General features: G+C 43.3%; 42 protein-coding genes, 1 tRNA gene and 5 pseudogenes (2 of these 48 running past the window's edge). 14 read left to right on the forward strand and 34 right to left on the reverse strand.

What is annotated here, in order from left to right:
- Together CF168_RS22535 and CF168_RS11560 are read right to left on the reverse strand one after the other, a co-directional pair.
- Nucleotides 1-154 carry the 5' portion of a hypothetical protein gene (locus CF168_RS22535; RefSeq protein ID WP_232015282.1) on the reverse strand. Its footprint begins 269 nt before the window's first position, so the window shows 154 of its 423 coding nt (coding positions 1-154); its start codon is at nt 152-154; its stop codon lies off the left edge, out of view.
- Between the two features lie 18 nt (nt 155-172).
- Nucleotides 173-517 carry a hypothetical protein gene (locus CF168_RS11560; protein ID WP_430980675.1) on the reverse strand — a complete coding sequence of 115 codons (345 nt, stop codon included), beginning with the start codon at nt 515-517 and terminating at the stop codon, nt 173-175.
- Between the two features lie 44 nt (nt 518-561).
- Between CF168_RS11560 and CF168_RS11565 the strand changes: the two genes are divergently transcribed.
- Nucleotides 562-1,767: an IS256-like element ISSod5 family transposase gene (locus CF168_RS11565; protein WP_089066614.1), complete on the forward strand. Its 1,206-nt coding sequence runs from the start codon at nt 562-564 to the stop codon at nt 1,765-1,767.
- Between the two features lie 34 nt (nt 1,768-1,801).
- Here CF168_RS11565 and CF168_RS11570 read toward each other — a convergent pair.
- The 9 genes and pseudogenes from CF168_RS11570 to CF168_RS11610 form a co-directional block, all read right to left on the reverse strand.
- Nucleotides 1,802-4,510, reverse strand: a pseudogene (locus CF168_RS11570) (type I restriction endonuclease subunit R); the annotation flags it as partial.
- Nucleotides 4,500-6,449, reverse strand: a complete 1,950-nt coding sequence (locus CF168_RS11575; protein ID WP_089067936.1) for a DUF262 domain-containing protein — start codon at nt 6,447-6,449, stop codon at nt 4,500-4,502. The gene CF168_RS11575 and the pseudogene CF168_RS11570, both read right to left, overlap by 11 nt.
- Nucleotides 6,446-7,822, reverse strand: a complete 1,377-nt coding sequence (locus CF168_RS11580) for a DUF262 domain-containing protein (RefSeq protein WP_089067937.1) — start codon at nt 7,820-7,822, stop codon at nt 6,446-6,448. Before CF168_RS11580 ends, CF168_RS11575 begins: the two co-directional genes overlap by 4 nt.
- Entirely contained in the window at nt 7,819-9,033 is a 1,215-nt protein-coding gene (locus CF168_RS11585; RefSeq protein ID WP_089067938.1) for a DUF4268 domain-containing protein, read from the reverse strand. Before CF168_RS11585 ends, CF168_RS11580 begins: the two co-directional genes overlap by 4 nt.
- Nucleotides 9,034-9,042: 9 nt before the next feature.
- Nucleotides 9,043-10,413 carry a restriction endonuclease subunit S gene (locus CF168_RS11590; protein WP_197721445.1) on the reverse strand — a complete coding sequence of 457 codons (1,371 nt, stop codon included), beginning with the start codon at nt 10,411-10,413 and terminating at the stop codon, nt 9,043-9,045.
- On the reverse strand, nt 10,413-12,902 hold the full coding sequence (locus CF168_RS11595) for a type I restriction-modification system subunit M (RefSeq protein WP_089067939.1): 2,490 nt from the start codon (nt 12,900-12,902) through the stop codon (nt 10,413-10,415). Before CF168_RS11595 ends, CF168_RS11590 begins: the two co-directional genes overlap by 1 nt.
- 113 nt (nt 12,903-13,015) lie before the next feature.
- Nucleotides 13,016-13,843 (reverse strand): WYL domain-containing protein, encoded by an 828-nt coding sequence (locus tag CF168_RS11600; protein WP_430980742.1) that lies wholly within the window; start codon nt 13,841-13,843, stop codon nt 13,016-13,018.
- Between the two features lie 481 nt (nt 13,844-14,324).
- A complete protein-coding gene (locus CF168_RS11605) occupies nt 14,325-15,005 on the reverse strand; it encodes a hypothetical protein (RefSeq protein ID WP_089067941.1) in 681 nt (226 codons plus the stop codon).
- 2 nt (nt 15,006-15,007) lie between these two features.
- Nucleotides 15,008-15,208 carry a WYL domain-containing protein gene (locus CF168_RS11610; protein ID WP_157705952.1) on the reverse strand — a complete coding sequence of 67 codons (201 nt, stop codon included), beginning with the start codon at nt 15,206-15,208 and terminating at the stop codon, nt 15,008-15,010.
- Between the two features lie 132 nt (nt 15,209-15,340).
- Here CF168_RS11610 and CF168_RS22320 point away from each other — a divergent pair, with 132 nt between their 5' ends.
- The gene (locus tag CF168_RS22320) at nt 15,341-15,460 is read left to right on the forward strand and encodes a type IV toxin-antitoxin system YeeU family antitoxin (protein ID WP_240520096.1); all 120 of its coding nucleotides are present in this window, start codon (nt 15,341-15,343) and stop codon (nt 15,458-15,460) included.
- Nucleotides 15,461-15,715: 255 nt separating this feature from the next.
- Here CF168_RS22320 and CF168_RS11615 read toward each other — a convergent pair whose 3' ends face one another.
- The 10 genes from CF168_RS11615 to CF168_RS11660 all read right to left on the reverse strand — a co-directional run bounded on the left by CF168_RS11615 (nt 15,716) and on the right by CF168_RS11660 (nt 35,778).
- Entirely contained in the window at nt 15,716-21,943 is a 6,228-nt protein-coding gene (locus CF168_RS11615) for a DEAD/DEAH box helicase (RefSeq protein ID WP_089067942.1), read from the reverse strand.
- Nucleotides 21,944-21,959: 16 nt separating this feature from the next.
- Nucleotides 21,960-25,412: an STY4851/ECs_5259 family protein gene (locus CF168_RS11620; RefSeq protein ID WP_206191641.1), complete on the reverse strand. Its 3,453-nt coding sequence runs from the start codon at nt 25,410-25,412 to the stop codon at nt 21,960-21,962.
- Nucleotides 25,393-26,523: a CRISPR-associated ring nuclease Csm6 gene (csm6, locus tag CF168_RS11625; RefSeq protein ID WP_089067943.1), complete on the reverse strand. Its 1,131-nt coding sequence runs from the start codon at nt 26,521-26,523 to the stop codon at nt 25,393-25,395. The genes CF168_RS11620 and csm6 overlap by 20 nt, the downstream gene beginning before the upstream one ends.
- Before the next feature lie 101 nt (nt 26,524-26,624).
- Entirely contained in the window at nt 26,625-28,961 is a 2,337-nt protein-coding gene (locus tag CF168_RS11630; protein WP_157705955.1) for an EH signature domain-containing protein, read from the reverse strand.
- Entirely contained in the window at nt 28,951-29,610 is a 660-nt protein-coding gene (locus CF168_RS11635; RefSeq protein ID WP_089067945.1) for an OmpA family protein, read from the reverse strand. The genes CF168_RS11630 and CF168_RS11635 overlap by 11 nt, the downstream gene beginning before the upstream one ends.
- Nucleotides 29,610-31,850, reverse strand: a complete 2,241-nt coding sequence (locus CF168_RS11640) for a hypothetical protein (RefSeq protein WP_089067946.1) — start codon at nt 31,848-31,850, stop codon at nt 29,610-29,612. The genes CF168_RS11635 and CF168_RS11640 overlap by 1 nt, the downstream gene beginning before the upstream one ends.
- 9 nt (nt 31,851-31,859) lie before the next feature.
- Nucleotides 31,860-32,192, reverse strand: a complete 333-nt coding sequence (locus CF168_RS11645) for a hypothetical protein (protein ID WP_206191642.1) — start codon at nt 32,190-32,192, stop codon at nt 31,860-31,862.
- Nucleotides 32,193-32,198: 6 nt separating this feature from the next.
- Nucleotides 32,199-33,317 (reverse strand): HNH endonuclease, encoded by a 1,119-nt coding sequence (locus CF168_RS11650; RefSeq protein ID WP_089067948.1) that lies wholly within the window; start codon nt 33,315-33,317, stop codon nt 32,199-32,201.
- The gene (locus CF168_RS11655; RefSeq protein ID WP_089067949.1) at nt 33,314-34,024 is read right to left on the reverse strand and encodes an OmpA family protein; all 711 of its coding nucleotides are present in this window, start codon (nt 34,022-34,024) and stop codon (nt 33,314-33,316) included. The genes CF168_RS11650 and CF168_RS11655 overlap by 4 nt, the downstream gene beginning before the upstream one ends.
- A 2-nt stretch (nt 34,025-34,026) precedes the next feature.
- A complete protein-coding gene (locus tag CF168_RS11660) occupies nt 34,027-35,778 on the reverse strand; it encodes a hypothetical protein (protein WP_089067950.1) in 1,752 nt (583 codons plus the stop codon).
- A gap of 341 nt (nt 35,779-36,119) precedes the next feature.
- Here CF168_RS11660 and CF168_RS11665 point away from each other — a divergent pair.
- Nucleotides 36,120-36,362 (forward strand): annotated as a pseudogene (locus tag CF168_RS11665) (JAB domain-containing protein); the annotation flags it as partial.
- A 287-nt stretch (nt 36,363-36,649) separates the two neighbouring features.
- On the opposite strand, the gene CF168_RS11670 reads toward CF168_RS11665, so the two are convergent.
- A complete protein-coding gene (locus CF168_RS11670; RefSeq protein ID WP_089067951.1) occupies nt 36,650-38,239 on the reverse strand; it encodes a hypothetical protein in 1,590 nt (529 codons plus the stop codon).
- A gap of 333 nt (nt 38,240-38,572) precedes the next feature.
- The gene (locus CF168_RS11675) at nt 38,573-38,773 is read right to left on the reverse strand and encodes a helix-turn-helix transcriptional regulator (RefSeq protein WP_206191643.1); all 201 of its coding nucleotides are present in this window, start codon (nt 38,771-38,773) and stop codon (nt 38,573-38,575) included.
- 122 nt (nt 38,774-38,895) lie between these two features.
- On the opposite strand from CF168_RS11675, the gene radC reads away from it, so the two are divergent.
- The 9 genes from radC (at nt 38,896) to CF168_RS11720 (ending at nt 43,926) form a co-directional block, all read left to right on the forward strand.
- A complete protein-coding gene (gene radC, locus CF168_RS11680) occupies nt 38,896-39,387 on the forward strand; it encodes a RadC family protein (protein ID WP_167373623.1) in 492 nt (163 codons plus the stop codon).
- Between the two features lie 40 nt (nt 39,388-39,427).
- Entirely contained in the window at nt 39,428-39,790 is a 363-nt protein-coding gene (locus CF168_RS11685) for a hypothetical protein (RefSeq protein ID WP_069454526.1), read from the forward strand.
- Nucleotides 39,791-39,853: 63 nt separating this feature from the next.
- Nucleotides 39,854-40,255, forward strand: a complete 402-nt coding sequence (locus CF168_RS11690) for a type IV toxin-antitoxin system YeeU family antitoxin (protein WP_157705958.1) — start codon at nt 39,854-39,856, stop codon at nt 40,253-40,255.
- Between the two features lie 198 nt (nt 40,256-40,453).
- Nucleotides 40,454-40,867: a DUF2787 domain-containing protein gene (locus CF168_RS11695; RefSeq protein WP_089067952.1), complete on the forward strand. Its 414-nt coding sequence runs from the start codon at nt 40,454-40,456 to the stop codon at nt 40,865-40,867.
- Between the two features lie 192 nt (nt 40,868-41,059).
- Nucleotides 41,060-41,467 (forward strand): DUF2787 domain-containing protein, encoded by a 408-nt coding sequence (locus CF168_RS11700; RefSeq protein ID WP_089067953.1) that lies wholly within the window; start codon nt 41,060-41,062, stop codon nt 41,465-41,467.
- A 108-nt stretch (nt 41,468-41,575) separates the two neighbouring features.
- Nucleotides 41,576-42,142 (forward strand): site-specific integrase, encoded by a 567-nt coding sequence (locus CF168_RS11705; protein ID WP_089067954.1) that lies wholly within the window; start codon nt 41,576-41,578, stop codon nt 42,140-42,142.
- A gap of 86 nt (nt 42,143-42,228) precedes the next feature.
- On the forward strand, nt 42,229-42,951 hold the full coding sequence (locus CF168_RS11710) for a lecithin retinol acyltransferase family protein (protein ID WP_089067955.1): 723 nt from the start codon (nt 42,229-42,231) through the stop codon (nt 42,949-42,951).
- A 283-nt stretch (nt 42,952-43,234) separates the two neighbouring features.
- Entirely contained in the window at nt 43,235-43,519 is a 285-nt protein-coding gene (locus CF168_RS11715) for a CopG family ribbon-helix-helix protein (RefSeq protein WP_157705961.1), read from the forward strand.
- Nucleotides 43,507-43,926, forward strand: a complete 420-nt coding sequence (locus tag CF168_RS11720; RefSeq protein WP_240520023.1) for a type II toxin-antitoxin system RelE/ParE family toxin — start codon at nt 43,507-43,509, stop codon at nt 43,924-43,926. The genes CF168_RS11715 and CF168_RS11720 overlap by 13 nt, the downstream gene beginning before the upstream one ends.
- A 17-nt stretch (nt 43,927-43,943) precedes the next feature.
- On the opposite strand, the gene CF168_RS11725 is transcribed toward CF168_RS11720, so the two are convergent.
- From CF168_RS11725 to CF168_RS11750, 5 genes and pseudogenes are all read right to left on the reverse strand, one after another.
- Nucleotides 43,944-44,621 (reverse strand): inovirus Gp2 family protein, encoded by a 678-nt coding sequence (locus CF168_RS11725; protein ID WP_089067956.1) that lies wholly within the window; start codon nt 44,619-44,621, stop codon nt 43,944-43,946.
- A gap of 217 nt (nt 44,622-44,838) precedes the next feature.
- Nucleotides 44,839-45,966, reverse strand: a pseudogene (locus tag CF168_RS22540) (DUF3987 domain-containing protein).
- Entirely contained in the window at nt 45,911-46,369 is a 459-nt protein-coding gene (locus CF168_RS22650; RefSeq protein WP_157705967.1) for a DUF3987 domain-containing protein, read from the reverse strand. Before CF168_RS22650 ends, CF168_RS22540 begins: the two are co-directional and overlap by 56 nt.
- A 57-nt stretch (nt 46,370-46,426) precedes the next feature.
- Complete coding sequence (locus CF168_RS11745; protein WP_076500103.1) at nt 46,427-46,639, reverse strand: AlpA family phage regulatory protein; 213 nt, start codon at nt 46,637-46,639, stop codon at nt 46,427-46,429.
- Nucleotides 46,640-46,760: 121 nt separating this feature from the next.
- Nucleotides 46,761-47,834 (reverse strand): hypothetical protein, encoded by a 1,074-nt coding sequence (locus CF168_RS11750; protein WP_089067960.1) that lies wholly within the window; start codon nt 47,832-47,834, stop codon nt 46,761-46,763.
- Between the two features lie 249 nt (nt 47,835-48,083).
- On the opposite strand from CF168_RS11750, the pseudogene CF168_RS22545 reads away from it, so the two are divergent.
- A pseudogene (locus CF168_RS22545) lies at nt 48,084-48,185 on the forward strand (IS5/IS1182 family transposase); the annotation flags it as partial.
- A gap of 86 nt (nt 48,186-48,271) precedes the next feature.
- Here CF168_RS22545 and mntA read toward each other — a convergent pair.
- The 5 genes and pseudogenes from mntA to CF168_RS11775 form a co-directional block, all read right to left on the reverse strand.
- A pseudogene (mntA, locus tag CF168_RS11755) lies at nt 48,272-48,985 on the reverse strand (type VII toxin-antitoxin system MntA family adenylyltransferase antitoxin); the annotation flags it as partial.
- A gap of 125 nt (nt 48,986-49,110) precedes the next feature.
- Nucleotides 49,111-50,346 carry a tyrosine-type recombinase/integrase gene (locus CF168_RS11760; protein WP_089067961.1) on the reverse strand — a complete coding sequence of 412 codons (1,236 nt, stop codon included), beginning with the start codon at nt 50,344-50,346 and terminating at the stop codon, nt 49,111-49,113.
- Nucleotides 50,347-50,698: 352 nt separating this feature from the next.
- A tRNA-Ser gene (locus CF168_RS11765) sits at nt 50,699-50,786 on the reverse strand.
- Nucleotides 50,787-50,988: 202 nt separating this feature from the next.
- On the reverse strand, nt 50,989-52,983 hold the full coding sequence (locus tag CF168_RS11770) for a methyl-accepting chemotaxis protein (protein WP_089067962.1): 1,995 nt from the start codon (nt 52,981-52,983) through the stop codon (nt 50,989-50,991).
- Between the two features lie 252 nt (nt 52,984-53,235).
- Nucleotides 53,236-53,868, reverse strand: a complete 633-nt coding sequence (locus CF168_RS11775; protein ID WP_011622460.1) for a YchE family NAAT transporter — start codon at nt 53,866-53,868, stop codon at nt 53,236-53,238.
- Between the two features lie 317 nt (nt 53,869-54,185).
- Here CF168_RS11775 and adhE point away from each other — a divergent pair, with 317 nt between their 5' ends.
- Nucleotides 54,186-56,786 (forward strand): bifunctional acetaldehyde-CoA/alcohol dehydrogenase, encoded by a 2,601-nt coding sequence (gene adhE, locus CF168_RS11780; protein ID WP_089067963.1) that lies wholly within the window; start codon nt 54,186-54,188, stop codon nt 56,784-56,786.
- A 494-nt stretch (nt 56,787-57,280) separates the two neighbouring features.
- Here the strand turns inward: adhE and CF168_RS11785 are convergent, their stop codons facing one another.
- On the reverse strand, nt 57,281-57,671 hold the 3' portion of the coding sequence (locus CF168_RS11785; protein ID WP_011622458.1) for a cell division protein ZapC. 143 nt of this gene lie beyond the right edge of the window; the window shows 391 of its 534 coding nt (coding positions 144-534); its start codon lies beyond the right edge, outside the window; its stop codon occupies nt 57,281-57,283.

Raw genomic sequence — 57,671 nt, forward strand, 5'->3', positions numbered from 1 at the left:
AGCACAATTCATGATTTGAGTTTTTCACAAACGTATCCTGGTTTTTGTGAAGAAACGAGTTCACTTGGGACTTATCCAGTCCCAGCTCCTTGGCAATTTGACGTCCTTTCAGGCCTGGTGACCCATCTAACAACTCTGAGACTGCCTTCAGCAAACCATCACTCCTTTCTACCTACATACCTACCATTCGTTGCATACTTTGCGTCCACGATGCTTTAAATGCTGAATCCCCTGCGAACAACTTGTAGAGCTCAAGTTCATCTTTACGGCGTTGCAGCATAATTTCCTTGAGCATTTTTTCGAAAGCCAAATCTCTATTATGAGGATCTGGGTTGTTTTTGTATTTAGATTCGAAATCTGGGTGATTGCGGATACTCTCAGCGATGTTCACAAACTTAACTTTTTGCTCTTCAGGTGTGGCACTCCAGCCTTGGAACCATCGCTCATTAAATGTGCGAATGATTTCATCCAGCGGGTCAGTTTCTTTTTCACCGCCATGCGCCCCGGTAGTGTTCAAATTTCTGTGTCATTTCTTTAAGCTATACCAAAAAGAGATGATTTATGACCACACCTACTTTTGATATCAATGCTGCCATTCAAGCGCTGCGTGAAGGTAAAGACCTCACCGGCAAGGATGGCATCTTAACCCCTTTGATTAAGCAACTCACTGAAGCGGCCTTAGCCGCAGAGTTGGATGGCCATTTGGCGAGCACTGAAGGCGCTAATCGTAAAAACGGTAAAACCACTAAAACAGTTAAAAGCCCCATTGGTAACTTTGAGTTGAACACGCCCAGAGACAGAGCGGGCACCTTCGAGCCTCAATTAGTCAAAAAGCACCAAACCCAGCTTACCGATGAAATGGAGCGTAAAATCATTGGCTTATTTTCATTAGGCACCAGCTATCAAGATATTCGTGCACATATCGAAGACATGTACGGCATGTCGGTGTCCAACGGCACGGTGAACGCCATTACTGACAAGTTACTACCTGAGCTTCAGGCATGGCGGGAACGCGAGCTAGAGCCGCTTTACCCCGTCATATGGCTCGATGCGATTCACTATAAAATCAAAGAGAATGGTCGCTTTATCAGCAAGGCGGTTTACACCATTCTGGCCCTTAACGTCGAAGGCAAGAAAGAGCTATTAGGCTTATATCTGTCTGATAATGAAGGGGCTCACCATTGGTTAAGCGTACTAACCGACCTGTATAACCGTGGGGTGAAAGACATCCTCATCGCCTGTGTGGATGGCCTTAAAGGCTTTCCTGAAGCGATTGAAACCATATATCCACAGACGGAAGTACAGCTGTGCGTCATCCATCAAATTCGCAACTCAATGAAGTATGTCGCGTCCAAGCACCAAAAAGCCTTCATGGCCGATTTAAAGTGTGTTTATAAGGCTGCCACCTTGAATGCGGCCGAGATGGCACTGGATGAACTGGAGACAAAATGGGGTGATAAATACCCTGTAGTGATTAAGTCATGGCGCAACAAGTGGGCACTGCTATCGGTTTATTTCAAATACCCTGACTACGTTCGGACCGCCATCTACACCACCAATGCGGTTGAAGCCGTGCATCGCCAATTCAGAAAGTTAACTAAAACCAAAGGTGGTTTTGCTAACGAGAACAGTTTACTCAAGCTGCTTTACGCGGGTATATTGAAGGCCTCTGAGCGCTGGACTCACCCCATCCAAAATTGGAATTTGACGCTATCACAGCTCTCAATCCATTTTGAGGGGCGCTTAGAAAACCATATCGATCTGTGAAATTAACCTGACACAGAATTATGAACAGCCTCTGCGCCCCACGTGGGTTCGGATTTTGAGGATCAAGCTCCGCTTCTTGGTCACTAAGTTTAATGCTGTGGTTAAGCTTCACACGTTGCAAACCGTATGAACTCAGATCGACAGAATCGAGAAGCTCATCAATAGCATCTGCATCGGGATCTTCCACTTTCAATTTTGGTATTAAAAACTTCAGGAACCAAAACAGTTTTTCCCAGCAGACCATTTCATAAGGCATGATAGAAGCCATCTGCCCATAGATTTTCACGAACTGCTTGGCTTTAATCTTAAAGTCCACTTTAGCTTCAGCTTCAAGCTCCAGCTCATGGTCAAACCGTGCTGCTGCGACATCAATGATTGGGCTGAGTGTTTGGGCGTCTTCATTCTTGAAATAACGTGTCACAAAGTCTTCAACTTCATACCACTCGTACACACCTACATCATCCATTTCATCTTTCAATTCGTGCAGCACGTTTATATCTGTAGCCTGGGACAACGACGTTGCTGTGTAGAAAGGATCGAATGCTGACTGAATATCTTCAACCGAGTTGAAAAAGTCTAAAACAAACAGGTCTTCTGTTTTTTTACCCCATTTAGGCGCACTTCGATTGAGACGAGATAATGTCTGGACACACAAGACACTGGCGAGCTTCTTATCCACATACATGGCACAAAGCTTAGGCTGGTCAAACCCAGTCAGATACTTGTTTGCAACCACTAAAAGTCGATACTCATCAGTATCAAACATATCTTTGGTATCTGACTCGGCAAAACCATTAATATCTGCTTCGGTATATTCAATACCATCAACTTCTTTGGTTCCTGAGAAAGCAATGGCAATTTTAAAGGGGTTCCCTTGCTCCTCAAGTATCCGCCTTATCGCTTTGTAGTATCGAATGGCCGTCTCAATATTTTGAGTGACCACCATTCCCTTACCTTTACCTTTGAGCTTTTTCGCATTCACTACATGTGGAACAAAATGCTCCAGCATAATCTCTGCCTTGGTATCAATCGTTTGCTGGCTTCGTTCTACATAAGCTCTGAGTTTTTTCTGCGCCTTTTTGGTATCAAACTCAGGGTTATCAGCGATTGATTTCTCAATCTCATAATAACTTTTGTACGTCGTATAATTTGCCAGCACATCCAAGATGAAGCCTTCTTCAATGGCTTGTTTCATGGAATACAAGTGAAACGGCTTGAAAGAGCCATCTTCTTGGCGTTGACCAAATTTCTCTAAAGTGCTGTTTTTGGGTGTGGCTGTAAATGCCAAGTACGATGCATTCCCTCGCATCTTGCGCGATTTCATCGCCTGAAGGATTTTATCCTGGGCATCTTCGGCCTCATCGACTTCAGATTTGCCCATCGCTCGGTTCATATTGTCATGCGCCGAGCCAGACTGTGAGCTGTGTGCTTCATCGATAATCACCGCAAAGCGCTTGTCACTAAGATCAGCGATACCATCAATAATGAACGGAAATTTCTGAATCGTCGTTATGATGATCTTTTTGCCATTTTCGAGCGCCTGCTTAAGCTCAGATGACTTGTTCGCCGGGGCAATAATGTTCTTTACTTCAGAAAACTCTTTAATGTTATCCCGCAACTGCTTGTCCAATAGGCGTCTATCGGTAACCACAATTACAGAGTCAAATAACGGCTGCTCCAAGCTTTTTCCGCCTGCCACATCAGACGATGCAGGATAGGTTTCAATTAACTGATAAGCTGCCCAGGTAATCGAATTAGACTTACCTGAACCAGCCGAGTGTTGAATTAAATAAGTCTGACCGACACCGTGCTGGGCAGCATGGTCTACTAATTTTCTCACCACATCCAATTGATGGTATCGAGGAAAGAACAGAGTTCGCTTTGGTAATGGATCTTTGCTTGACCCATCCAGACGCACAAAATGCTGGATAATATTTGCCAAGCTTTCTTTGGTGAATACTTCATGCCATAGGTATGCCGTTTTATGGCCAGATGGATTCGGCGGATTACCTTGTCCAAGATTGTGTCCTTTATTGAACGGCAAGAAGAAGGTACTGCCACCCGATAACTTGGTGGTCATATACACTTCGTCGGTATCGACCGCCATATGCACTAGGCAGCGGCCAAAGGTCAGCAATGGCTGAGATGCATCTCGATCATCTCGATACTGCTTTTGGCCGTGATAACGTGCAGTTTGCCCCGTCCATGCGTTCTTCAACTCTAGCGTTATCAATGGTATTCCGTTGATAAACAATACCATGTCGATTTCTTGTAGGGGATTTTCCATGGAATAGCGCACCTGCCGAGTACAACTAAACACGTTATCCGCAAAGTTTTGCTTTACCTTCACACTACTGCTTGCCAGAGGGGCTGGATAGAGCAAATTGAAATGAGCATCGTCTACGCTTAGCCCTTTCTTAAGTAAATGAAGAATGCCATGCTTCTTAATCAGTCGGTCAAATCGTTCGAGTAACTTACGCTGCCAATCTGAGGGATTGTTCTTTTGCAGTTTGGCCAGCTCTACTTCTTGTGTCTTTTGCAGAAATTGCCAGAAGAAACGTTCATCAATGGCATATTGCATATTGAAATCAGATGGAAAGCCTGACATGTAGCCGCAATGGTTCACACCATATGGCGTAACAATCCCATCAGAAATGCCTGCTTTTTGATCTTCAAGGCAATGACCTGTGAGGGCTCTTTCAATACTAGCCTCTAACGCCTGCTCGTTAGTACTACTGACCATTGACTACTCCTTCCATGTAATGTTTTTCCAATAATTTCAACATTTTTTGCTGATGTTTATCTATTTCGATAGCAGACCATTGGCCATTTGATTGTGTGTACGTCTCAAAAATATCTTTCAGCTTTAACGCGTCGTAGCGCGGCTTGGAATCAAAATCCGCTTTTTTCTTTGCTACCGTTTGGTTGCTATATGATGAGTTTTCACCAGGGCTTAGAAGCACTAAATTACCAAAAGCATTTAATGGGCTCTTTTCTAGCTCATGATGGTACTCTTCATTTTGAGGATGAACGTGCTCAACCGAATTTTTCGAAGTGATCCGATAACGTTTTAACTTATCATCATTGGTTTTATCACCGTTTTTCCAGAGTAAGTATTCCAGCTTCTGAAACCAATAATGTTCGAATCGAGTTCCCAAAGAACTTTTAAGATAGATAGCTTGATCTTCCCAAGGGATCGTTTGTGGCGAAATATCTGATGCAAGTTTAAAGCTAGCTTCTTTTTGCGTTTCCCTAGTAAGCGACATTTTATTGTCGATGCTCTCCAATAGCGTAACCACGTCTTCATCATTCGCTTTAGGATCAGCAACCAATCGACATAAAAACGCTGTTAACCAATACTGGGCTGAGCGATCACCTGTAAAGTTTCGCACGGCTTGCAATTGTGCCAGTAAACCAAGTTCTTTGGCTTTACGATTGATATAGGCTTTATTCTTACTAATCGAGGTTAAACGTAACTGAGCATCTTCTCTGTCATCATGCTCGACCCATTTCACAACCCAGGTATCGAACTGATAACGAACCTGCCATAACAATTCGATAAACGATTTAATGGTTCGTTCATCATGTTGTAGTAACCCTTCAAAACACAACATCAGATTGCTAGCACGGATACGAGGAGTAAGATCATCCCACGATTTCTGGGTACAAAAAATTCTGAGTGTATGAATCAACAGCAACTCAAAACTGATAATTGAACGACAATAAACGGTCTCATCGTCAAAATCATCGCTTTGACTTTCAGATTGTTCAGGTTCGACATCAAAGTCCAATGATCCAGATGCTATCTCAGCAATTGACTTACCAACTCGTTGAACACTATTACTAGAGCTGACTAGAGGAAATAGCTCTGCCTGATAGTTGGCAAGATCGGTATACTCCAACGTTTGCCAGTCGGCATTTTTGAATATCTGTCTCAGATTTCGCTCAAAATAGTTATCGGTATGTTCACACGCTTGCCAAATACTGCTGTAAACGGCTTTATCTGTTGTTATGTGTTTGAACAACTTTGCTTTCAATAAATCAACTGGTTCTAGCTGTATGCCACCTGTATTTAAACTCGAAAACAACCGGTTCAAATCCATAGATGCTGGAACAATATTATTTACCCACTGCACTTGGTTAAAAATGTAGTCAGCAAAACCTTGGATATCGAAGTCTGATTGCTCTGCCAACTTATCGACTTGCTGTCTCAGAATCGTAAGGTTAGCTTCTAAATGTACTAAATACTCATCCTTACGAATATCTTCTTCACCGGGTTTCGTAATCTTGTCCAGTCCCGCGTAGCTGCCAAGCAAGTTCCGCACTGACTCTCTGATTTCGAACGTTAATCTTGGATTTTCACCTTTGATACTCACATGAGCCAGCTGAGTCTCAATCCCTACAGCCTTGAAGGCAAGTGATAACAACATCAATGTTGTGGTTCTTTGCTGCCCATCGATCAGCTCATATTCGCTTTTATCACCATTTAACGCACTCAAGACACTGCCAATAAAGTAATGTGGCTCTTTAGCTAAATAAGCATCTCGAACGTCGTCAAATAACTTAATCACTTCTTCTTCACGCCAGACGTATGGGCGCTGATAGCAAGGAATAACGAAGCCCAAATCTTTTGTCGCGATGATTTGTAATGAAAGCAGCTCTGTTTCAACCTTTGAGCTCATGCTGCCTCCGTCATTTCGGTGATATTGCAGGTTAATGAGTTAGCAAATGAAGCCGCGTACTGTTCTGGCGACAAATCCAGCTGAAAATGCTTACTTACTTCAGCAATAAAGCGCTTCTTAACACTATTGGTATCTGATTCTAAATTGCTAGGATCGACGACCAAATCAAACGCATCAAAAAAGGTAAAACACTGCTTAGTTGTGTAGCTCAAAGCAATCCAATCCAAAACTGGATAGTCCCTCACAAAACTTGAAATGGAATTTTCTCTCACCGCCTTCTGATTACTCACTCTGCGGGAGTAAACGACTCTGAATAATTTGTTCGCCGCCAACTCCAACTGATATTCACCAAACTGGCTGATGTACATCATCAGACATGCTTCATATAAACCTTGTAGATAACCACATCCTTCCAAGCCCTTAAGCCAGCATACAAAACGGTTGTAGCCTTCTAGATGCGGTAACGTCGGATGAATCCAGTACTTCTGATATAAGTTTTGAAAATACGACAAGTAACGAATAGTGTTAATACCCGCATTTAGCGGTTGTCTGACTTCGTATCCCTGTTGCGCGGCTTGTTGGACAACGTCGCCACCAATCCCGGTTAACCGCAGTATCTGACCATAAGCAATGTCATCACCTTCGGTAGTTTGTTCACCAAGTTCAGCAACGATTTGATCCCTTACCACTTTGGTTTGTAGATGTGGTGCGAGTTCTCGCAAATTCAGCTGTTGCCAATATCGTCCTTTCAAAAGAAATTTGACTGAGTTATCTAACTTACCCAAGCCTTCCCATTGGAGCGCAAATCTTGATTGATGAACCTTAGGAACCGCCCTTAAATGATGAGCTTTGATAATGTCGGGACCACCAAGTCTCACACCGCCAGTATTTTGCGTTTCAAAAAAGCGGTACGCATCATCTTCTGACTCAGTGACTACCAATGAAAACTGAATACGTTCAAAATTGATAAGCTTCGCCCACTTTGACTTATGATTTGCTATCCAATCAAGATTTGCCTTAATTTGCTGTTGGCTAAGGGGCGATTCAAAACGTAGGTCAAGCTTTTGGTGCTGTTGTAAGAGGAAACCGAATAAAGCTAAGGTTGTTATACGCTGTTGACCATCGATGATTTTCAGCTGTTGTTCATCATGGTGAAGAATAAGGCTACCCAAATAATACGATAGCTCACTATGCTTATGAAAATGCGCTTCTAAATCTTCTAGCAAGCTATCAATTTGCTGGCTTTGCCAACAATAAGGCCGCTGGTATTCAGGAATAACTAACGTTCCAGTAATCTGCTTACCATTACTCCCAAGTATTTTATGGCCTTCAAAAAGTTGTTGCGCTGAGCAAGTTGCGACACTTACCGTCATTTCACATCCTTATGTTTTAATCTCTCTGAAGCTTGCAGCAGCGGTGCCTTAAGTACCTTTTCCAGTTTAACCATATGCTCAAGATGCCAGGTAATATGATCCAGCCAAATGTCTTTATTGAATCCATCGGCTTTGGTAGAAAACTGAATACGCGATTGTTTTTTGTTATCGAGGCGAAGCCATTCGAGCGGTTCACCAAAGGCTAAATCTATCTGATCTTTTTGTTTTACCAGTTCGTCAAATAGCCACTTGTTTTCGTCACTATTAGCTCGACCTAACCATAGCTCAACGCGTAGTTCTTTTTGATTAAAAATCAGGCTAAATGGACAACCTGTTACGCCAGAGCCCGCGCATAACCAATGATCTTTGGTGGTACTGATGTTGTTATAGAGTTGGCAAGAGCTTTTCTGAAACGCCTCTAAGGCACGCTCCCAGTACTCGCGACGCACCGTATGGCGGTTTTTCAGTACCACTTCGGTCGTTTTTTCTTCCGCTTCCTTGGCATTAATGCCGATCATCAATTCTTTCGCTTCTGGCGTTGGAATGATCTGGTCAATATTAATCAGTAGCTGTTCACCCAGTGAATAAGGAGTGATTTTGAAGCAGGCAATGCTAATGCCTTGACCCAGTAACCACAGCGCTGTGCTGGTCACTTCTTTGCGAAAGTTTGCCGCAACTAACATAATGCGCTGGCTGTTACCCAGGTTGAGCTTTAACTCATCGAGATCGGGCGCATCCAAAAAATCACATATTCTTTGACTGGCACTAAGAGCGGTACTTGCAGGGGCATTTAACAGGTCAACCTCTCCGGTTACGGGCTCATAGCGGTCTAAATACTGTTGGTAAATGTCAACTATTTGCGCTTTGGTTAAACTGGCACAGTAAGAGGCATATTTAAGCGCCTGCCACACCACATCGCGGCCACTGTCGTCCAGCTTGTTTTCAATAATGACCAAGTTGCCATCTTTATCCAGTGCCAGTAAATCTAAACGTTCACGGCTTGCGTCCAGCACAAAAGGAAAAAGCGCAAAGCCATCGAACTCTTTTTGAATAATCAACAGCTCTTCACCGAGTGCGGAAGGCTCGTGTGCCAAGCGCAGCCCTGAGCGGGTAAAAAGCTGAAGATGCTTGCGCTCAGTAAAGCCCAACTCACTGAATCTCTTCGTCTTAACCGGACTAATCCTGTTGGTCTGATGATTTACCGTGAACATATTCGCTTCCTATTGCTCAACCATTTCTGGGGTGATCTTGATTTTTCCTGTCACGGCGCTGTTGATCAGTGTGGTTTTGTATTCCTTAAAAGACGAAATTTGGTTTTGTAGTGAACTGAATGCCTCTGAATATCTATTTTCAACGTCTGCTACATAAGACTCAATTTGTAGTTGTTCGTCAAAAGGGGGAACAATTGACCTCATATTGTAAAAATCGTTTGTGTATAACGGACTCATCCCCTCAGTCACACCATAGACTAGGGTTCTAAAAATACTGACATAAACTGGTGTATGAAATAACAGTTCAAAGTATTTACTTGAAACATTTGATAGCGGAGAAAAAACGGTGTAATTATTCGTGATAATTCCTCTATCTGGTGCTTTCCAAAATACTCCTAAATGAGCTTTATATTTGTTCAAAACCAAATCGCCTTTATGGCAAAGCTGAAAGGAATCAAATGACTCTGCTTGTGTTGAGTTCTCAATCATTTCATCTGTTGGCACCAATCCTCGCGCCTGTGTTACAGAATACTTGACTTCATCGCCTCTTCGATCTGACCTTCTTACAACTCTAAATAGAAATCGAGACTGTTTAACCTCCCAATGTTCTGGAATCTTTCCAATCCAATCCACACCGGAATCTTTCATTGGCACATTGGGATCAAGCCCTTGGGTCACCGCCTGTTGGATGATGATCTGCTTACGCTCTTTCAGCAGGCTAATTTGCTGCTCTTTGATCGCAATCGCGTCGTCGATTTGCGCGGTTTTCTTGTCTAGAAAATTTGCTATTAGGGACTGCTCTTCTTCGGCTGGGATAGGTAAAAGTGAATACTGCAACGCCTCATAGCTTATGTTCTTTCCTTCACGTATACCTACAATTGATGTTTGCAACTCTGAAATAAAGATCTGACTTTTAAAGAGATATTTGTAGTACCCAGCCAATAGATGAGCTCTCTTAGCTTTTAACACAGTGTATGCGGGACTTATTATTCCGTCATGATGGCAATATTCCAAACCACCTTCAAAAGAGCGCAAGCTTATCGCAAAGTCACCTTTTTCAATAAATTTGAAGCTATCAAGGTTGCCCGATGGCATGACCATTCTATTCTCTACCCACTCTCTTGGAACTACGCCTTGATTTTGCGTAACAGATAATAAAGTTTCGTTAGGTTTGTTTTTCACCGAAGTATCTTTGAAAAGAAACTTCATTTTAATAGCATCCCAATGATTTGGTAATTTACCCAACCATTCAACCCCAGAATCTACATAGTCCTCATACTTCGGCATCAACGCTAAACTATGACTCGGGCTGTCCATGCCCTCGCGCTTCGCACCAACGGCAGAGCTGCTGTTCAAATTTATTCCCGATAAATTTGTCATTACGCTTCTCCCTGAACTTCCGCCACGTTCACACCCAAACTCTCTATTCCAAGGATTTGCGCAATAAGACCTTCGGCTTTTTGTTCTAGGTTGATGATGTCGGTTGCGACCTCGTCTAAACTACGCAGCGGTTTATGACGGTAGAAATACTTATTGAAGCTAATTTCATAGCCAATTTTCACCGTATCTAAGTTTATCCATGCTTCATCAACATGAGGCTTTACTTCGTCTAGGAAGTACTGGTAAATGCTTTGCTGCTTTTCACCACCTGACATGGGAACAGATTCTGTGTCACGCAGGTCTGAGTTGGTCTCGTAAGTGATGAACTCGCCTTTTTTACCGCCTTCTGTGATAGGAACGGGGTAATAACCAAAATCTGGCAGGTCAGCGACTTCACACTCATAGCGCTCCAGCAGGTCGTTTAATTTTTCACCGCTTAACTTAACTACCTTTTTAACCACTTTCTTGGCGGTTTCGTCATACCAGCTCACTGCGTTCAGGATGGCATTTTTCTCAGATGCTGAAAGCTTAATAGCATGGGCTTTTAGTGATTTATCAACTTGGGTTTTAAAGCTATTGAAGTCATCAAATTCAATGCTACCGATGTCACCCATCAGCGTTTGTGCCGTTTCAAGCAATGCTTTAAGCGCCAGCCAGTGTTTCACATCAAGCAGTTTGGCCTTAGCCTTGGCATTGAGACTGATGTCGTTATCTTCACACCAAGAAAGAATGTCCTTCTCAATGGATTTTAAGAAGCTCTTTTTCTTTTCAGTACCCTCTTTGTTATTGCCAGGGGCAGTTTTTTCGTAAACACGTTCGCCGTGCTCTGCGTACACGTACTCCATCACTTCACTAAGCTGCTTATCCCCACTACCTGAACCGAAGCGCAGTGGAGCTATTGCGTCTTGAGTGAACTTGGCTCTTCGGCGGTCTGGGCGCTCGATAGTGACTTTGTAGTAGCCAAAATCGTCATTGCTGAACACCTTGCTAGCAATGCCGATCGGATCATTATTTGCATCAAGCGCTCTTTCAACATCCTCACATGCGAGGTAAGTATCGGTAATTTCCGTGATGTGCTCAGGCGCAAATTCGCAGTTTTTGTTACCTAAGTTCTTACGCAACTTACGGTATAGCAAGCTGGCATCAATCAGCTGCACCCTTCCTTTGCGTGCCTCGGGTTTATTGTTGTTCAACACCCAAATGTAAGTGGTAATACCGGTGTTGTAGAACAGGTTATTTGGTAACTGAACGATGGCATCTAGCATGTCGTTTTCAATGATGAAGCGACGAATGTTACTTTCGCCACCGCCCGCATCACCGGTAAAGAGCGATGAGCCGTTATGAACAGAGGCAATCCGGCTGCCTAATGGACTTACGCTCGGATCTTTCATCTTGTTGACCATTTCCATTAAGAAGAGCAGCTGGCCATCACTTGAACGTGGCGTGGCATCTACCACTTCGAGATTTCCCCAATAGTCTTTCAGGCTAACCTTAAAACGCGGGTCGATCACATCACTGCCGTCTTTAATGTGCTTCTGTTCAGACGCCCAACTCTTACCGTATGGCGGATTAGACAACATAAAGTCAAAACGTGAAGCCGCAAACTCGTCGGTAGACAAGGTTGAGCCTACTTTGATGTTCTCAGGGTTGTTACCTTTGATCATCATGTCCGATTTACAAATCGCGTAGGTCTCGTCGTTGATCTCTTTGCCGTAAAGATATACATCTCGGCTATCGTTTGGATATTTCTCTTCAATGAAGTTTTGAGATTCAGTGAGCATACCACCGCTACCACACGCAGGGTCGTAAACGGTCATGGTCAATGGTAGCTGCTCTTTCACTGGGTCAAACACCATGTGCGTCATCAATTCAATCACTTCACGTGGCGTAAAGTGTTCGCCTGCTTCTTCGTTGTTTTCTTCGTTGAACTTGCGGATCAACTCTTCGAACACGTAACCCATACCCAGGTTGGTAAGGGCTGGCATCTTGTTGCCATCTGGGTCTTCGACCGTTTCATGAGTGAGGTTGATGTAAGGGGAAACAAATTTCTCGACGACATCAAGAAGGACTTGCTTTGAGGCCATGTGACGAATTTGCGACTTGAGGTTAAAGCATTCAATGATTTCTTTAACGTTATCGCTAAAGCCAAGCAGGTACTCTTCAAAGTTGGCGAGTAATATCTGTTGGTTATTCGTTGCGGTGTTGAATAGGGATTTCAGCGTCCATTTAGATGTATTGTAAAAGACATAACCACTGGCTGCCTTCAACGGTTCATCATCAAGCTCCGTGGCTTGCATCTCTTCTTTTTGGAACTTTACCTCTTCAAGCACGGCTTCTTTGGTAGGTTCTAGTAACGTATCTAAACGTCGCAATACCACCATAGGTAAAATCACATCACGGTACTTACCGCGAACGTACACATCACGTAAACAGTCGTCGGCAATGTTCCAAATAAATGAGATGAGCTTGTTATGTACACTATGATCCATTTTCTTTTCCTGTTCAGTGTTGGTTGCACCCCATTAGGTTGCTGCAACGGCTTCACTATAAATTTAAAATTCTGTTCTTTATGTAACGTCTCAATGGTCGCTACATCGTTCGATTAACTTGTTCTTCCCGGCGCTAGCTTTAAGTTTGTGACACCATAAAGTGCCTGGCTGTTACGCAACCAAAGCTGATACTCAAAGCCCATTAATGAGTGTTCCGTAGAACAATCTACATGCCATTGGCGAAGCAAATACCCAGCGGTTGCTGCTCTAATCTCAACCTTTAAAACGCCACCCGTCATGCCATAGTCCAGCTCTATCGCTTCGCTGTGCTCAATACGTGGATGCGGCACTAACTCAAGCTCTACAAATCGGTTCCATTGCCGATCTTGGGTTTCGAGCTCCGTTTCAGACAAAGTGGAATCTTCAAGCACGAACGCTGCTTTAATGCGGGTCAATACAAAGTCACGGAACCCATTTGGCGCTCCGCTTTGGCCATGCTTACGGTCGAATGCTCGAACATGCCAACGCAGGCCATTGTCCACCAGCGTATGCGGTACAATTTCACGCGTTGTTTCACCGCTCGATAACGACACATAGGTGATGCTCAAGGCTTTGCCTTTGTGTATGGCCTCGGTAACTTTCGCCACTATCGATAGACTCGGCTTGTTTAAGTGATAAGGCGCTTCACACGCAAGAGGTGGTTTTAGCTGGCCAGAAAAACCATCACCAAAGCCTTGGCTTAAGGTGGCTAGCGTTCTGATCACATCAAAATCGAAAAGGGATATAAAAGACGCGGCCTTAAGATGTTGCTTACGCTTTTCATCATAAATTACATTTTGCCGGGCGATCTCTTTGTAACGGGCAAAATCTTGGGTCGCTACGGAAGGAGCAATATTGAATCGTTCAACGAGATCGGTTCGACGAGCCTCACCTTTAAACATCAATACAAAATCAATGTGAGCCAATCGCTCGCGCTGCGCAAGCGTTAAACTTTCCAATGTTAATTGAGTCAAGGTCTATCCTTAGCATGCTCGCATGGTAGTACAACAAACTGAGAATTGTTATACAGCCTACCGAATTTAAGTAGGCTAATATTACCAACTAGTTTACCCTGCGACTACTTCTATCGAGTGTGAAATTGTGATTTAAAGCAAAAGTTAGCCTTCTTTAAACTGCTTAAATTTCAAACAATTATTTATAGGCTTGGCTCGATTCGTCGGACATTAACAAACCTGTGATCGGTCTAACAAAAAACGGCAATAGCATTAACTCCGCAATAGTGATGCAGAGTTGTGGCTTATTGTTGTTCAATTTGAGGCTCGGTAATCGCTTACTTTGCTGCAAATGCTATTCTACTGCTTCATTCCGCTTAATCTTTTATGTGTTGCCTGATATATATGTAAGATAATAAACTTGAAATTATTAGTTTTGTTCCAATGCTAACCCTGTAAATATTTTACAAAGCGTTGGTTTGTTTGCATTGGAAGACCAATGATTACTAGGGAATCGGCCCGAATTAATAATTGAGCCAGTATTATCAGCCACTTGAATTACTGCATTCCAATAAGTAGTGGTTGGCCCCTCAAAACCAGGATCAAGTAAGTACAACTTCGTTATGATTTGAGTGTCATCTTGGTTTTCAAAATACTCATAACCCACGACTAAAGCCCAGTGAGCACCGCCACCCTGCCAATCAATTCCAACAACTACTGGATTATCTGTATCGATACATTCAGAAATCTCATAAGCAAGTTCCCTTGTCGATTCTGATTCTAATGTTCGCAAATCGACTTTAGCCTGAGGGCTAGATTTAAAATGGCCTACAAGCCATTCCAATTCATCAATTTTCGTACCTTTTCTAACCATTGTGTCAAAGATACACAGACCATCCAAAAACTTACCTAGCCGTGTTCTTCCATCCACTCTATCAGGGCTAGTAACTTCTGCACGCGTAACGACACCATGGTAAATTAACCCCATTAAGATGCTATATGGCCCACATGCACCGTCAATGTCGCCCTGTCTTAGAGCAATTTTTTCTTGGTTAGCAAACACACCTTCCGAAGAAAGCTCCAATTGGTCTAATACAATAATACCTTTCATTTTCATATCCTTTTATTAATTATGTCGAAAGTGTAATACCCAAGTGCCACAGAAAACTGCTTTTTCATGTTTTCTCGTAAAGCAGTTGGTTCCAACACTTCAACACTGACAGCGTGCGACATAATCCACCAACGCAGTTGCCAGCTATCAATAACAGTGGCGGTTAACAAACACCATTCATCATCGATTTTGCTAAGCTGCATATTGTTGCTTAACGGTTGTTCTTCAAGGTGGTCAGCTTATAAGCACCTTTACCCTTGCTTTAAACCTTATTAAACCCGCAGAACCTTCACTGGTGAATTTCATGCCACGTCACCATTGAGCACGCTGGTTTTATCTGTGAAGCAGATACCTTAGGCTGTCACGGCTATTTGTATATTGCGATTTATCAAACCGAAGCTAAGCCACTATCCCCCGCAACTTCGCCCTCCTCGATAACTTGTTCTAGCTCGTAAGCTTGCACCATCCCCCCAACCTTAAACACCTTTTCCTAAACCCTAGCAAGACCCCAAGCAAGCAATCCTTAGCAACTCACATTAAACCGCTCAACCAACAACGTTGTGTTTAATGATGGGATTTTAAGTATGAAGCATGAGGGTGACCTTTTGGGTTTGATTAAGTACGGGTAACTCTCATCTTTTCAAGATGAAGTGTCAGTTCTAGTCTGAACTAATACAGTTAATTAATTTGATATGACATTTTTACCTCCGTTACTCTACGGAGAAAAATATCGCTGTCGCCCATTTCCCACTTCGCAGTTTCCAATCAGCAGTTAATAAATCACGAGCCAAATACTCAATTTGGTCATGTGGTTTGAGCTCATTCTCATTTGAGTGTTTATCTACCCACCAGTAACCAAACCCTTGATCCAACCACATTTGCACTGTCACTCCGTCATCAAAAACCAATGACATAGTTCTGGCATGAGGCAGCAAATATTTATCCTTAGTATTTAACTCAATATCAAAGCCAGACTGGTAAATTGCTTCATCTAGGACTAGTTGGCGCGCCTCTTCACTTTGCCAATTATCTTGGACTGTTTTTTGTTCTTCCTGACTCTTCCAACGCTTTTCTCTTTGTAGTTCAGCTTCAGTTTTCAGCGCGCCGGTGACTATACGGGCTCTACACCCTTCGTAATGACTAAGAATTGCACCAATAGTGCGAAGGCATAGCCCCATAGGTAGAGGCGCTGCAAGATATCGGTCTTGATAAATGACTTCCGTTATTTTGTGCTGCTGCATTCTGTTCATCAAAAGCTCTGATGAAGTAAACACACTTGTCCAGAACAAGGCTCCGAACCTATCAGCTGGTCCATCAAGCTCCTTGTGAATGGATACACTTCCCAATTTTTCAGAGTTTTTTAGCACTTCGAGAACGCATTCAGTTACAAGGGGAGCCTTTCTAAGGCCTTTTATCAGTTGCGACTCATACCCATCCACAATCCCCCAGCATTGAGCCATATCGCCTACTACAACTTCAGCAAATAGAGTTTGCCCTTCCGGCAATGGGCTTGGAGTCTGCTTTAAGGAAATTTTTGGATGACTCGACAACCAAGACAAACTAATTTGCTCTGAAATATCTAAGTTAGGCAACTCATTCTCTGACAACACTAGATTTAGCGCACGCTCTCTTGCCCAATCGTAAAGTGAGTTAATTAATGGCCAACTTTCAAAATCTACCAGTGCTTTCTTCGAAATGTATACATTCAGAACAGGAACGCCAGCATGCGCCATAGCCTGTTCAATAGCGACACGCAATGGTTTCAACTCTCTTTGGTTTCCACTTTCGAAGATCTCGAATTCAGCTGGTAACAACATTCGATTGAAAAAGTCATTATCCAAAAAGCCAATCACCGCTCGTCTATCCAATAGATCCAAAGCGTGTTGAGTAGAGTAGTCTACCAAGCAACGGTGACATGCCCTATCACATGAGCAGCTGACCGCTTTACCCTTAGATTTCTCTAGTAACTCAACAATGTATTCAGACGCTTTTATCGAGAAGCCAGCTCCACCAGCCGCAGAGTCATAGAGCACGATTGCTTGGGCTTCTTGGTTGTCATAATTAACTGGCTTTGTAGTACAGCCAATCTCATCGCTGTTAATCCCGAGCTTCTCTGCCAACTCATTTCTAATCAGAACAGAAATAGTTCGAGCGATGGTTCTATTACTCAAAACAGAACCGTCTGCATTGAATAGCAGTAATTCAAACACATCAGTGTGTGTACTGTGGCCAAGTTCGATTGGTCCTTTTATTGCGAAATCACGCTCATTGCCTCCACAGAAGACTTCGCTTTCACGCTCTAGTTCACCTTTACCTCCACGAAGGCGTGTATGTCTTTCAAGAACCTTGTGAGCAGTTACTGACTCATCATCAGGCATGGGCTCCATTCGACCACACTCTAGGCAAAGAGCGTATCCACGATTAGATAAACCTGTACTGTGGTAATAGACATGACCATCATGGCTAGATTTAAACAAAACACTTGGGTTTACACTCATTTCTACCCAATCGCTTTTCTCAACTGTCACCCACGGGTCTTGAAAAGGGATATGGGTCAATTTAGAGATATCGTTGTGTGGTTTATTACGAATATCAATCGCAAAACTACCCGGCTCGATAAAACGATGATAGGTATTAGGCTTCAACTCAGAATCACAGCTTTTACAACTGGTTGGTAATGCCCTGTCAACACCGCTCGAACCACAATGATTACAACGCCATGCCCACAATAGCGATTGGATTTCACTTACTTGGTCTGCAGATGCTGGGCTATGCCAATTAAGAATCACGCCACCAGATTGATAAACGCGACCGTCCAATACAACTTCTGCTCCTGGTGCGTAGTCCCTGATGGCAACAGACAGATCACGCGATGGGTAATCTCTGGCGCTATACAAGTTATCAATACGATGCTCTAATTGGCTATCCTTAGCAGACCTCGCCTGTTTTGCTGCTTGAATTACGTTTTTGCGGCGATTGATAGACTCAATATTGTCATTGTTAAGTGAAACAACATCCGTTGGAAAACCATAACCAGGTAGAAAACCTTTTCGAGCTAGCTCAGAAAGCAAATATTCCCCTTCCAAACGTTGGATTTGAGATTCTACAGCGGCTTGAGCAGTAGATAGCCTATTGTTATCGCTCTTTATCGTCTCACTTTGTTCTATCAACAACTCATGCTCTTTTTTCCAACGCTTGAGAATATCTTCAATTTGACAAGCTGCATCTCTGACTAGCTGGTGTTTGGCAGTTTCCTGCAATATTGTACGCTTAAGAAGTGTTTCTAGGCCTGCGTTAATTTCATTCAACGCATCTGTTCGACACCAACTTGCAAACACCTCTGCATGGGCTGGACAGCTTTCATGGAGAGGAGCAAAGAAATTACCGCAGCTCAAACGTAGTGCGTTGTCACTAAGAGGATGGTTTCTCAGAAATACAGAAAGCAAAAGCGCATTGATATGACGCTTAACGATATACTCACTCGACAACGAAACATTGGGAACATGGATAGGGGTGTCAAAAGCCCAACGAGTTTCCTCGAATATATGCTCTCCATGCGGAGTATTCTTACAGAGCGTTAGTGCTACGGAGCGACTCTCTCCACGGCGTCCTGCTCGACCCGCTCGCTGCAGATAGTTAGCAGGGTTTGGTGGCGCATTGTTCATCGCAACAACCGAAATACCACCAATGTCTACACCCATTTCCATCGTAGTGGAACAGCTAAGAACATTAATAACCCCAGCTTTGAACTTCTCCTCGTAATCTCTCAGTAAACTCGCCGGTAGCTGTGCAGAGTGCTCTGCAACCCTGAAATATGGCGTTCGTTCAACAATTCTGTCTGAAATATCAGACCAAGCATTCTCACGACGCAGGAACGTCACCTCATCGCTTTCTTGCCAACCCCTCACCTGTTCTAAAGTTATCTGAGATCCATCTTCAACGTTTCGCCCATAGGGATATGGGTAGGATGGCGATGGTAGAAGGCGGCAAAGCTGATCTTGTCGCGCTCCCTTAACATTGAGATACGGGGACACCTCCTGCAAAGGCGTATCAATAATCTTTTGTGTATGCGGACACTGCCACTTGTCTTTTGTCAGGCTAAAGCTGACCTGTTTCTCGAGTTCGAGTCGATAACCATCTCCACTGGCCGAGAGGACATGACGTTGCAATACTTTCCATGCCTCTTGCAGAATGATGTTAATGCTTACCCTGTCCTCTTTCTCGTCGAGGTTCAGATTAAACGCAGTAACCAACAACTTCACGAGTCGTGGTTGTACACTACCACCTCTAACTTGTGGCCAACTTTGAATGTTGCGGTATTGAGTGTCGTTATCAGGCGCTATAATCAATCCTGGAGAAAACTTGGCGCCAATCCAACGCTGCTGCTCTTCACTAAGAGAAATTGCTTTGTTAGCTCGCACATGGAAGTTGAGGCAAAGTGTCAGAAAGTCGACCCATGATTTTTGAGCTTCATCGACCGTAGAGTTTAGTCGCTTCCACTCTAAGGGAGCTGTATTCCCTTTATCTTTGATGGAAGGAAACTCCAATCGAATGAGCCCTAATGTCTCCAAGGTGTTTTGGCGCTTGGGTCGGCTATTAAACTCTCTTAATAGTAGCAATCTCGCAAGCAATAGCGGGTCCTTAACCATACTCATTTGCTCATCAAACCGCTGATAAGAGTCTTTAATCCAATACTGAAGCTCCCTCTCTTTAGCTAACTCATGCTCAACATCAGACCAGGGGATAGACACATCACCAGCGCTCGCTAACGATGCAATTTTCTCCTCGATGATTTCGACCATGTCATCATCACCTAACTCTTTGAACGTATCCAATCGAGCTTTGTATTTCTCAAGATCTGCGTGTTGCTCAGGGGTTAAATTACCACTCTTGAGTGTTCTGTCCGTTACTAAATGAAAGAGAGCAGCGCGTAAGAACTGTCGTTCAGCATCTTGTTGTGATTTAGCAGCAAAGCGTGCTGTACCTTGTCGACTATCTGTAAAAGTAATCATCCGACGACCGTTCCATGGTCCCTTGAGTTGCTCCTTCTTCCCATCTTGGCAAAACTCTAACAAGGTAGGGATTACCGTCGATAACATGAAGGGCGCTCCATTGCGGAAATGGCGGTAAAAATCAAAGTTCTGGATCTTAGTGTGTTGACAGCAAGGGCATCGCAACCCCAAGCAACTGCCTTTGGACTTCTCATAGCCTTCAACTTTATTGACCAAATATGCCTCTTTGAAGCTCGCACTTTTCAATACTCGATCATTGTTCAGCCAATAAGAACCCGTCTCATCCCATGGTTGCTCAGCCAGAATACACAGCCTAGTGTGCACCTCGCTATCATCAGCCTCAATATCTTCAAACATATCGATATCGTCTGACTCAATATCCAAGGAGAAATCGTCAACACTGGACTCAGGTTTGGTCAAGCTTAGAACGGTATCACCAGACTCTTTAGAGATACTTTCCTCTGCAAGAAGAAGACTTGTTCCGCAGCCGTTACAACCTGTCATTTCAAACACAGGAGAACCGCACGAACACTTTTCTCTACGTGACATATAGACCATTCCAAAACGCCACTCGATGCTGTCGAGAGGCGTGTTCGATTTTGCAGAACAGCTAGGGTTTGAACATGCCCAAAGGCCCCCTGAGACTCTATGAAAAAGGTGCATACGAAATGGAATAAACGCCATCCCGCTGGAATCTTTTGTCGATGCACATACGTCTAACCATTTGAGCGTCATTTCTTCACTGAGCAGTTCGTCTGTTGCTGAAAGGAGCTTTCTTATTTGAAGGAGCGACAAACGGTTGTCATCGGTACTTAAGGATTGGCGAAGAATGCGAAGCGGCATGATCGACTCTAGCGCCTTATATCGATCACTCATACTGGTAATGGTACTTATTGCTTTCAAGTCCATTGCATAAGGCGACTCAAACTCTGAAAGAGGTGAGACTTCGCGATGACCTTTCACCAGATAAACTTGAGAAATATCGACGCCAGCCACATCCGCCAAAAAAGCCTTTAGATCGGTGTCCGAGTTTTTTCCACCAATGGTCGCCGACGTGGCTACAAATCGAACTCGATCCGGTGTGACATCAAAACCATGCATTACTCTTCGAAGAAGTAAAGATAATTCAGCTGCTTGAGAACCAATGTAAGTGTGTGCCTCATCCAAAACAATCCATCGCAGCTTTCCTTTGGACTTAGCTAAGATTGGTTCATCTTTTTGTCGAACCAACATGTATTCCAACATTGTCGCATTGGTGACTAAGATCTGTCCTGGCTCGTCTCGTAATGCCTTTCTAGAAAGCTGCTGATTCGGGTGTGCACGCTGTTTCGCTGCAGGCACGATTTCTTTGGTCTCACCATTGTACAAACAGAACTTTACCTCAGCTCCAAGCTCGTGTGTCCAAGCAGCAAGTCTATCGCGCTGGCTGTTAATTAGTGCGTTTAGAGGATATAAAAATAGCGCCTCAACACCATTTGATTTACTTTGACGCTTTACAATGTCATTGAGGATTGGAACAAGGAAACACTCGGTCTTACCTGAGCCCGTACCACTACTCACGATCACTGAGCGAGGTTCTGATTGAAAGAGATGTTCCCAAGCCTCATATTGATGTGCATAAGGGCGCAAACTACTATCGAACTTATAGTCATCGCGAAGCTCTTTGGGAGGGTTTTCCATCGCATCAACCAGACGAGTCTCTAATCGTCCGCCTGATAATGCTGTCATAGGTTCGGTGTGGTGTTTCCAACCGAAAGTTGCTTCAAATACTGGATCACCAAGAAAAGCACCATCTTGACCAGGTGGTTTACTGAAAGCACTCCAAAGAAACTCTCTCAGTGGTTTAGATCGCAGTCCAAATTGTCCAAGTGTTGCTCGCGCAGCACGCTTCGTTAGCTGATCAATAATAGATTCAAAATATTCCATTAAATTAGTCTCCAAACTAGACTTCGAGCAAGCCAATAATTAATTTCTGTGTCAGATTGAACGCTTCATCGAAGTAGGTTTCATCAAACCTACTATACTCGCGCATCGCGTGAACCACCTCAGCAGTCATTCGTAGATTGGCTTGCCCTGCTGTCGCCAGGGCTAACAGAATAGGAGCATTCATCATATTGTTCTTAAATGAGCAATCAAGTACGAGACTGATATCAACGATTTGTCTGTGCACTCTCCTTATCACATCCTTAAACACTTCATCCGCATTATGACATGGCCAGTCATTTTCACATTTTCGCTGTGCTAGCTGGCCACGTATGTCTCGCAACTGTTTTGTATAGTCGACAACTGTTACGCACGGCTTCTCCAAGTTGAGGCCAATTTTGACTTTCATTAACACAACGAGCGATGAAAGACTTGGAAAAAAAGACTCGATCTCAGAGAGCTTTTTCATAATTCTATCTTGCACCAGCTCTTCCATCCCCTCGCCACCTAGTTTTTCCAATAAATACTCGTAATAGGCGCGAACCACTTTTATAGACTGATGAATATTGAGTGAAGTCCACAACAAGGGAAACTTAGTATCCATCTGCCATATCGCTTCGATTTCTGACTTATTTGCCTGCAGTAGCAATGCCAGCATAAACTCTGGCTGTTGAGACGCCCCACGCCATAAGTCAAAGGTAGTTAGTGGTACATGGTTAAACGCTAATAATGACCGTACATATTTCCATTCGAGCGATGCAAAGTCGGTGGCTAACTCTTTCGCTGCATCGCTAAAAGCTCGAATACGGTCTGTGCTACGGCCTATTCCAGCGGCTGCTTCAAACGCCCCTTTAGGGTCTGGAAGAAGTTGTAAGTCTTTAGTCCACATTAGTGGTCGAATACCAAACTTTGGCTCATCGCAATAAACTAACCATGCGCCAGGGTCCAATTCTTCATCGGGCATATGCCAACAATAGTTACTTGAATCGTCTATCGACTCTAATCGTAATGGGATTGGCGTCTGGTCTGGTTGCCCTAAGGGCACAGCAAACAAGTTTATCGCTGCAACATTGTCGAGATATGAGTTCGCCTCCGAGCTCAGTACCACTTGATCCCGAGAGCGTTCGGGAGTGAGTGAGAGTTGATACATTGCGAGATCGACTGCGAATAATTCGTGCCCATGGTGCATGATTTCCATTTTTACCTTTGCATCTAAACTTGTCGAAAGTGCAAATAAAGACAGGATATTAGAACGAAACGCCGAAAGTGATAGACCAGTAGATATATCATCGACTGAAGACAGAACGGTTTTATAGAAAGCTGATCGCGCGAAGGCACCTCTAATATCTTTTGCCTTCAACGAAAACAGTACCTCTATCTCACCTTCCAATCCACAACCATACAGCTCATAGCTGCTCAAATGATCAACCAAGATCTCACCGAGGTTATTAACCTTCTGTTGCTTACTATCGAGTAAGCACACACCTTTACTTGGGAAAGGTATTCTGATCTCTAAGGATTTGGGCTTATCCTGCCACCAAATTTCGAGGTCGATATACGCTGGTGGATAACTATTTGTGGCACTAAGCTCAAGAACTACCTCTCGCTCAGTTGGGAAGACCTTCATTTCGACTTGATCTTGGTTCACTTGCGCCAATGACACCAATGGAGCACTAGAAGCCGATAATTTTATTTGACCTTTGCCGACGTCTGCAGTGGGAAGTAAATTAACTTTAAAGTCACGCGGCACACTAGCAATTCTAAAGTGTTTTTTAACACCAAACTGATTCGAGTATTGAACCTCACTTTGCCCCGACGGGAGGGAGCTAAACGGAGCCCACTGCTGTTTGTTTCTATCGTACCATTGGACCGAACTTTCCTGTATCGGAGTTCGTACTCCTTGTTCATTGAGTTCAACAAGTTTTGGTGTGCCGACAAAGCTCTTTTGCGGGGTCGTTTGAAATGGTAAAACTTCGCCTTGCCATACATATTCTTTTGACTGCTGCTTTTCACCACCGAGTACTACGAGATAAGAATCAACATTATATTGACCAGCACCTTGAAGCACAGTTAGTTCTCGATTCTCTTCCGTCTCTAAGCTGACGAACGGATGGCATTGTTCCGAATCCCTTTCAGCAAAAGAACCTTGTCGGGCCACAACAATTGCCTTGCTTGCTTCGCAAATAACGTCACCAGCTCCCGCAAAAAACCATTGATCTTCTTTTTCAATGAACACCCAAGGCTCTTCATCGGACGCCGAACTCCCACCAATCAATGGCGCACTCCAAATCTCACCATGACCGTCTTTTGCCATCAGCTTTATTTCGCAGCTAAACCAATCTGCAGGCAACTGACTCTCTAGAACATCGACGAGGTATCTATCTGGGGCATTTTTGGGCCTAAAGGCCTTAGCCACAAGAAGTGGCTTTTTACCCACTGCGAAAAGACTAAAACGCTCAGGTAAACTCGCCATGTTGAATAGCTGCTGAATATAAAGTGTGTTGACGCGAGAGCGCAACGTCAGCTCTAACGAGCAAGCGTAGCTAACTTGAACCTCGCAAATATCATCAACTGTGAAGGCATGCTTGTTATGAAGTGGTTTCAATGAGCGAAGTAAACGAATCGTTTCCGGTATTTTACGCTGAACGACAATCGCTTTGCCTAGTGCTCTATCCAGTAGACTTTTAGCGACGCTATGCTCTAAGTTGAGTGGTAACCTATCTACCCAGTTTGGCTCAACGGCATCGAGATAAATTAAAGGTTCTTCCTGATTACCCAAGTCATGTTGATCTGCCAAACAAAAAATTGCTTCTGCGATCTTACCAACAACGGAGTAAACCGAGTCATTTCTAAATGAAGCCGCTATGTGATAATCGTGCGCTTTGGCTATCGCCAATGAATCAGGCGTCAATATTGCGTACTTCCCAAAGTCTTGGATCACCTGCTCGAAGTAATAAGCAAGTTTACTGTTCGGATCTTTCACTAGTTGCAGTGGCAACCCACCTTCAACGGCTATTGTCCCCAAAAACATATGACCTTGCGCGTTCATTAGTATCGGTCTGCACCAATAGCGGCAACCAGAAGCCACCATACGACTTCGCTGCGCTGGAGAAAGCTCAGACTCATGAATACCTAAAGCACCAAAAACAGGCTCCCAACTCCAGTGCCCACCAGAAAACTTTCGACGCCACCACTCAGATGCAAATAAAACAAAGGCGCCCGCCCACTCAGAACTCATAGCAGTCGGAACGAAACTAGAGATGCTATTGCTACGCAAGCTATCTACCAGTGACAGTTTCAACAACTCAAACTCATTATCGCTAAGCTTATAGCTATACAGCGGTTGACCCGTTACTTTGTCTAAATTCCTTGAGGACAAAATGGCCTCAATACAGTGTCTGAATGTGATCATATCATCTCTATTTTTTGACTTTTTTATTCGTTTCAAATAATCAAAATAGCGCCGCATCATAGAGCGAACCGTAAGTGCAAAGTGCCACGCGATACCTTTGCCCAGCTTTTTCTGACAATGACATCACGATCAACTTATCTGCAGTTGCCGCCGGCAGTACTTTTTTAAGCTTGTGATTTATCTGGCTGCAGACGGGCTGAAGAAAAGACTTCTCCATCCCTGTTAATTGATGAAGATTTTGTTCTTTAAAATCCTCAGGGGTTGTCCCGAAACTCTCAAATACTCTCGGGTCCTGTGACATAGTGGCAAACAGACTCAGAAAGCCCAGACTGTGTGCAGGGTTCTCATCAAAATATCTATCTACCAGCAGCCCTGTTTCACCTTTGTGATAAAGCCAAAGATAAAAGGCCAATTCCTTTGCGGTGAGCTTAATCTCAACGCCTAGGGTCTCGAGAGTTTTGGCCTTGGGATTGATTTTGACCGACAAGGTTTGGTCTTGCCCAGCGTTAAGCAATGCCACTGTTTGACTGAAAGAGAGATTTTCCATCGAGGCCAGCAGGTTAGGGTCGATGGAATGCCGCATTCTTACAAACGGAATTTCTGCCAAAGTAACTTGGGCTTTACTTACATCCACCTCGCCCTGACCATTCTTGCCGGTAACCCATTTGGCTGACTTGGTTGGAAACCAAAAATCACGCACAAACTCATAGTCATCGTCAACAAAAACGTGACTTAGGGTGTCCTGCTCTCGCCCAAGTAAGGACATGGCGTAACCGGTGTAAAATGCCATGGTCTTGCGTCCACCCGCGAGTGAGGTATGAAGCGCTATGTCGGGATCGCTTGTTAACCGGAAGAGTGCCTTGGTGATGAAGTCTGCCATGTGACTTTGGTCGTCGACGGATTTAGCATCATCAACCTGATTGCCGGCTTCATCTTCAATCAACCAGATGTGGGACTCATCGAAACGAAACTCGGGGAGCTGGTATTCCTCTTTAAGCACCTGCAGATGACCATCACGAAACAGACCATTCATCAGCAACAACTTGGCTGAAAGTGTGGTAATGACAAACACTTCATCCGGAAACGGCTTACCGCTTTGGTGGATAGCGTACAGGGTTTCCGTGAGTACCTGAGGACTGGCCCCTATTGTTGCTAAGAGAATGTTTTTCATAACGTTCCGTGTTTGAATTGCTTAGGCCATGAGTTTACTCGGGTCTGATTAAAGAGGCTACTTCTAGTATTACAATCTGTGATGATAAGAACTGGTAATCTTTAATTCAGAGCAGCCTTAGCTTCTTTATTGCCCCTTTTTTCGGCAAGCATTAACAATCGATCTGCCAGCTGTTTCGAATCCTTGTCATTCCCTTCTCGAACTAATAAATACAACTCATAGGGAGCATCAACATCACCAAATTTTGTTAATTCCTCTAATCCGAAAAATTGCACTTTTTTTCGTCGATAGTCTTTAGCGAAATTGACTATTTTTCTTATTTCTAACTTTGTATCCCTAACACCTTTTTTATAGAGTTCGGATAGCATTCGTATCGCTTCTTCTTGTTCCGTATCTTTCCCTAAGGAAAATTCACCGGCAAGCTGCCATATCAATTCATCATTATTTAGTCGTTTAACAACTTCAGCAACTTGCTTCCTTATTTCAACGCTTTTTGTACGAGAAGCCAAACCAAGCAAAGCAGTATGCATTTGTTTATTGTCTCCATGAATCACTGCTAAATTGTTCGCTAGTTCGATACCTTTTTTCTGGTCAAACTCCCTTATTCCTTTGAGTAATTCAACACATTGAGCAGATTTTAAGGATGAATCTTCTGCAATTACGGAACGGCTAAATTGTTGATTCAAAATCGGTTTAAAACCGTATCGTTTACAGGTAGCCAGCGCATCTGGATGTTCTAATCCCGCAGACTTAGCAATCCACTCTTCCCCTAATTTCTTAGTCCTACTATCACTTCGAGTGTCTAGCAATAATAATTTTCCTAACTGCCACATAGCTTCAGAATTTCCATGTTCTGCGGCCAACTTTATATTCTTTTCAAACTCGAGTTGTTCCCCCATTTGCTTGGCTACAAATGCTTTGGCCATATAAGTCTGACTCTGAGTATGTTTTTTTTGCTCGTAGCCAAATTTACCTGTCTGTAACTCTACAGACCAGAAACGCTCAACCCATGATTCCAAGCTTTTCTGTCTTTCCATTAACATATTTGCTGGTGGCTTAGGTAAACCAACTGCAGAACTAAAACCATTCGCCTCAGGTGGTAGGCCCCTAAATTTAGTTAGTCCATCATTGGGGAGTAAATTAAATTTGGTTCTCAGAAGCTTTTCACAAAAATGCTGCCAACCTACAAGATGATCATGAACTTCTAGTTGGGACATTGCCCTAATATCTTCACCATTTAACTCTGCACTTTCAAACAGTCTTTGACTGTTCCAATCGTTACGATTAAAGAAACGAGTTTCAGCCATTCCCCCTCTTAAAAATTCAACAGCAATGATTTTCTCTAGTTCAAAAACAAAAATTTCAGACTCGGTCCTATCCATCTGTTTAATTTGATTTATGAAGATAGGAAGAGCGTTGTTCATTTCGCTCACAAATTTAAAGGTTTGCTCAGGAAGTAATACCCTTACCCTATTAAACCTTGATGAATAATTAGACCAGAACTTACTACGACTCCGTATTTGCCTTCTTTCATCTTCAAGGAATCCAAGCACATTCCCAGCTTCTTCAGAGCACAACACAGATGAAATTGAAGACAAATTATAATAATTGGAGAGTTTGAATCGAGTCTTCAACAAGGCTTGTGATGATATCGATAATCGTCCCCAGTAGCTGTTGGTTTGTTCAGGAAAACAATGTTGTTCGATAAGTTTCCCACATCGTTTTCCAAAGCTAACTTTGCCAAAGGTTTTGATGTATTGATCTAAGATTTCGATGCGGTGACTAGTAGCTTGTAAAGCCAAGAAATTAGCAGCAAACCATTGATCACTTTTATCATCCTGTTGCTGAACAGATACAGAGCAAAGATGGCTTAACAGTTGAGTTTCGTAACTATTCATCTGCGGCAGTCTTAGCCACTTTACGGCACCAGAAATAGTTCGGTTTAACTTATAACAGTATTGGGCTAACTGATAAAAATCTTGCCTCTGTAATAATAACAACCAATCAATTTTGTATTTTAGCAAGTCATCAAGTTGAGGAACGCTCCTAGCAATCTCCATTGAATCAATTATCTGACTGGCAATATTAGTTGTTTTTCCATCTAATGCGAGACCAATTTTGAACAGGGCTACATCGCCTAAGATTTGGTTGCATGCAATGCCGCTCCAAACTGCGATGCATGCTCTTTCAAGCCTTTCATCCGATAAATCATCCCACTGGGACTGATTTTCTAACACATCAAGCCATTCGAAAATATGGATCTCTTGACTGCGGTTAGCCAGCACTAATACAACAATCTGTTCAAGGGTCTTCGGCGGGAAACTTGGCAACTGCTCGTCAAAAAGCCCCATATCATACCAATCATCAAATACCAGTCTGTCTAGTCGGTTACTTCGAGGTAAATTTGGCAGAGTAAAGGAATAACGGTTAAGGGCCAATTTGCTGTACCTCTTTAAAATTCCCTAGGAATTCATCAGCTTTAAATTGGAAACGAAACTTAACTTTACGATCTGCAGCGCTCGCAATCTGTTGGTCTGCCTCTAGGGAACCACGACCTGAGATCATAACTTTATTAAAGAACGCTAATTTATTTTGAAATTGCATGTCATTAATAAACGCAATAACACTATTCGCACGTAGGACACTCAGTTGCATATTGCGATTAAATACGCCTTCGGAACTAGAGTGCCCTTCAATTACCACTCGGGTTACCTCTTCCGCAGTTGCATCGGATTGAAAAATAACATCTGCATAAATGGGTATAAATGTTTGTAAAAATGTCTTCCCGCTTGCACTTAACGTGTAGTCATTTTGCCCGAATAAGATTGAGTCAGTGATTGAAATATCACCAGTGTTAGGATCGGCTTGAACCTCAATGCCAGCAGCATTGAGTGCATCATTTATACCTTTAATAATGACAACCCGAGTATTTTTGCTCTCTTCATAAACTTCAGAGATTTGCACCATTGCACTAATAAGCAAAAGAGCAAAAATCATCAACAAAACTGACATCAGGTCACCAACAGAAAGCCATACGCCCGATTCTTCTGCTTCGCCTGAATGAGGCGTGCTTTTAAATCCACGCATCAGGCATTTACCTCATTGGCTTCAAACTCTCGGCGTTGAACCTGTGCATTGACCAAATATCCAGCCGCTTGGGACAATTTGTTATGGATTTTACTAGCGGATGTGTCGAAATCATTAAAGAAAGTTTCAAAGCTTTCGTTGGCACGACTAAAGTACTCATCCATTGCCTTAGGCAGATTTTCGGTGATATCAATAAATGTCTTGGATGCTGCTGCATACTCTTTTTTAAGCATGGCAATTTCTCGCCCCATGGTAGTTGCCGCATCCTGAAGCTCAGCCATTTTAGCGGCATCATTTAGACCAATCGCTTTAGCAACTCGCTCCAAGGTAGCAGCTGAAGCCTCCAGCTTCTGGTATTGAGCGGTTAATTCTTGAAGCAATGTATGGCGGGCTTTATATTCACTTTCAAAAACATTACGGAAGTTATCAACAACTTCGTTGAGGCCATTACGCTGTTTACTCAGACTGTTGTCTAACAGGTTATTTTGTTCTTCAAAATAGGCGGTTAAATTTTGCTGATATTGCAGTCGGAATGCTTCTAGTTCCCGCTGCACAGTGTCTGACATGCTCTTGACCTTAGTGTCGATATCACCCAGACCTTGTTGTAATTCGGTTTTCGCTGACGCCATCACATCTGATGCATCAATACCGATTTGTTTAATTGAATTTGCCTGCTCCTTAAATACCGCCTGCGAGCTATCAACTAAATCGCTAATTCGTGATTGCATTTGGCTAAATAGTGCAGATTCTTCATCGCGGCGCTGCTGAACAGAAATTTCGAAGTCAGTCTGAGCCTGACGCAACAAACTAGAGGCAGATTCACCAGTTTGCTTTATCACTTTCGTTTGATCTTCAAATGCGTGGTAAATCTGCTCAAGCAATTTATCTATGCGGTTGGTAACTTCGGTAAACATCTTTTGCTCGGATTGTTGTCGAACATCGAGAGCATCTTCCAAAGAGTCTTTCATACCTTCAAACGCTGTGGATGCACGCTGTGCACTAAGCTCAAAAGCTTGTCGCTGAGCATCCATACCCGATGAAGCAGTCTGCAGCATGCTGTTCACTTCTGCTGCAATTGTAGACATTGCGCCCTGGGTATCTTCTTTGAAACTACTGAGAATATCTTTGAGGGATACTGCAAATGACTGCAGTTTTAACATTGTTTCCTTTTGGAATTCGTTAATGGTCGCAACTGTTTCTGACGTACTAGTTACTACCCGCTCAAGATTGGAGTTCAACTGTACTGCAATTTCATTACTGGTCATTACGGCGGAACTTGTTTTATCTAATTCTAGCGTCAACGGGTTGATAAGCTGATCACGCATATCTGCAATCAATAGCTGAACCAGTTCCTTTTGAGATTGCTCTTTAATTTCACGAAGCGTTTCGAGTTCAGTTTGAATAGATTCGAGAACAGGCGTCATCGATTTTTCTATGGATACACTGAAAGAGTCTGATATCTGTGCAGCTAATTTGTCACTGTTAAAAGAGTCGCTAAAATCAGACAAACTAGCCGTAGCCTCTTTCATCTCTAGTCCAATTGATTCCATTGCCTGTGCCGAACGGATTTGAACATCCATTAATTCTTGCTGGCTGTCATTAGACATCGACTTTAGGTAATAGACTGGACTTGCTTCAAAATATTGTGTCGCCATTCGTTGGAGAAAATTTTGCTGCGCGCTTACTAAAACACTTGATGAATACTTCATTACCGACATAAACAGTGCAGAAGTACTTAAGCCTGCCAAAGACGTGTAAAATGCCGTTTTCATTCCTTCTAATAGCTCAGCAGCAGAAGCTAGCAAGGCTTTAGAATCCCCAGCCATACTAAATTGACTTAATCCAAGAGTGATCCCCAGAAAAGTCCCTGTGATACCTATGCTGGTTAGCAGCGCTGGTACCAGTTTATGACGGTTAGTATCAAATGAAGGAAGTAATTGAGACACTGGAGACTTGCTGAGCCACATTCCATCTTTAGATTCAATTTCTATTTCATTATCCGAATACTTGTAAATAAGATGGTCAGTAACCCACACCAAAACTGATTTATCTAAATTAGATATACTTACTCTGCCAGAATCACTGTTTGATTTTAATTCAGCTAATTGCGATAACAATGCTTTGGCCTGTGAAGTTGCCACATACTCTCTGACACTGAAAAATATAAAAAGAATTAGCGTGACGGAGATAAGTAAATCAGTCACCCAATCACCAGAAATAACTGCCAGATGGTCAAACATGTGTATTCCTTACTTAAGTAGTTTGTATAATTCTTGTTCTGTTAAAATGTCATGCGCTATGCGTTGAGGTAAATGCTCAGCATCTGTTCTAATTGCACTGCCTATAACAACAGGGCTTTTCAACCTTACGCTGTACATAGCTTCATCGTGTTCAGCACTGTCACTAGCCATCATCAGATAACTATCGGTAGGGAATTCCCTTAGCAAAGTAGCTTGTAATGAAGCTTTTGTATCCCTTAATGATTTTGTGGCAACAAAGTCATTACCAAACTCTTCTTTGGATAATTTCCAGGCGTGATTAATACAAATTATTTGATTGACCAGTTCATCAAGTCTTAACATCAATGTTTAATTCCTTAAATAGCCAATCCTAAAGCGATAGTTTTCAAGAAAGTCAGCAACACTCACAACATCCCAGCCTGCTTTAATACCATCCTGAATATCAGCAGGAGAAATTGCGATCCCAAATCGTTTTTTCGTCCAAGCCAATTCTAACCGAGCACCTAAGCCATCAAGGCCGTCACTTAAGTAATGCGCTACATCCGGTAAGGCCAAGTTCAATTTTTGGCAAAGATGTAGGACACCATGAACCCCTGGATCTGCGTAGGCAAATAGCTCATTCCAACCATTCAAATCATTCAACAGGCCCTGCTCATTCCTGAGTTGGTTGATTAACTGGCGTTCATTGTGACTCAGTACCATGTGCTGATGCATTGGCTGCTTACTATGACAGTCAATACATAGCGCTCTGAGATTCTTCGGCTTATTATCAGACTTTACGCCGTTAATATGGTGAACATGTAATAATGGCCGATGCGCTTTTAAATTCACCCCACACTCTTCACAACTAAATCCCTTTTCAACCCGATAATGAGAAGAAATCTTAGACCAGTCATCACAGTAACCAGTTTGCATATCCTGTACATTTCGCAAAGGCATATGAGGGAAAAACGAGCTATATGTCGCAAAAAATTCAGCCATATTAAATTGATACAGAATTTGATTTCGATAGGCTCCTGTTGACCAGCCTTTATAATTAAGTGCACATAAGCAGTTTTGACATACTTGTAAACGTGCTTTTCCCTCAATCCCAAAACCAGAAATTAAAAACTCGCCAGAAGTATCATTCGTAGCCACATAACGCTCGAAACGTCCTTGCTCTCTCATGCCCTTTAACGTAGCACAATCTGCAACATGGTACCGTCTCCCCGTTCCGGGAGATGCCATGGCAGAATAAACGCTCTGTCCATGATCTTTGATATACAGAAGGACTTGGCGGCCTTTATAACTAAGAAGCCCAGAAGTAACATCAACATCCTTGAGTTCGACATCTTTGCCAGTCGCCAATTCAATATCGATTTTCTCAATAGAAGTCTGACGATATTCTAGATGGAACTGCCCTTTTTGACTGGGTTCCATGAGATCTACAGCATGCAGTAATGCGCCAAATTTAATTTGCAGCTTCATTCGGACACCAAAATCTTACGAATTTGTTCTTCAGCATTCGTAATCACACGAAATGAAACTCGTCTAGACTTTTGTGAATCCTCATGCCCTTCAGTATCTATAATCAATTTAGAAGAGGAGTAACCTACAGCTGCGACATTTGACTTAACCCAATCATAGTGAAACTCTCGAATTGGCTCCAGATTCATTACATAACCTAACACCGTTCGAGTTCGTGCCTGAGACAAATCCATATTATTAAAATATGCATCATAGTCGGAGGAGCCATTGTTCCAACGACTGGATGTATGCCCTTCAATTTTTATCTCTTGTACCATAGTCCGATAACTATCCAGTATTTTGAGATATCGGGGAAAAAAATTAGCTAAGATATTTTTAAATTCATTTGTGAGCGTCGCTTCACCATTGGCGAACAAAACATCTGGCGAAGTGAAATTAAAACTGAGTGTACTGCGATCAATCTCAGCTCCCCATTTAGAAAGATCCGCTGAAAACTCCTTCTCTAATGCCAAATAGATTGCCTGCTGTGTTTTTTCGTAGGTGATAGCAACTTCTTTGATTTTATCTCGCTCAATCATTGCATCTCGCATCAACGCAACGGAAATAAACAGAAACACCATCATCAACCCCGCCATGAGGTCTGAAACCGACATCCACTGTTCTCCCCCCTCTGTAGTCGCTGAAGAACGCCCAAAAACCTTATCCATTTTTATACCGCCACTCGAGTACTAACCACGTTCGCCATTTCTCGCACTAGCTTTTGATAATCACGGGTAAACTGCTGAGTAACTGTTGCTAAGGCCTCACCCATCTGGCTGATGGTTCTATTGATTTCTTGTTGCATTTGATGATCCAATACTTCAACTTGCTTATTAACAGCACTTCCTGTCTGGCCCACAGCCGTTGTAATTTGATCCTCTAGACTATCAAAAGTACGTCTGACAGCCTGGGCTTGGACTTGAAAAATCTCTTCTAAGGTCGTTTCTAATCGCTCATGGAGTTTTACAAACGCATTAGATGTTTCCACCTGGATCTGCTGAGTACTTGTGACAAGTTCTTGATTAGCTTCTTTTAAGATTAATCCCGTTTGTTTGGTGTCCTGTTTAATATCAGCAACAAAAACACGTAACTCGGCATTGAGCTCTGTAATTGAACTTTCTAAATGCTCTCTAATTTGTTCAGTAGTGGTTGACAGATAATTAGTCATATTCTGTAAACCACCAGCAGCAGAACTGACATTCGTTTGAATATCGTTTGAAGCTTCAGCTAAACGTCCGCCAATGTCGTGAGCCCCCTCCTCCAACTTCAAAGTTAATTTTTCAGCACCATCGAGCAAATGCGATTTCATGGAACCAATACTTTCCGTTGCCGTTGAGGAGAAGTTTTCTATCACTTGTTTACTTTCTTTGAGTAAATCAGTGTAGTGATGCGATGCCGCCTGAACTGATTGAGAAATAACATCCATGGTTGCATCCATCTGCGTCTTAATCTGCGGCATGGCTTCAATAGCCTTATTCCTCAAGTCTTTGAAAGCTTCCAATCGTTGCTCAAGTTCGGTCATTTGCCCATGACCTAATTCCATAACTTGAAGTAATTTCTCCATCGATACAGGGATCGACTCAGCTCGATCATTAATACTTGCCACCGACTTTTCAGTTGCCGAAATAGCATCAACACCAAGCTGGTATTTTACTGCCATATCCTCTAACTGAATTCGATAATTCTCCTGCCAATCAACCAATTTCTTAACTGACTCATCAAGTCGCTTGAAGTTCTCACCAAACTGCTCAGTCAATTTGTCATTGAACTCAACTATTACTTCTTTAAGAGCATTAATCACCTGTTCAGTCGCGGACTTTGACAACATTCCTGCAAACTCATCCATTTTTTCCCAAAGAATGGATTGAAAACTCTCAAATTTTTGCAATTGCATTTCGAAGAACTTAACTTGATGCTTACCGGCATCGTTCATGTCTAGGCGTAAATTTTTTATTTGAGAGGTCAATGATGAATCTTCATCACCTTTAATTGCGCCGAGTAACTCGTTAGACACGATTAACTGTTGAGACATGACCTGATAAATGTCCTCAGGGCTTACGACCTTGTGCTCTTGCTTGTTGCCTTTTGGATAAAGGCTCACAATTGTTTTGTACAAAATGGACGCGGCCATACCCACTAGACTCGTTAAAAAAGCTGTTTTCAACCCCTCTAAGAGCAGCTCAATACTGCCATCGATATTTGACGGATTAAATTCCATCAATCCAACAACAATGCCAGCAAATGTACCCAAAATACCCAATGATGTCAGACTGTTAGCTGTGCCATGTGTAAAGCTATTATACCTACCTAAATATGCTAAAAATAAGGATGTTATAAAGATTGAGACGATGAGATAAATGAATGCATTAGATATAGACTCAGCAGAAAAGGAAGCAATGTAAGCCGCAATTGTATTAGTCATTAGGATTTACCTAAATTGTATGGAACTGAATTTAGAAATGATAAGTGAATAGAGCGTTCTCTCGATTTTCATAAGGTTATGAAAACGGTCACTCCACCAATCCTCACCAATAATAATGGTACCAACTAGAAAATTGATGATTTTATATGCATCTTTCAATCGTGACTTCCTAGGAAATGGAGTCAAATTGAAAGTATGTAATATGATGAAGATACTGTGGAGCAAGGGTAAAAATCCTTCTCATGGGTTACATTCCTTGTCAATGTTCGAAACAGAGAGCATCATACAACTTTATTGTGATTTTTTAAATCTTTAGCGTCAATTTTTTGTCCAAGTTAGACACAATTGACAGTGCAAGTGGTTATCAGCGAGAAGTGGTTAAAGCCGTTTTGCTATGTAATGCAGCTGCGGTAATTTTCACCCACAACCATCCTTCCGGATGCATCGAACCGTCAAGCGCATATAGACGGATCACCGAGCGCCTTATTGCGGCACTGGCCACAATCGATGTACTGGTCTTGGATCACATAGTTGTTGCCGATACATGCGTGTCCTTCGTCGAGCGTGGCTGGCTATCTAATTAACGGCTCTTATTAATAGCGGCATAAGGGGCTCCCGGAGTCGGAGCCCTTTATGCGTGGGAGTTATCATGATTGAATTTACCGATAGCTTTTCTCAGGCAGCAGTTGCTCGGCCTTGCTTGAGCGTATCTGCTTGGAATTAACCCGCTAGTATTTGTCCGCCCAAGGAATGAATACGGAATATTCATTCCCAAAGTGAGATTTTCGATAATGAGACTTTTACATGGCATGAAGATAGAATGGAACTAAGTTTATGAATATTTTCGGTTAAAAATTGCATGAATTTGTTCTTAAAGAATGGCATAGCGCATCTTATTCGTTGCAAATAAATTGAACAATGCTTGTAATGCTTCTTCCGACTCTGGGTTATCAAATCCACGCAGCCATCTAACTTCAAAGCCCATATAGTTCGCCCAAGCAACCCCTTTCTTCATCTCTGCGTACTGGTTATTCTTAGCGCAAGCCTCTATAAACTGGTTTACAAGCTTATATTGATTAGAACCAGCCCGATATTTAGCATGCATAAAGGCGTTTTTGTAATAATGATAAGCTTTTATATTATTTTCTTGACGATAATAGTAATTGGCATAACACCAATGACTTAACCAAGCCAAACTAGGCCACAACCCTATTTTTTTAATTTCAAAAGAAAAATCATCAGCTTGTTTTAAATCGGTTATAGAGTTCTTGAGCTTCATTCCCATGCTAAACATTTTTGTAAATTCTTCAGAAATTATTAGCTTAGCATTTATTCTTTGCTGTTCTAATATCATATACGCATTTATGGGACCCAAAATACTCAAATAAATTCTGTATTTAGCTCTATCAATGATATTTTCCAATTCTCTTTGCGCCGCAAAGTGCTCAAAATAGTGACAGCTTTCATCAGTTATGGCTGCATAACGCTGCCACCAAAAGGTGACAAAATCATAAAAGAAGTAATCTTGGGCAAAAGGTAACTCGCGTGTTTTAAAATCTAATGTAGCAAACTCCTCACAACAGGCTTGCCATACCAAAGAGTTATGTCGACTGACTCGTTGTGAAAATTTTCTTAGATAGTTAGTCGTTTCACATATCATCTCAGGCCCATAATACCTATTTAACACTTGAAAAAAGTATGTCGAAACTCGTGCCATAAAAAGCATCAATTTAAAACTGCTAATTTGCTTATCTATCAGTTCTAACGGTTTTTTTCGAGGCAAAGAGAGAGAATATTCCAAGTTAGCATAAAGGGACTCTATACTCGGCAGTTGACCTCCGCTACACCAGCGTTGTGCATTTTCTAGGTTTTGCCTTTCTCTATAATCACCATCAACCCCTTTAGGATTATGAAATTGTGACTGGGATGTATTTGTTACTGTGTAGAAATGCTCCCAAACAAGAGCTAACGGCCAACGCACTTTCTCTGAAGTAGATATCTTAGGTAAAAGCCACTGCAAAACCATTGGAATTGACAATTTCAAACTAGGTACGTTATAAACTAAGAAATTTTTCGCAAATGAGATAACAATTCTACTTAGAAAACTTGTCGATATAATATACTTTGTTGTATCAATTTTTGTTAGATAGGTTCCCTCTGTGCGTAAGCAATCTTTATAAACCATCAGAATCTCATTTATAGCCGCAATAAATACATTAACTAATCTATCTTCAATTAACACCGCTTTTAATAACGCTTGTAACTGAAGCATTAGCTCATCTAGTTTGCCATCAATTTTCGAATTTTCATCCGCTAATCTTTTTAATTGCATCTGTAGCGATTTTTTTTCCGCTCCAGACAAAAGGGAACTCTTGCCTTTAGTCGGCAATAATCCTGTACTATTAAAAATTACGCGAACAAGTTCCCCAATAGAGGGGTAGCAAAAATCTTTATCATCCATAATCGCATAGCGCCCCCGTTTCCGGGGGCAAACTCCTTAATTATTTTTTAGACGGTACCCGAACGGCATTGCCACGATTTGTGCCAGATATACCACCAGTTTTTGATGGCCAGTTACCACCTGGACCTGGATGACTTGATACTGGGCGAGATGAACCTGATGAGCCTTTAGATGCCATGATGCATTCCTCAGAAAGTGATTAAACAATATACACAAGCTACATTAAAAGAGCTTGCTTGATTCACAATGTAAAAACATTTTGCATAGATTTATGCAGGCATTTTGGCAACAGACTTATTATATTGAAAAATAATAAATTATTATTCATCACACTCATAATTGTAAATCTCGCTCCTGAATACGTTCCAATATCCACTCTTGTACTTCACTTTCAACCCATGCAACAGATTTACAGCCCAGTTTCACTGCTTTGGGGAAAATACCCTTATCGACATACTTGTAAATCGTTGAACGGGCTAAGCCTGTTGTGTCAATTACGTCCTTTATTCGAATTAGCTTTATCTTTGGTGTCATGCTGAACTCTTGGTAATGGTTTCATTCCATTACCTATGCCAGCAACTTTCAACTTTTCCAAATTTTTTCAGATATATATCACTCCTGTGCATAAGCCCATTAATGCTTTCAAGGAGCCTGATATGCCAACAAAAGCTGAACCTAACAACTCGATAGACCAGCCAATCAACCAGTGGCCGCAGACTGCCGAAGCGATCCTAGCCTCTGCCGCCAATATCATTGCCGAGCGCTATGTGAAGAAAGACGCCTATACCAATCCACAGGCCACTAAGGATTTTTTAACTTACAAACTCGGCGGTTATGAGCGGGAGGTGTTTGCGGTAATGCTGCTCGATAATCAGCATCAATTACTCGAGTTTAAAGAGTTGTTCTTTGGCACTTTAGATGCTGCCAGTGTTTATCCACGGGAGGTGGTTAAGGCGGTGTTGGCTGTCAATGCCGCTGCGGTGATTTTTGCCCATAACCATCCCTCCGGCGAGTCTGAACCTTCGGCAGCAGATAAGCACATAACTCAACGGTTAACCGATGCATTAGCGCTTATCGATGTGCGCGTGCTTGATCATATCGTGGTTGGCCGCACGCCAGTGTCCTTTGCTGAGTGCGGCTTACTCTAGCCAACGTTTAAACCTGCTACGCCTTTTTAAGGAGTCCATCATGATTGAATTTACTGATAGCTTTTCACAAGCCTGTGTCGCCGAAGCCTGCGCCGCCTTTCCCGAACTGCGTAACCGTTTAGCGGTTGAACTCATTTTGCCGATGTTTGTGCGGCCACTTAATGCCATGGGCCAAGTGATTGGCAAGCCGATTGTGGCACCTAATCCCAAGCTGCATAAAACCGTATTAAGTGTGTTTCACCGTGATGTGGTTGAACACTTACCCAAGGAGATCAGCTTTTGCCGCTATGTTTGCCCCTGTGACAGTTATGGTGTGCCTATAGGTGAATGGCAGCGGGTCATCAATGGCGTGTACTTTAACCATGGCAGTAATGAACAGCCCAATTGGAGTGTACATACCTAATTTTACAATCCGCTAACAAGCAAGCCATTCCCTTAGTTTCATCCTTCAACCATTGAGGTCACTATGACAACCCTAAAACTTTTCGATATTGAGCACGCCTGGGGCTTGCCCCGTAAAGTGTCTCCCCGCTTTGGTGCGAGGCTGATTTTACGCGGCCTGCATTTGGATTATCTCCATGACCGTTCAAGCTTTGTTGGTGAATTTCCACCAGCCATTAACCAACAATTTGTCGAGGCCTTTCCCGCTATGGTTAAACAGCTTGAGCAGCTGATGGCCACCGGCGAGATTGATGCTACTGAGCAGCACTGCGTTAGCATTGAACACGCTGGCTTTACCTGTGAGGCCGACACACTTGGCAGTCACGGTTATTTGTATATTGCGATTTATCAAACCGAAGCTAAACCAAAGCTAACCACTGACCACCAGCAACTTCGCCCTCACTCGATAACCCGTTCATTATCGTAAGCCAGTACTAATCCGTTAAACATAACCACCAAACTTTAATCTCCCAGCTCAAAAACTTTAGCAAGTAGCCCTTAGCGACTCACATTAAACCGCTTAGCCAACAACTTTTTTATTAACCCAGCCGCATAGACAGCAAGAGCCAAGGCGTGACTGCGCCTTGGCTCTTGCGTATGCCCGTTTTTAAATAAGGAATATCCCATGACATTAACCATCAAGCGTAACCAACTGCCAGCGATGCCCGATCGTTTTTACCAAGTGATTGAAAAGGAGCTGGCTAACGTCACGCCAAAAGACGCCAACGCCATCACCCTTAATTTTCGAGACCCAGATTACAGCGCCGAAGATGGTGGTTTTCATCCCGTCGAAGTACGACTAGAGAAACAGCAAGATCACTGGCGTTTAGTTTACGTCACCGACTTTGCATTTAGCGGTCATCCCTTTCCTGAACTGGTTAAAGACATTGATATCTGCTTTAACAGCAAGCAGGTCTATAGCCTATTTAGTGGCTGGATTGGGGAGCGGGAATCACAGGGGCTGATTAAGTTGTTCAGCGATAACTTTGTCAGTTACTACCAGATGGAAGTCTATCAAGTGGAAGTGAGTTTGGATTAACTAGCCTCGCCCGTATTTTACGCGAGCATCCTAACTATTCTAGCGCTTTCAGTCCTATCGCAATCAACGGGTCAAGCCATCACACCCGCGCCCTTGTCACCCTAAGTCATTACGACAAGCCCCTGTCGTTAACAACAACCAACCTCGCCCGCAACGCCTGTCGTTCGCGGGCTTTTTGTTTTGGAGTCCACCATGAAAATACACCGCGAAACTATCCTGCCACTGCCAGAGCCTTTTTATGAATTATTAGAACGGCAACTGGCCGCACTCAATCACCCTGATCTCAACAGCGTCACTTTTAACTACCGCGATCCCGACTACAGCTATGAGAGCGGCGGTTATCACCCCGTCGAAATCAATCTCTATCGCCAAGATGATTGCTGGTATCTCAATTACTTTACCGACTTTGCCTACTGCGGCGGGCCCTTCCCTGAGCTTGAGAAAGAAATGGAAGTGCTGTTTCGGGAGAAGCAGGTCTACAACAGCTTCTTTGGCAGTTGCTACCTCGAGCATGCCGACAGCCAGGTACGGCTGCTGCTGGAGAACTTTTGCAACTACGTCGAGATGGAGGTGTACCAGGTTCAAGTCAGTGCCGACTGAACTTGGTGCCCACAAAGGTATTTTGGGCACCAAGCAATGCAGGCCCGATGCGGGTTTGCGATGTGCTGGTGCCCACATTCATCACATAGCTAATTGAGGGAACCCAGCATGAACGAAGTCGAGGCGGTCAAGAACCGCGACACCATCAAGCTTATCAGTTACCTGCTCGAACGTCACTTTGGTCAGCAGATGGCCGATGTCTGGAATATCGGCCTTAACCTGGCCCTTAGGATCTCTGACTTACTGGCCATCAAGTTCAGCGATATCGACGGCGACCGCTTAAATATCATTGAGCAGAAGACCGGTAAACGCGCCAGCATCAAGCTCAACCCTAAGACGCTGGCATTGATTGAGGCGATCCACCAGCGTCACCCCGAGCATATCTACCTGTTCCAATCCCACCGCTCGAGCCAAGCCAAAGACCGGCAGGCCCCCGCGAAACCACTGACACGGCGCGCGGTCGCCAAAGCGTTTGCCTTTGTCGGTGACGATATCAAGTTAGCCCTGGGCACCCACTCGATGCGTAAAACCCGCGGCTATCACCTGTATCAAACCTGCAAAGACATTGGCCGGGTGATGCGCATGCTGCGGCATCAATCGGAAGCGGTCACCCTGCGTTATATCGGCATTACTCAGCAGCAAATCGATAAGGACTTTGTCGAGCTGGAAATCTGAGTCAATCAGCACGCCCATCATCCTATTCAACCCATTAGCAGATGCGACCTAGGTGTATCTGCGTTGTTTTTCTTGGAGTCCATACCATGTATACATTTCATCCAGGTGATCATCTGGTCACCAATATCGATCCGCTTGGCTTAACCGAACACCATGGCCTGTATGTGGGTCATGGCCATGTGATCCACTTATCTAAACAGGGCATCATCGAAGAAATCGATCTGCAGCAATTTGCTGGTGGCCATAGCGTTAGAGTGAAAAAGTCCAGCCTGTATCCCCATCAGGCCATTGAACTTGCACGCAGTCAGCTGGGTCACAGTCCATACGGCGTAGCTACCAATAATTGCGAGCACTTCGTTAATGAATGCTTAGCGGGAACCAGTACCTCCAACCAAGTCAGTAATCTCACTCACGTTGCCCTGCAAGGCTCTGCCAGGGCAGGCTTACTGGGGAGGAGCGCGTCAAAGCTTGCCACGGGGACTGTCGCAAACGTCGTGTTAGCCTCTACCGCCATCAAAATGACCGGTGAATACCTTGGGCTACCCGATAACGTTAACACGCTGCTAGGCACGCCTGGAGATCTTGTGGCTAAACCTGCCGAATGCCTACTAAAAGGCACCAGCCAAACTCTAGGTGAAAGTTATGCTTGCTTACGCCAAGGTGAGATAACTGATGCGGGGATCAAACTCGTCACCGGCAGTGTAGAAACTGGCTTAAACACCGTGTTGACGACAGCAGAAGTGGGCATCAATGGCGTAAAAGCTGGTGCTGAGCTGATAGCCGATGCATGGCATTGGTTAAGGTCATGATGCTCCTGCGACGGTATTAAGTACTCAGTCAGCCATTAGCCAAACCCTATAAACGAAGCGGCATGTCGCCGCTATCGTTTTATCCCTATTGCGATTAGGTTGAAGATTAGCGTGATGACGGCGTAACATGTTTGCCCTGTTAACTGATACAAACTATTTTCTATCATCTTTGAGCTGATGGCGTTGTTCATGCAGGAAAGTAAACGTGTAATCATTATTTTTTTGTACCACGTTATGCTAAGGTATTACCTAGTAGTACTAAGCATTACTTTTGGAGTCACAGATGAGCACAATCAAACCCGTGTCGGTTAAATTAGATGCCGATATTAAAGCCAGAGTCGAGCATTTAGCCGAAGCGCGTAAACGTTCATCACACTGGATGATGCGTGAAGCGATCCGTGAATACGTTGAGAGAGAAGAGAAACGCGAGGCGCTGCAGCAAGAAGCGTTACGCGCATGGGAAGAACACCAGACATCAGGATTGCATGTCACCGGTGACGAAGTGGTTAGTTGGCTGGAGTCCTGGGGAAGTGAAAATGAACAGGCAGCCCCTACATGCCACAAATAGTCTTCACTGCCACTGCATTACGTGATTTAGAACGCTTACGTGAGTTTCTTCGCAGTAAAAATCCCCCTGCCGCACAACGGGCTGCCAGCGCCATAATCAATACCATTAGAAAACTGGAAAGCTATCCAGACATTGGTCGGCCTATCGATGACAATGACTTTAGCTTTAGGGAACTACTCATCGACTTTGGTGATACGGGTTATCTGGCAATGTACCAGTATGATGGAGGCGAACGATTGACCGTATTGGTATCCGTCACCAAAAAGAAGCTGGATATTGATAGAGATGCATCAGTAAAGATGTTTTCTCATGGATGTGCAATTATTAATATACTGCTGCTCTCTATAAAGACAAAAGCAAGGGATTTAAGCCCCTTGCCTCAACTTCCGTATTTGTACTCGCTGTAGCAACCGTACTAAGAAAACTAATCACCAACTTGTAGCCTACCCAATAATCGACTACAACCATAATGACGACGTCCATCACCATAGGTCTTACTGTCAACTTTGGCAAAATAACTTAACCGCAGAAACAACTCACGTAAAGTATTAGTCTGGTGAATCCGACCACGCTCTAATAGATAGCAAGGCGCTTTGGGAAAGTGAACTAAGCCTTGTGCTGCAACAACATCCAACGCTAGCGCACTCGCCCAAGCTTTAACGATTCGGTTATACAAATTAGGTCTACCAAGTTCAAATACACCTAAACTTCTATAAGCGTTACCATTAAAAAACAAACAAAGATGGTAGTGTGGTCGGTTAAGTTCACCGGTTTCCTGCACCCAGATATACAGTACTTCACTTTGATGCACAAATCCTTCAGCATTCTTACACTTTGCATTATAATCTGCGTTAATTTTCGCTTTTAGAGATGCAGTAAACCGTGTAACATAACGGTTATCATCGGCGTCATAATAGTCAGGAAATCTCAAGTCAACTCTCACAGCGAAAACCTTTGAGTACCTTTTTAATGTGTGATAAATAACGATAAAGTTATTGTGTAAATACTCCCCATAGACTCCATTTTTAAATTGAAGAATTGGCAGCCCACTAAACTCCTTGGCATTTAATACGGTTAAGTTTCTATTGTTATACTGAGACATACCACACCAACCTTAAAGTAATAAAAATAACAACCCTAGGTTGTTAATATATTATTAATAACCTAGGAGTCACACCATTTAAAAACAAACAAGTCCCTTACAGAACAAACAGTCTGAAATAAAGATACTCGTCAAGAAACAGATATCAAAACCATACATCATAAAAAAACAACTCTGATTTTATATGCAGAAAACAATCAAGCCACACAAGGTCATTTTAATTGATATTAAACAAGTTCATATCACGTTCAAAGATAATTCTGTCAAAAGGAACTCCTGGATACAAATCAATAACGACCGTGGTGTTATAATCAAAAACATCAATAAGTCTATTCGATAAAATTTCGTTCAACGCATCATTTAAATTCTTTCTTTTTCTTAACATAGGAGGTCCATATTGTAAGATCTTATTCTTTTTAATATACCGAATCCCTCGATCTCGATATGAACTTAACCAAAGCGCTAACTTTTGCCCCAGAATAACCTCCATAGGGGGTAGGCAAAAGTTATTTAAAAACTGAAAAGAGTAATAGCTCACGAAGTCAATTGCTATTTTTAATGACTCAACGGATATTTTAGAGTCAAAAGGATGATCAAAATAGTGAATATTTGCTGCAGTTCTAGCAATAATTTCTCCAAGTTTTGAAGCATGATCTCTGGCATTCTCGTAAATTCCACCAGGAGCCATTTTCAATTCAATATCGTTAGATATATCAAACCATCTTTCTTTACCTTCATCTGAAAATTCTACTATTATACGTTCCATTTATTTACCCTCTAGTAATTCTTCGATTCTTTGATTGAATTGATTGATAAATTCTTTCTCATACCTGATCCCATTGGTTTTCCGACAACCGCTACGAGGCATTGGGAAGCACACTAAAAAGCGAGAAAGAAAACCATTGTCTCTTACAATATCCTGTGATTTATCCATAAATCGTTTCAATGTTTGAGGCTGGATCATGATATGTGTAGTCAACCTAACACCTGAAAGCGTATAAGAATCCGTTGTTTTTCTTGTCACTGTGACATCATCGCCACTCCAAATGGCATTGAGCACAGGCGTGTTTGACATTAGGGCACTATTGGTTAGCACACCGCCCTCACTTGACCCAAGATACGCATATGGTGAGTCATTCTTGAGTCCAAACGTAAGCGCCTCTAGCGTACTATCCTCATAAATAACTCTGAAAGCCTTTGGCCGTTGTGGTTGTTTTGCTTCATGCTCGATCAACTCTTGTAAAGGATCATTTATTTCATTTACTTCACTTACCCCATTTTCTGTTTTCCTAGATTCCTTCATTTCTGAGCAATCTTTTTTTAAGCGACTTGGATTTAGCATCATGTACCTCTCTCAAAATCTCATACTTAATTAACTGTTCTTTACAAGATAATTCACGATTTTTTTGGTAATTTTTTATCCCTTCCATTAATAAATTTTCAACCGTAGATTTCCGCTCACCTGAATCTGCGCAAGTTAATAAGTTAAGCGAGATTGGACAAATCTTCCCTGTTGGTAATTCAACATCTATATGTCCTTGTAAGGCAGTTGAAATAGCAGCAAGTGCTGTACTGACAATTAGGGGATATGCAGCTTGAGTAATTAAACATGTTTCAAGTATCGTATCACCTAACAGAGTGCCTTCTCCTATTTTTGGACAAACTCCATCAGAAACTGGAAACGTACTATATATTTTTTTATTATACCGCCGCGGATGTGAATATTTATTTTCAAAACGTTCTGACATATCAGTTTTCCTTTGATAATAAGTCATATGGTCAGTGACCAGTACACCTTTAATCCATTACTGAACTCTTATTGATTTAAGCCATGCTTCAACCTCACCGAAATACCAACCTACCGCTCTGGCCCCAAGTGTAACCTTTTTAGGGAAAGTCGGATCGTATCGTGGTGATCGCGGATTTTGTTTGTCATAAATGGTAGAGCGTGATAGTCCAGTTAACTGAATAACGCTAACAAGTCTAATAATTGAATAGCTAGGAGTTGCATCAAACATAGTCACCTCATTTATGTGTAAATGTGCAAGGTCACTATAAGTAGTCTAAAAATAATTAATAAGGGAGCGAATGGATAGAAATCACTCCCCCGACAAGTCAAAACCTTGATTTAAAACAGATTTAGCTCACCCTAACTTTTTTTCGTAAAATAAGCTCAGCATATTTAACATTATCCTCTGAAAAATTGTGATCATTAAAATATGTGATTAATAAAGAATTTACTTTTGACGTGTCCTCAGTTTTGATGTGTATGCCATGTAACGCAAACGCTTTTACCAAAAAGGGAAATTTACAATCTGGATTAGCATTATCGTTGACCAATGGTTCTCTAATATTATTACCCTTAGGGTTTGGGATTAGGAAATAAGCTGCAGTCACAGCTTTCTTACCAGAGTATCCCAATGTACGTTCTATTTTTGCAGCTAGGTCCTTGGATGTGATTTTTGATTTACAATTATTTGAAAAAAGTTGATAACCTAACGCGGCTAATTGATCGAGATCACTCTGATTGCGCAAATCCTTTGGGATGTAATAAGGACTATCATTGGGGATAGAATCCAGATCATTATGTATAAAATTGAGAATGTCTGACTCATAGACGACTAATGAATCGAAGGTAATATCAATCCCAACTATGTCATTTAGCGTACTATTATCTTTAGCCCAATAATCGACGGTTTTATTGGTAAATAGGATTTCACCACAAGAGGCAGATTTCAGGAGAGTACGGGAAATTGGTTTGTCATCAATAGTCTGAATATTAGACTTTTGACTTCGGCGATTTTCTACAGCTAAACTCAATTTACCACCGGTGTCATAAATCATGATTAAATCTAACTTATTGATTCTTAAGTTTTTATGAGTAAGCAAAATGAATAGATCATTTGCTCCTAGACAACCGTAGCTGACACCCTTTATGAGTTGGACATCAGTGATTTTTTGAAGATCTCTTTCAAACTGTTCCTTATCACTTGCAGCACCACTGTAAGTAGCGACAGATCTTACTGTCTTTGAAGCTTTTATTATTCCTTGTATCCACTTAACTGGAACATCACTAGCGCGTTTAATAACCCATACATTCTTATTATCAGGCACCCTGAAAAATATCGGCCTATCCTTATCCATCAAAAATTCTATGACAGAGGCGGCACTTGTATTCAAATTGACTGACGATAGCTGAATCACTCTTTCCATAGACTTATATCCTTAATTGTTTGCTATTTCTGCTACTAATAGCAGAAATAGCAAACGGGGTGATAACAATTTTTTTACTCTGATGGACTGTAGTGGTTTTGAAACTTGCGTACAGGGTGACTAATTTGCTTCGCGCTAAGTGTAGTTCGCCGAGTAAACATGAAAATCACAGCGTTGTTGCCTAAATGAATGAACCTTCTGTCTAAGATGCGAGCAGATCATGTAACTACCACACAGGAAGCTCATCAGATATGCAAATCAAAGCATCGCATCACCAATTGACCAGAATATTACAAAGCGCTGACCAACCGAGGCTCACTGACTTTTTGGATAGACGCACAGGCAATCAACCCCTGCGCTGCAAAAGCAAATAATCTATCGCTATAACCTTGAGAGCTCACACTACGGATGATCTCAGGGTCAATATTCAAATGATCATGCACCAATGCATTACGCTGGCCTATCACTTTACGCCAGCCACCCAACTCATCGGCTGGTTGTGCTCCTCGTTGACACAGGATCTCAAATGCTTGGTAAGCATCCTGCGGACTATGCCCTGCAAGAGCCATAGCCCAATGTTTCGCAATGCCAATACAAGCTTCAATAGAGACCTGTAGTGTGCGCTCTGCTGCGCGTTCTTCAAGATTAGATAGGGGACGCTGACTAAGTAATTGACGTAACTCTCCAAGCTCGGCTTGATACCAGCTAAGGCTTAAGCGCAATGACGTGATATAGGCATTATCCAAAATAATAAAGTGGTTTAGGGCTGAATAATCGAGTTCCATTTGCGACATAATGCGAGACTCTTCTTGCATTCTTCGACCTTCATCTCGACTAAAGATAAGTTTATTGGCATTAATGATCCCAAAAGCCAGAGGGATTGGTGCAAGGTTGATATCGACAACGGAAAGCTTTCCTTCGGCTAGCCCCAATGTTCTTTGCCAATCCATAGCAAGCACTTCAGCTCTAATACGAGTATCAAGCACACTGTCCGCCTTTACCGGGTCGAATGCAACGGCTAAATCCCAATCACTATGCTCGCTAGCATTTCCTTTCGCCTGCGAACCATACAGCCATAATACCGCCACCTTCGGATGGCTTGCAGCTAAAGCGCTTATTTGTTGTAAATACTGGCTCTGCTCGATAGTCATTGGCTTGGCTTTAGGTTTGTCATGATGTAAGTGTACAAATCCTGAGTCGGACTTCAGGAAGGGGCCGTGTGTCACGTCCCCTAACCTTTTAACTCAGGAGATAATATCTATTCGGCCTTAACAGGTCATGCCCCTAATTTTCTTGACCCCGCTGTTACTGACAAAGACCCGACTGCTGCAGTGGCAATATGATTGCTCCACCACTCCATTAACTTGGTCCGTCGCTCTAAATAGGTAGTGCGATTATAGGCGCTGCGGATTTGGTTTTTATCTACGTGGGCTAACGCGGCCTCAATGACATCACCATCAAAGCCCTGTTCGTTTAAGGTAGTGCTCGCAAGCGAGCGTAAACCATGACCCGTTGTTCTTCCCTTTAATCCCATGCGCCCTAATGCTTTGTTAATGGTTTCAGGATCTGTGTGCTTTTGAGGATCTTTAGATGATGGAAAGACAAATTGGCTCTGTTCACTAATCGGCTTAACAGTTTCGAGTATCGCGAGGGTATGCTCTGTAAGCGGGATAATATGCTCACGATTCATTTTCATGCGTGATTCAGGAATAGTCCAAAGTTTGGCATCAAAATCGATTTCTTCCCAACGGGCTCCGGCCGCTTCATTTGGCCTGGTCATTGTGTGCAATTGCCATTCAATCAAACACCGGGTCGTTAACAATAAATTGGCGTTTGCAATAGTCTGCAGCAACTCAGCTAGCTCTGCTGGTTTTAATGCTTTCAGATGTTCTACTTTGCTCTTTCTAAAAACTTCTCGAATACCTGACAACGGATTAGCATGAATGTAACCAGAGTTAACTGAAAAGTTCATGATTTCATTCAGCAACTGAGCGGTACGCTTAACCGTTTCAAGATGCCCCTTCTGCTCTAGGGGCTTTAGCGCGGCAATGGCTATGGGAGCCGTGAGTCTGCTAATCGCAATACTCCCCAGTTTAGGGAAGGCATACAGCTCAAGCTTACGCCAATTGCCTTCGATGGTTTTAGGCTTAATGCTTCCCTGCTTAGAGTCCATCCACATTTGCGCAATATGCTTGAGAGTTTGAGCGTTCTCTGTTGCCGCTTTTAATTTGTTTTCAACTTTAAGTAATTGAGGGTCGATGCCTTCGGCCAAGTTTTTTCGCGCTTCTAGCGCTTTATCTCGCGCCTCAGCTAAGGATACGTCAGGATATGAGCCTAAACCAAAATAGGTGGGTTTGCTGGTGGAGGGACGTATATATCTAAATTCCCACGTTTTCCCTGCAGTGCGCACATAGAGATAGAGATTGCCACCATCTGACAATCTATAGGGCTTTGCTTCCGCTTTAGCATTGAGCACCGCTTTTGCAGTCAGCTTATTTGTACTCCTTCCCATTTCTACCCCCTAAAATTAAACCCAAAAGTAATGCTTGATTTTGGCATCATTTTTCACTCGAAAATCAAGCATTACTTATCGCTGAATAAATTCAGACAAATCAGGATATTGCCAAGTTAAATCTGGGCCATAAAATCGAGAAAATCAAGTAAAAAAACGGCATAAAAAGAGGGTGTTTTTGAAGCCAAAAGTAATGCCAAAATTTACCAAATTTCCTTGGCATTACTTTTGGCATTACTAAAGATTTCGGATGCAGTAGGATGTCATCAAACAATATAGGATGATAAGTTATTGATTTTAATAAAATACAGGTAAGAAAAAAGACGTCCTAGGACGTCTTTAAACTTGGATTTGGCGGTGAGAGAGGGAGTCGAACCCTCGATACGTTTCCGTATACACACTTTCCAGGCGTGCTCCTTCGGCCACTCGGACATCTCACCAGATTGTTGTGATTCGTTTTACGTGTTAATCAGCCACGCTGCATAACGTTATAAGCTCTATTCGTAAGCTTTCGTCGTTAACGGAGCGGTACTGTACGCAAAAGCCTGTGGGTGGTCAAGTAAAAAAGAGTTGATTTCAGGCGGTTGCGCAATTGCTAAACAAACCGCCTGATAAATTGAGATTTATGTCCGACTTTCGCAGTTAATTGACGTTGAACTTGTTCACTTCCTTGGACATTAACGCCGCATCGTAGGTCAGTGCCTTGGTCAATTCCCGTAATTCATCCGAAATCCTCTGGGTATTGAGATAAATTTCACTGATCTTCAATGCATTGCGATTCACATCCTCAGACACGGCAGACTGCTCATGGGTTGCCGTGGCAATTTGCTCATTCATGCGGTCGATAATATCCACTTGCTCGACGATACGTTTAAGCTCAATCCCCGCCTGCTCGGCTTCGTGCACGCTGTTATTGGCCTGCGCGAGTCCGCGTTCCATAGCTTTAACGGCAATGCTGGCGCCCGATTTCAGTCTATCCGTCATGTTCTTAATATCGGAGGTCGAGGTTTGTGAGCGCTGCGCAAGACTTCTCACTTCATCGGCCACGACGGCAAAGCCCCGTCCCATCTCGCCTGCCCTTGCCGCTTCAATCGCCGCATTAAGTGCGAGTAGATTCGTTTGTTCGGCAATGCCGCTTATCACATCGAGTACCACCACAATACCGTGGATTTCACGGTCGAGTTCATTAATGGCTTTAGAGGCGCCATCAATATCATCGGCTAAAGCCTTAATCGCGGCACTGGTACGACCCACTTCGATATTACCCGCTTTCGCCTCATGGTTCGCCGCGGTGGAGGCTTCCGATGCATTAACAGCGTTACTGGCGATTTCTGCCACTGTCGCACTCATCTCTGTCATTGCTGAGGCCACTTGCTCGGCCTCACTGTGCCCAGCCATCACATCTTGCTCCATTGCGTGGGTACACACATCCATTTGCTCTACCGCTTGTTGTAACTTGCTGGCACTGGCACGCACTTGCAGGATCACACTCTCGAAATCATTCATCATGTCGTTGAATGCAATGGCTAACTCCCCAAATTCATCCGAGCTATTTTGGGTTAAACGCACACTAAGATCATAATGTTTCCTGGCCTTTGTCACCGTCGAATACACATGGTGCACACTGTCGTGTAGGTAACGGATAACCGATAAACTCAACAGCAGCACTAACACTAACACCACGGTTAATGTCACGAGCACGAAGAACATATGCTCGTTGGCGGTATAGAGTCGGTCTGTGGTGGTCTTAACCAGATCGGTAGAAACCTCTTGTTCAAAATCCCGTAAACGGTCTATACGTGCCGTGGATTTTGCAAACCAGTCCTCAGGGTTTTGGTGCTGAATTTTTTGATTGACTTGCTCGATTGCTATTTGTCTCAGCGCCTCAACTTCTCTGACTTCGTTACCACTTTGCAGCTGACGAATACCCTCTATAAGATTGGGCGTGGCAAGTGCCAAGAAGCGTTCCAGATAAGTATTTTGCTCTGAGACTAAGGTTATAAACTTGGCATACACCTTAGGTTTGAAACCTGCTTGACCGAAGGTTGAACTTAAGACCGCACGCTCAATCCCCGCACGTTCCTTCATTTGTAGATAGGCACTGAATGCCGCGGCCTTAATGGCAATTTCTTGATTGGCGCCCGCCTTTGCCGTTTCATCGACTATGGCTAATAACTGTTTATTGAGATCGGTGTAATAGGCCACTTCATCCGCCACACTGATGGATAAACTGTCTATTTGCGAACGGATCCCCGAAAGGCGACCAAGCTGCGTGTTGATCTCCCGTAATTTAGGCGCAAACACTTCGGGTAACGCATTGTTTGAAATGAAATCTTGGAATTGTTTTAACTGGCTATCCGTCAGTTGTCTTTGACTTGGGATTTTACCTGCAAAGGCTTTACCCGCTGAGCCAATAAAGCCAGCGCTCATGCCACGCTCTTTTTGTAGCTCATGCACCAGATTACTGTTGGTGACCGCCAATTCACTCAATTGAACGATAAGCTTAAGCTCTTGACGATACTCATATTTTTCAATGAGAAACAAAGCACCATATAAAAAACATGCAAATAAGGGCGGCAATACAACCATGAGTAATTTTTGTTTCAAGCTGAGGTTGCCAATCCATTGCCATTTCATAGTGATTTCCTTATTAAAGCGAGGTTAAGAGATAAGACAAAATAGGTATAGCATAGGATTTACGCGAGAACGACCAATTTTACCTAATTTAGCTGTTACTAAACACCTAAAAAACAGATGCTTGCATAAGCTTTTTCCGGCGAAACATTTTCTACAGTTAACACACTGCGCAAAAAATTGAGATTAAAAGTAGCAGCTAAAAATGCGCCACCAAAACAAGGGAGGAACATGCTCCTCCCCCGTTAAGGTCAATTAGCTGAAGAGTTGTGGGAACAGCCCTTTAATACCAGCGGCAATCACCTCAATCCCGATCGACAGCATTAATAGCCCCATCAAACGGGTAATAACGTTAATGCCGGTTTTACCAAGAATTTTGTAAATGATTGACGCCATTCTGAACAGGGCGAAACTCACCAAGCCAAAAATGATCACTGTGATAAACATCGCCACAAAATTGGAGAAGGAATTATGCTCTGCGGCAAACACGATGACCGAGCTAATCGCACCAGGGCCTGCCATTAACGGCAAGGCTAACGGCACCACCGCCACGGACTCCATCGCCGAAGATTCGCGGTCTTCCTCTTGGTTGCGTTTTACTTCACCCAATTTACCCTGCAGCATCGACATCGCAATAATGGCGATCAGCGTGCCGCCTGCAATCCTAAAGGCCGAGAGTGAAATGCTGAACATATTCAAAATATGTTGTCCCGCCACTATGGTCACTAGCAGGATCACCACCACCGCAAAGTTAGCCACTTTACCCGTATGGTTACGCTCGGCTTCGGTTTGATGGCTGGTTAGGCTCACAAACACTGGCAACAAACCAATGGGGTTGATAATGGCAACCAGACCAAGAAAAAATTTAACGTAAAGTGTTAACTCCAAGTTGCAGTCCTTATTGAGCGTGTCACGCCAATTTCATCAAACTAACCGTAAGGGCAAGTATAGTAGCTTAACCACAGATGACTGAAAAATGAGATTTTTGAGGTTAAATCACAAGTTTGAGTAATAGCTGCTGGCAATCCTCGGCGGATTTTAAGCCAAAGAGGGTAAAACAGATCATTGTTACTGTATTTTTATTACATAAGAGCGCCAAACTGATTGGACGATCACACTTTCACTGCGGCTTTAGGTGTAATTTTTCACCATAAAGAAGATTTAGCGAATCGCGCATTCCCTAAATCTTTTTAGGAGTCTTAATCATGACAGTAACCAATGCTCAAGAACTGGATCTCATGGTCGAGCGTGTCGCCAGAGCGCAAGCCGAATATGCCAGTTTTAGCCAAGCACAAGTCGATGCCATTTTCCGCGCCGCCGCACTGGCCGCCGCCGATGCCCGCATATCACTTGCGAAAATGGCCGCCGCCGAAACCCGAATGGGGGTGATTGAAGACAAAGTGATTAAAAACCACTTTGCCTCCGAGTATATTTACAACAAGTACAAAGATGAAAAGACCTGCGGAATTTTATCCGAGGACCCCACCTTCGGCACTATCACTATCGCCGAGCCCGTGGGCATTATCTGTGGGATTGTCCCCACCACGAATCCCACTTCCACCGCCATTTTCAAAGCATTGATCAGCCTTAAAACCCGCAATGCGATTATTTTCTCCCCTCACCCAAGGGCGAAAGTCTCGACCACCACAGCGGCTAAACTGGTGCTAGATGCTGCTATTGCCGCCGGTGCGCCCAAGGACATTATCGGTTGGATTGATGAGCCCAGTGTGGCACTTTCCAATCAATTGATGACCCATGCTAAAGTGAACCTTATCCTCGCCACAGGTGGCCAAGGCATGGTGAAAGCCGCCTACTCCTCCGGCAAACCCGCCATTGGTGTCGGCGCCGGTAACACACCGATTGTGATTGATGAAACCGCCGACATAAAACGCGCCGTCAGCTCGATTCTGATGTCTAAAACCTTCGATAACGGCGTTGTCTGTGCCTCAGAGCAAGCGGTGATCGTGGTCGATAGTATCTACGAGCAAGTCAAAGAGCGCTTCGCGACCCATGGCGGTTACCTCTTAAATGCCGCGCAAACCGCTGCAATGCAACAAGTCATCCTTAAAAATGGCGGCTTAAATGCCAATATCGTCGGCCAAAGCGCCGCGACCATAGCACTAATGGCGGGCATTGATGTCCCCCACACCACTAAGGTATTAATTGGTGAAGTCACGGATATCACTGAGGCCGAAGCCTTTGCCCACGAAAAACTCTCCCCATTACTTGGCATGTACCGCGCCGCCGATTTCAATGACGCCGTCGATAAAGCAGAAGCCTTAGTTGCCTTAGGCGGTATTGGCCATACATCAGGCTTATATACCGATCAAGACACCCAAACCGAGCGGGTGAAAACCTTTGGTTTTAGAATGAAAACCGCGCGAATTCTAATCAACACCCCAGCTTCACAGGGCGGCATTGGCGATCTGTACAACTTTAAACTCGCTCCCTCGCTCACCTTAGGTTGTGGCTCTTGGGGCGGAAACTCGATTTCGGAAAACGTCGGCCCAAGCCATCTAATCAATAAAAAAACCGTCGCTAAGAGGGCTGAAAACATGCTGTGGCACAAGCTTCCTTCATCTATCTACTTTCGCCGCGGCAGCTTACCCATTGCGCTTGAAGAATTAAGCGATAAAAAACGCGCCCTCGTAGTGACCGACAGATTCCTGTTTAACCAAGGTTATTGCGACGAAACCTTAAAGATTTTAAAAGCACAGGGCCTTGAAACCGAAGTCTTTTACGAGGTGGAAGCCGATCCCACACTGGCGACCGTACGCCAAGGTGCCAAAGTCGCCAATAGCTTCAAGCCCGATGTGATTATTGCCTTAGGCGGTGGCTCTCCCATGGATGCGGCCAAGATTATTTGGGTGATGTACGAGCATCCCGATGTCGACTTTGCCGATTTAGCGCTGCGTTTTATGGATATCCGTAAACGTATCTATAAATTCCCTAAAATGGGCGTCAAAGCCACTATGGTGGCAATCCCCACCACATCAGGCACAGGCTCAGAAGTCACACCTTTTGCCGTAGTCACCGATGAACAAACCGGTAAAAAATACCCCATCGCCGACTATCAACTCACTCCTAACATGGCGATTGTTGACCCGAATCTGGTGATGGATATGCCTAAATCCTTAACCGCTTTCGGTGGAATCGATGCGATCACCCACGCGCTCGAAGCCTATGTCAGCGTGATGGCCAATGAGTACAGCGATGGTCAAGCCCTGCAGGCACTTGACCTACTGTGCAAATATTTACCCGATGCCTATGAGCTTGGCGCCGCATCCCCCATCGCCCGTGAAAAAGTGCACAATGGTGCAACCATAGCCGGTATCGCCTTCGCCAACGCCTTCCTTGGGATCTGTCACTCCATGGCCCATAAACTGGGCGCAGAGTTTCACTTAGCCCATGGACTCGCCAATGCGCTACTGATCAGTAATGTGATCCGCTTTAATGCGACCGACTTACCCACTAAGCAAGCCGCATTCAGCCAATACGACAGACCCAAAGCCCTGTGTCGTTACGCGGCGATTGCCGATCATTTAGCCTTAGGTGGAAGTTCAGATGCGGAAAAAGTCGAGAAATTGCTGGAAAAAATCGAGCAACTCAAGAAGACGCTGGGCATTCCAGCATCTATCCAAGAAGCGGGAGTTAACGAAGCCGACTTCCTCGCCAAACTAGACGAGCTCGCCGAGGATGCGTTCGATGACCAATGTACTGGCGCCAACCCTCGCTACCCTTTGATTAGTGAGTTAAAACAACTACTGCTCGACAGCTACTACGGTCGCCCCTTCACCGAGCAATAGCGCATTAAATAGTCACTGAAATTGACTGGGCTTTGTTTCCTTAGTGATATAGGTAAACAAAGCCCATTATTCATTAAAGTACCGACAAAGAAATTTGAAGATATATTCAACTGGCCGACTTATCTTAAGTTTACCAATCGAATGAATCACCAGTCCCCAAACTAATTTCCTATCCTCAAACCCAATAGTTTATTAACACCATTTCTAAGATAAATAGAGAGTGAACCTAGAGCGCTCATGGCTATATTTACCCCTATCTCTTGCGTTCAAAACGTCGGGACGACAAGTATTACTAAAGCCTACGATTTGGATTAACGAGGAAGTAAAACACTGTAGATATTCTAAATTGACCTTTCAGTAAATCATGTCGATTTATAGGGTAAATGAATAGTGTCGGATAAACGGAAACCGTGCGGAAATAATGAAAAATACCAAGCTATGTTGCCAATAGCTCGAAATAAATAATGACGGCCAAGACTTGGCTAGACCGTCATTTAGGCTGCGACAACATGGCGCTGTACCCTTAATGGATGCAAGCGATTGTGCATCACCTTAATGGTTTCAAATTGCGTCATGGTTTTAGCACCAGATAACACACATTCTGGCGATAATAACATCACCAACGCGGATTGTAGGGTGTTTTCGATGACTAAGACTAATGCCCGTTGTTTTTGGCATTTAAGCTCAAAGACTTTGCCCACGTCGCTAAATACGCACACATCGCTGCAATCAAAAAACCATGATTTTGGCATTTGCGGTGTCAGCATAAAATGCGCGGCTGTTGCATTTAGGGCAATTTGCACTATGGCGGCATCGGTAAGGGATAAGGTTTTCGGCAACTTGTCGAGCAAGCTCATATAGAATTTGGCGTGCGCAATATTAAAT

Origin of the sequence: Shewanella bicestrii (genome assembly GCF_002216875.1) — a bacterium.
GTDB lineage: Bacteria > Pseudomonadota > Gammaproteobacteria > Enterobacterales > Shewanellaceae > Shewanella > Shewanella seohaensis.

Bases quoted from the DNA above. Each gene is read 5' to 3' on its own strand.
- CF168_RS11565 (WP_089066614.1), top strand. From the start codon at position 562: ATGACCACACCTACTTTTGATATCAATGCTGCCATTCAAGCGCTGCGT.
- CF168_RS11575 (WP_089067936.1), bottom strand. From the start codon at position 6,449: ATGAGCTCAAAGGTTGAAACAGAGCTGCTTTCATTACAAATCATCGCG.
- CF168_RS11580 (WP_089067937.1), bottom strand. From the start codon at position 7,822: ATGACGGTAAGTGTCGCAACTTGCTCAGCGCAACAACTTTTTGAAGGC.
- CF168_RS11585 (WP_089067938.1), bottom strand. From the start codon at position 9,033: ATGTTCACGGTAAATCATCAGACCAACAGGATTAGTCCGGTTAAGACG.
- CF168_RS11590 (WP_197721445.1), bottom strand. From the start codon at position 10,413: ATGACAAATTTATCGGGAATAAATTTGAACAGCAGCTCTGCCGTTGGT.
- CF168_RS11595 (WP_089067939.1), bottom strand. From the start codon at position 12,902: ATGGATCATAGTGTACATAACAAGCTCATCTCATTTATTTGGAACATT.
- CF168_RS11600 (WP_430980742.1), bottom strand. From the start codon at position 13,843: ATGTTTAAAGGTGAGGCTCGTCGAACCGATCTCGTTGAACGATTCAAT.
- CF168_RS11605 (WP_089067941.1), bottom strand. From the start codon at position 15,005: ATGAAAGGTATTATTGTATTAGACCAATTGGAGCTTTCTTCGGAAGGT.
- CF168_RS11610 (WP_157705952.1), bottom strand. From the start codon at position 15,208: ATGCAGCTTAGCAAAATCGATGATGAATGGTGTTTGTTAACCGCCACT.
- CF168_RS11615 (WP_089067942.1), bottom strand. From the start codon at position 21,943: ATGGAATATTTTGAATCTATTATTGATCAGCTAACGAAGCGTGCTGCG.
- CF168_RS11620 (WP_206191641.1), bottom strand. From the start codon at position 25,412: ATGATGCGGCGCTATTTTGATTATTTGAAACGAATAAAAAAGTCAAAA.
- csm6 (WP_089067943.1), bottom strand. From the start codon at position 26,523: ATGAAAAACATTCTCTTAGCAACAATAGGGGCCAGTCCTCAGGTACTC.
- CF168_RS11635 (WP_089067945.1), bottom strand. From the start codon at position 29,610: ATGCGTGGATTTAAAAGCACGCCTCATTCAGGCGAAGCAGAAGAATCG.
- CF168_RS11640 (WP_089067946.1), bottom strand. From the start codon at position 31,850: ATGTTTGACCATCTGGCAGTTATTTCTGGTGATTGGGTGACTGATTTA.
- CF168_RS11645 (WP_206191642.1), bottom strand. From the start codon at position 32,192: ATGTTAAGACTTGATGAACTGGTCAATCAAATAATTTGTATTAATCAC.
- CF168_RS11650 (WP_089067948.1), bottom strand. From the start codon at position 33,317: ATGAAGCTGCAAATTAAATTTGGCGCATTACTGCATGCTGTAGATCTC.
- CF168_RS11655 (WP_089067949.1), bottom strand. From the start codon at position 34,024: ATGGATAAGGTTTTTGGGCGTTCTTCAGCGACTACAGAGGGGGGAGAA.
- CF168_RS11660 (WP_089067950.1), bottom strand. From the start codon at position 35,778: ATGACTAATACAATTGCGGCTTACATTGCTTCCTTTTCTGCTGAGTCT.
- CF168_RS11670 (WP_089067951.1), bottom strand. From the start codon at position 38,239: ATGGATGATAAAGATTTTTGCTACCCCTCTATTGGGGAACTTGTTCGC.
- CF168_RS11675 (WP_206191643.1), bottom strand. From the start codon at position 38,773: ATGACACCAAAGATAAAGCTAATTCGAATAAAGGACGTAATTGACACA.
- radC (WP_167373623.1), top strand. From the start codon at position 38,896: ATGCCAACAAAAGCTGAACCTAACAACTCGATAGACCAGCCAATCAAC.
- CF168_RS11685 (WP_069454526.1), top strand. From the start codon at position 39,428: ATGATTGAATTTACTGATAGCTTTTCACAAGCCTGTGTCGCCGAAGCC.
- CF168_RS11690 (WP_157705958.1), top strand. From the start codon at position 39,854: ATGACAACCCTAAAACTTTTCGATATTGAGCACGCCTGGGGCTTGCCC.
- CF168_RS11695 (WP_089067952.1), top strand. From the start codon at position 40,454: ATGACATTAACCATCAAGCGTAACCAACTGCCAGCGATGCCCGATCGT.
- CF168_RS11700 (WP_089067953.1), top strand. From the start codon at position 41,060: ATGAAAATACACCGCGAAACTATCCTGCCACTGCCAGAGCCTTTTTAT.
- CF168_RS11705 (WP_089067954.1), top strand. From the start codon at position 41,576: ATGAACGAAGTCGAGGCGGTCAAGAACCGCGACACCATCAAGCTTATC.
- CF168_RS11710 (WP_089067955.1), top strand. From the start codon at position 42,229: ATGTATACATTTCATCCAGGTGATCATCTGGTCACCAATATCGATCCG.
- CF168_RS11715 (WP_157705961.1), top strand. From the start codon at position 43,235: ATGAGCACAATCAAACCCGTGTCGGTTAAATTAGATGCCGATATTAAA.
- CF168_RS11720 (WP_240520023.1), top strand. From the start codon at position 43,507: ATGCCACAAATAGTCTTCACTGCCACTGCATTACGTGATTTAGAACGC.
- CF168_RS11725 (WP_089067956.1), bottom strand. From the start codon at position 44,621: ATGTCTCAGTATAACAATAGAAACTTAACCGTATTAAATGCCAAGGAG.
- CF168_RS22650 (WP_157705967.1), bottom strand. From the start codon at position 46,369: ATGTCAGAACGTTTTGAAAATAAATATTCACATCCGCGGCGGTATAAT.
- CF168_RS11745 (WP_076500103.1), bottom strand. From the start codon at position 46,639: ATGTTTGATGCAACTCCTAGCTATTCAATTATTAGACTTGTTAGCGTT.
- CF168_RS11750 (WP_089067960.1), bottom strand. From the start codon at position 47,834: ATGGAAAGAGTGATTCAGCTATCGTCAGTCAATTTGAATACAAGTGCC.
- CF168_RS11760 (WP_089067961.1), bottom strand. From the start codon at position 50,346: ATGGGAAGGAGTACAAATAAGCTGACTGCAAAAGCGGTGCTCAATGCT.
- CF168_RS11770 (WP_089067962.1), bottom strand. From the start codon at position 52,983: ATGAAATGGCAATGGATTGGCAACCTCAGCTTGAAACAAAAATTACTC.
- adhE (WP_089067963.1), top strand. From the start codon at position 54,186: ATGACAGTAACCAATGCTCAAGAACTGGATCTCATGGTCGAGCGTGTC.